The sequence below is a fragment of the Desulfoprunum benzoelyticum genome (assembly GCF_014201505.1).
In the GTDB taxonomy this organism is placed as follows: Bacteria; Desulfobacterota; Desulfobulbia; order Desulfobulbales; family Desulfocapsaceae; genus Desulfoprunum; species Desulfoprunum benzoelyticum.
Genome location: NZ_JACHEO010000006.1, coordinates 1 through 56,729, shown reverse-complemented (window position 1 = coordinate 56,729; position 56,729 = coordinate 1). Strand labels below are relative to the sequence as shown.

The 56,729-nt window shown below is 54.9% G+C and carries 54 protein-coding genes, 4 tRNA genes and 2 pseudogenes (1 of these 60 running past the window's edge); 26 read left to right on the top strand and 34 right to left on the bottom strand.

The window, feature by feature from the left end; all coding sequences use genetic code 11:
- From HNQ81_RS07135 to HNQ81_RS17530, 4 genes are all read left to right on the top strand, one after another.
- Positions 1 to 831, top strand: partial view of a 4Fe-4S dicluster domain-containing protein gene (locus HNQ81_RS07135; RefSeq protein ID WP_183349747.1) — the 3' portion only. It extends 102 nt beyond the left edge of the window; 831 of the gene's 933 nt are visible here — the last part of the coding sequence; the start codon falls outside the window, past its left edge; its stop codon occupies positions 829 to 831.
- Positions 828 to 2,093, top strand: a complete 1,266-nt coding sequence (locus HNQ81_RS07130) for a polysulfide reductase NrfD family protein (protein ID WP_183349745.1) — start codon at positions 828 to 830, stop codon at positions 2,091 to 2,093. Before HNQ81_RS07135 ends, HNQ81_RS07130 begins: the two co-directional genes overlap by 4 nt.
- A gap of 390 nt (positions 2,094 to 2,483) precedes the next feature.
- Entirely contained in the window at positions 2,484 to 2,681 is a 198-nt protein-coding gene (locus HNQ81_RS07125; protein ID WP_183349742.1) for a hypothetical protein, read from the top strand.
- A 12-nt stretch (positions 2,682 to 2,693) separates the two neighbouring features.
- A complete protein-coding gene (locus HNQ81_RS17530; protein ID WP_240191610.1) occupies positions 2,694 to 3,008 on the top strand; it encodes a hypothetical protein in 315 nt (104 codons plus the stop codon).
- A 113-nt stretch (positions 3,009 to 3,121) separates the two neighbouring features.
- On the opposite strand, the gene dnaE is transcribed toward HNQ81_RS17530, so the two are convergent.
- The 11 genes from dnaE to HNQ81_RS07065 all read right to left on the bottom strand — a co-directional run bounded on the left by dnaE (position 3,122) and on the right by HNQ81_RS07065 (position 15,479).
- The gene (gene dnaE, locus HNQ81_RS07115; protein WP_183349740.1) at positions 3,122 to 6,664 is read right to left on the bottom strand and encodes a DNA polymerase III subunit alpha; all 3,543 of its coding nucleotides are present in this window, start codon (positions 6,662 to 6,664) and stop codon (positions 3,122 to 3,124) included.
- Positions 6,661 to 7,587 (bottom strand): pentapeptide repeat-containing protein, encoded by a 927-nt coding sequence (locus tag HNQ81_RS17285; RefSeq protein WP_205240162.1) that lies wholly within the window; start codon positions 7,585 to 7,587, stop codon positions 6,661 to 6,663. Before HNQ81_RS17285 ends, dnaE begins: the two co-directional genes overlap by 4 nt.
- Positions 7,588 to 7,706: 119 nt before the next feature.
- Positions 7,707 to 8,747, bottom strand: a complete 1,041-nt coding sequence (locus HNQ81_RS07105) for an acyltransferase family protein (protein WP_183349738.1) — start codon at positions 8,745 to 8,747, stop codon at positions 7,707 to 7,709.
- 66 nt (positions 8,748 to 8,813) lie between these two features.
- Positions 8,814 to 9,236: an acyl-CoA thioesterase gene (locus tag HNQ81_RS07100; protein ID WP_183349737.1), complete on the bottom strand. Its 423-nt coding sequence runs from the start codon at positions 9,234 to 9,236 to the stop codon at positions 8,814 to 8,816.
- Between the two features lie 89 nt (positions 9,237 to 9,325).
- Positions 9,326 to 10,825, bottom strand: coding sequence for a succinyl-CoA:acetate CoA-transferase ScpC (gene scpC / locus HNQ81_RS07095; RefSeq protein ID WP_183349736.1), 1,500 nt, complete (start codon positions 10,823 to 10,825; stop codon positions 9,326 to 9,328).
- Complete coding sequence (locus HNQ81_RS07090) at positions 10,822 to 11,775, bottom strand: aldo/keto reductase (RefSeq protein ID WP_183349731.1); 954 nt, start codon at positions 11,773 to 11,775, stop codon at positions 10,822 to 10,824. Before HNQ81_RS07090 ends, scpC begins: the two co-directional genes overlap by 4 nt.
- A 165-nt stretch (positions 11,776 to 11,940) precedes the next feature.
- A complete protein-coding gene (locus HNQ81_RS07085; RefSeq protein WP_183349729.1) occupies positions 11,941 to 12,093 on the bottom strand; it encodes a hypothetical protein in 153 nt (50 codons plus the stop codon).
- 27 nt (positions 12,094 to 12,120) lie between these two features.
- Positions 12,121 to 12,207, bottom strand: a tRNA-Leu gene (locus HNQ81_RS07080).
- Between the two features lie 151 nt (positions 12,208 to 12,358).
- A complete protein-coding gene (locus HNQ81_RS07075; protein WP_337833430.1) occupies positions 12,359 to 13,549 on the bottom strand; it encodes a pyridoxine 5'-phosphate synthase in 1,191 nt (396 codons plus the stop codon).
- Between the two features lie 90 nt (positions 13,550 to 13,639).
- On the bottom strand, positions 13,640 to 14,602 hold the full coding sequence (locus tag HNQ81_RS07070) for a PhoH family protein (protein ID WP_183349727.1): 963 nt from the start codon (positions 14,600 to 14,602) through the stop codon (positions 13,640 to 13,642).
- Between the two features lie 7 nt (positions 14,603 to 14,609).
- Entirely contained in the window at positions 14,610 to 15,479 is an 870-nt protein-coding gene (locus tag HNQ81_RS07065) for a thioredoxin domain-containing protein (protein ID WP_183349726.1), read from the bottom strand.
- Between HNQ81_RS07065 and HNQ81_RS07060 the strand changes: the two genes are divergently transcribed.
- The 9 genes from HNQ81_RS07060 to HNQ81_RS07020 all read left to right on the top strand — a co-directional run bounded on the left by HNQ81_RS07060 (position 15,478) and on the right by HNQ81_RS07020 (position 23,188).
- Positions 15,478 to 15,627 carry a hypothetical protein gene (locus HNQ81_RS07060; protein WP_183349724.1) on the top strand — a complete coding sequence of 50 codons (150 nt, stop codon included), beginning with the start codon at positions 15,478 to 15,480 and terminating at the stop codon, positions 15,625 to 15,627. The two genes, HNQ81_RS07065 and HNQ81_RS07060, sit on opposite strands and share 2 nt — an antisense overlap.
- A gap of 308 nt (positions 15,628 to 15,935) precedes the next feature.
- A tRNA-Leu gene (locus HNQ81_RS07055) sits at positions 15,936 to 16,018 on the top strand.
- Positions 16,019 to 16,154: 136 nt separating this feature from the next.
- Positions 16,155 to 17,465, top strand: coding sequence for a trigger factor (gene tig, locus HNQ81_RS07050; RefSeq protein ID WP_183349722.1), 1,311 nt, complete (start codon positions 16,155 to 16,157; stop codon positions 17,463 to 17,465).
- A gap of 128 nt (positions 17,466 to 17,593) precedes the next feature.
- Entirely contained in the window at positions 17,594 to 18,196 is a 603-nt protein-coding gene (clpP, locus tag HNQ81_RS07045) for an ATP-dependent Clp endopeptidase proteolytic subunit ClpP (protein ID WP_183349721.1), read from the top strand.
- A gap of 1 nt (position 18,197) precedes the next feature.
- Complete coding sequence (clpX, locus tag HNQ81_RS07040; protein WP_183349719.1) at positions 18,198 to 19,457, top strand: ATP-dependent Clp protease ATP-binding subunit ClpX; 1,260 nt, start codon at positions 18,198 to 18,200, stop codon at positions 19,455 to 19,457.
- A 64-nt stretch (positions 19,458 to 19,521) separates the two neighbouring features.
- Entirely contained in the window at positions 19,522 to 21,879 is a 2,358-nt protein-coding gene (lon, locus tag HNQ81_RS07035; protein WP_183349918.1) for an endopeptidase La, read from the top strand.
- A 73-nt stretch (positions 21,880 to 21,952) separates the two neighbouring features.
- A tRNA-Val gene (locus HNQ81_RS07030) sits at positions 21,953 to 22,028 on the top strand.
- A gap of 16 nt (positions 22,029 to 22,044) precedes the next feature.
- Positions 22,045 to 22,121: transfer RNA gene (locus HNQ81_RS07025), tRNA-Asp, on the top strand.
- A 440-nt stretch (positions 22,122 to 22,561) separates the two neighbouring features.
- Positions 22,562 to 23,188 carry a hypothetical protein gene (locus HNQ81_RS07020; protein WP_183349717.1) on the top strand — a complete coding sequence of 209 codons (627 nt, stop codon included), beginning with the start codon at positions 22,562 to 22,564 and terminating at the stop codon, positions 23,186 to 23,188.
- A gap of 41 nt (positions 23,189 to 23,229) precedes the next feature.
- Here HNQ81_RS07020 and HNQ81_RS07015 read toward each other — a convergent pair whose 3' ends face one another.
- The gene (locus HNQ81_RS07015; protein ID WP_183349715.1) at positions 23,230 to 23,655 is read right to left on the bottom strand and encodes an iron-sulfur cluster assembly scaffold protein; all 426 of its coding nucleotides are present in this window, start codon (positions 23,653 to 23,655) and stop codon (positions 23,230 to 23,232) included.
- Positions 23,656 to 24,023: 368 nt separating this feature from the next.
- Here HNQ81_RS07015 and HNQ81_RS07010 point away from each other — a divergent pair, with 368 nt between their 5' ends.
- The 3 genes from HNQ81_RS07010 (at position 24,024) to extKL (ending at position 28,032) form a co-directional block, all read left to right on the top strand.
- Positions 24,024 to 25,211 carry an MFS transporter gene (locus HNQ81_RS07010; protein ID WP_183349713.1) on the top strand — a complete coding sequence of 396 codons (1,188 nt, stop codon included), beginning with the start codon at positions 24,024 to 24,026 and terminating at the stop codon, positions 25,209 to 25,211.
- A 163-nt stretch (positions 25,212 to 25,374) separates the two neighbouring features.
- A complete protein-coding gene (locus HNQ81_RS07005) occupies positions 25,375 to 26,460 on the top strand; it encodes a DUF4388 domain-containing protein (RefSeq protein WP_183349711.1) in 1,086 nt (361 codons plus the stop codon).
- 267 nt (positions 26,461 to 26,727) lie between these two features.
- Positions 26,728 to 28,032, top strand: a complete 1,305-nt coding sequence (gene extKL / locus HNQ81_RS07000; RefSeq protein WP_350297500.1) for a multiheme c-type cytochrome (seleno)protein ExtKL — start codon at positions 26,728 to 26,730, stop codon at positions 28,030 to 28,032.
- A 217-nt stretch (positions 28,033 to 28,249) separates the two neighbouring features.
- On the opposite strand, the gene HNQ81_RS06990 is transcribed toward extKL, so the two are convergent.
- The 3 genes from HNQ81_RS06990 to HNQ81_RS06980 form a co-directional block, all read right to left on the bottom strand.
- A complete protein-coding gene (locus tag HNQ81_RS06990; protein WP_183349707.1) occupies positions 28,250 to 28,525 on the bottom strand; it encodes a BrnA antitoxin family protein in 276 nt (91 codons plus the stop codon).
- Between the two features lie 130 nt (positions 28,526 to 28,655).
- A complete protein-coding gene (locus tag HNQ81_RS06985; protein WP_183349705.1) occupies positions 28,656 to 28,988 on the bottom strand; it encodes a type II toxin-antitoxin system HicB family antitoxin in 333 nt (110 codons plus the stop codon).
- 93 nt (positions 28,989 to 29,081) lie between these two features.
- Positions 29,082 to 29,393 carry an addiction module antidote protein gene (locus tag HNQ81_RS06980; protein ID WP_183349703.1) on the bottom strand — a complete coding sequence of 104 codons (312 nt, stop codon included), beginning with the start codon at positions 29,391 to 29,393 and terminating at the stop codon, positions 29,082 to 29,084.
- Positions 29,394 to 29,761: 368 nt separating this feature from the next.
- Here HNQ81_RS06980 and HNQ81_RS06975 point away from each other — a divergent pair, with 368 nt between their 5' ends.
- Together HNQ81_RS06975 and HNQ81_RS06970 are read left to right on the top strand one after the other, a co-directional pair.
- Positions 29,762 to 30,034, top strand: coding sequence for a type II toxin-antitoxin system TacA family antitoxin (locus tag HNQ81_RS06975; RefSeq protein ID WP_183349701.1), 273 nt, complete (start codon positions 29,762 to 29,764; stop codon positions 30,032 to 30,034).
- Positions 30,022 to 30,510: a GNAT family N-acetyltransferase gene (locus HNQ81_RS06970; protein WP_183349699.1), complete on the top strand. Its 489-nt coding sequence runs from the start codon at positions 30,022 to 30,024 to the stop codon at positions 30,508 to 30,510. The genes HNQ81_RS06975 and HNQ81_RS06970 overlap by 13 nt, the downstream gene beginning before the upstream one ends.
- Before the next feature lie 38 nt (positions 30,511 to 30,548).
- Here the strand turns inward: HNQ81_RS06970 and HNQ81_RS18075 are convergent, their stop codons facing one another.
- The 7 genes and pseudogenes from HNQ81_RS18075 to HNQ81_RS17790 all read right to left on the bottom strand — a co-directional run bounded on the left by HNQ81_RS18075 (position 30,549) and on the right by HNQ81_RS17790 (position 32,574).
- Complete coding sequence (locus HNQ81_RS18075) at positions 30,549 to 30,815, bottom strand: type II toxin-antitoxin system RelE family toxin (RefSeq protein ID WP_183349697.1); 267 nt, start codon at positions 30,813 to 30,815, stop codon at positions 30,549 to 30,551.
- Entirely contained in the window at positions 30,802 to 31,035 is a 234-nt protein-coding gene (locus HNQ81_RS06960; protein ID WP_183349695.1) for a plasmid partition protein ParG, read from the bottom strand. Before HNQ81_RS06960 ends, HNQ81_RS18075 begins: the two co-directional genes overlap by 14 nt.
- Positions 31,036 to 31,118: 83 nt before the next feature.
- A complete protein-coding gene (locus HNQ81_RS06955; RefSeq protein WP_183349693.1) occupies positions 31,119 to 31,421 on the bottom strand; it encodes a BrnA antitoxin family protein in 303 nt (100 codons plus the stop codon).
- Positions 31,381 to 31,653: a BrnT family toxin gene (locus tag HNQ81_RS06950; RefSeq protein ID WP_183349691.1), complete on the bottom strand. Its 273-nt coding sequence runs from the start codon at positions 31,651 to 31,653 to the stop codon at positions 31,381 to 31,383. Before HNQ81_RS06950 ends, HNQ81_RS06955 begins: the two co-directional genes overlap by 41 nt.
- 182 nt (positions 31,654 to 31,835) lie before the next feature.
- The gene (locus tag HNQ81_RS06945) at positions 31,836 to 31,970 is read right to left on the bottom strand and encodes a type II toxin-antitoxin system MqsA family antitoxin (protein WP_240191609.1); all 135 of its coding nucleotides are present in this window, start codon (positions 31,968 to 31,970) and stop codon (positions 31,836 to 31,838) included.
- On the bottom strand, positions 31,967 to 32,254 hold the full coding sequence (locus HNQ81_RS06940; protein ID WP_183349689.1) for a helix-turn-helix domain-containing protein: 288 nt from the start codon (positions 32,252 to 32,254) through the stop codon (positions 31,967 to 31,969). Before HNQ81_RS06940 ends, HNQ81_RS06945 begins: the two co-directional genes overlap by 4 nt.
- Positions 32,241 to 32,574: pseudogene (locus HNQ81_RS17790) on the bottom strand (type II toxin-antitoxin system RelE/ParE family toxin). The gene HNQ81_RS06940 and the pseudogene HNQ81_RS17790 overlap by 14 nt, the downstream one beginning before the upstream one ends.
- A 667-nt stretch (positions 32,575 to 33,241) precedes the next feature.
- Here HNQ81_RS17790 and HNQ81_RS06930 point away from each other — a divergent pair.
- Genes HNQ81_RS06930 through HNQ81_RS06915 form a run of 4 tightly spaced genes read left to right on the top strand, consistent with a single transcriptional unit; the run spans position 33,242 to position 37,034 of the window.
- Complete coding sequence (locus tag HNQ81_RS06930; protein WP_183349687.1) at positions 33,242 to 34,111, top strand: glycosyltransferase; 870 nt, start codon at positions 33,242 to 33,244, stop codon at positions 34,109 to 34,111.
- Entirely contained in the window at positions 34,095 to 35,300 is a 1,206-nt protein-coding gene (locus HNQ81_RS06925; RefSeq protein WP_183349685.1) for a glycosyltransferase family 4 protein, read from the top strand. Before HNQ81_RS06930 ends, HNQ81_RS06925 begins: the two co-directional genes overlap by 17 nt.
- Entirely contained in the window at positions 35,263 to 36,012 is a 750-nt protein-coding gene (locus HNQ81_RS06920) for a class I SAM-dependent methyltransferase (RefSeq protein WP_183349682.1), read from the top strand. The genes HNQ81_RS06925 and HNQ81_RS06920 overlap by 38 nt, the downstream gene beginning before the upstream one ends.
- Before the next feature lie 47 nt (positions 36,013 to 36,059).
- Entirely contained in the window at positions 36,060 to 37,034 is a 975-nt protein-coding gene (locus HNQ81_RS06915; RefSeq protein ID WP_183349680.1) for a rhamnosyltransferase, read from the top strand.
- Here the strand turns inward: HNQ81_RS06915 and HNQ81_RS06910 are convergent.
- The 12 genes and pseudogenes from HNQ81_RS06910 to HNQ81_RS18250 all read right to left on the bottom strand — a co-directional run.
- Positions 37,024 to 38,028, bottom strand: coding sequence for a glycosyltransferase family 2 protein (locus tag HNQ81_RS06910; protein ID WP_183349678.1), 1,005 nt, complete (start codon positions 38,026 to 38,028; stop codon positions 37,024 to 37,026). The two genes, HNQ81_RS06915 and HNQ81_RS06910, sit on opposite strands and share 11 nt — an antisense overlap.
- On the bottom strand, positions 38,025 to 38,246 hold the full coding sequence (locus tag HNQ81_RS06905) for a hypothetical protein (protein ID WP_183349676.1): 222 nt from the start codon (positions 38,244 to 38,246) through the stop codon (positions 38,025 to 38,027). Before HNQ81_RS06905 ends, HNQ81_RS06910 begins: the two co-directional genes overlap by 4 nt.
- 354 nt (positions 38,247 to 38,600) lie before the next feature.
- Positions 38,601 to 39,554 (bottom strand): glycosyltransferase family 2 protein, encoded by a 954-nt coding sequence (locus HNQ81_RS06900; RefSeq protein WP_183349674.1) that lies wholly within the window; start codon positions 39,552 to 39,554, stop codon positions 38,601 to 38,603.
- A gap of 41 nt (positions 39,555 to 39,595) precedes the next feature.
- Positions 39,596 to 40,918, bottom strand: coding sequence for a hypothetical protein (locus HNQ81_RS06895; RefSeq protein WP_183349672.1), 1,323 nt, complete (start codon positions 40,916 to 40,918; stop codon positions 39,596 to 39,598).
- Between the two features lie 191 nt (positions 40,919 to 41,109).
- Complete coding sequence (locus HNQ81_RS06890) at positions 41,110 to 42,033, bottom strand: NAD-dependent epimerase/dehydratase family protein (RefSeq protein WP_183349670.1); 924 nt, start codon at positions 42,031 to 42,033, stop codon at positions 41,110 to 41,112.
- Between the two features lie 2 nt (positions 42,034 to 42,035).
- The gene (rfbH, locus tag HNQ81_RS06885) at positions 42,036 to 43,349 is read right to left on the bottom strand and encodes a lipopolysaccharide biosynthesis protein RfbH (protein WP_183349668.1); all 1,314 of its coding nucleotides are present in this window, start codon (positions 43,347 to 43,349) and stop codon (positions 42,036 to 42,038) included.
- Positions 43,350 to 43,375: 26 nt separating this feature from the next.
- Positions 43,376 to 44,461 carry a CDP-glucose 4,6-dehydratase gene (gene rfbG, locus HNQ81_RS06880; RefSeq protein WP_183349666.1) on the bottom strand — a complete coding sequence of 362 codons (1,086 nt, stop codon included), beginning with the start codon at positions 44,459 to 44,461 and terminating at the stop codon, positions 43,376 to 43,378.
- 2 nt (positions 44,462 to 44,463) lie between these two features.
- Entirely contained in the window at positions 44,464 to 45,237 is a 774-nt protein-coding gene (rfbF, locus tag HNQ81_RS06875; RefSeq protein ID WP_183349664.1) for a glucose-1-phosphate cytidylyltransferase, read from the bottom strand.
- Positions 45,238 to 45,501: 264 nt separating this feature from the next.
- Positions 45,502 to 47,232 (bottom strand): ArnT family glycosyltransferase, encoded by a 1,731-nt coding sequence (locus HNQ81_RS06870; RefSeq protein ID WP_183349662.1) that lies wholly within the window; start codon positions 47,230 to 47,232, stop codon positions 45,502 to 45,504.
- A complete protein-coding gene (locus HNQ81_RS06865) occupies positions 47,229 to 48,488 on the bottom strand; it encodes a vitamin K epoxide reductase/DsbA family protein (protein WP_183349660.1) in 1,260 nt (419 codons plus the stop codon). The genes HNQ81_RS06870 and HNQ81_RS06865 overlap by 4 nt, the downstream gene beginning before the upstream one ends.
- Positions 48,489 to 48,589: 101 nt before the next feature.
- On the bottom strand, positions 48,590 to 50,701 hold the full coding sequence (locus HNQ81_RS06860) for a tetratricopeptide repeat protein (RefSeq protein WP_183349658.1): 2,112 nt from the start codon (positions 50,699 to 50,701) through the stop codon (positions 48,590 to 48,592).
- Positions 50,702 to 51,108: 407 nt separating this feature from the next.
- Positions 51,109 to 51,226 (bottom strand): annotated as a pseudogene (locus HNQ81_RS18250) (prepilin-type N-terminal cleavage/methylation domain-containing protein); the annotation flags it as partial.
- Between the two features lie 928 nt (positions 51,227 to 52,154).
- On the opposite strand from HNQ81_RS18250, the gene HNQ81_RS06850 reads away from it, so the two are divergent.
- The 4 genes from HNQ81_RS06850 to HNQ81_RS06835 all read left to right on the top strand — a co-directional run bounded on the left by HNQ81_RS06850 (position 52,155) and on the right by HNQ81_RS06835 (position 56,618).
- Positions 52,155 to 53,738 (top strand): sensor histidine kinase, encoded by a 1,584-nt coding sequence (locus HNQ81_RS06850; protein ID WP_183349656.1) that lies wholly within the window; start codon positions 52,155 to 52,157, stop codon positions 53,736 to 53,738.
- Positions 53,739 to 53,830: 92 nt separating this feature from the next.
- The gene (locus tag HNQ81_RS06845) at positions 53,831 to 54,493 is read left to right on the top strand and encodes a type IV toxin-antitoxin system AbiEi family antitoxin domain-containing protein (protein WP_183349654.1); all 663 of its coding nucleotides are present in this window, start codon (positions 53,831 to 53,833) and stop codon (positions 54,491 to 54,493) included.
- Positions 54,494 to 54,507: 14 nt separating this feature from the next.
- Entirely contained in the window at positions 54,508 to 55,311 is an 804-nt protein-coding gene (locus tag HNQ81_RS06840) for a nucleotidyl transferase AbiEii/AbiGii toxin family protein (protein ID WP_420842291.1), read from the top strand.
- 254 nt (positions 55,312 to 55,565) lie between these two features.
- Complete coding sequence (locus HNQ81_RS06835; protein ID WP_183349652.1) at positions 55,566 to 56,618, top strand: type IV toxin-antitoxin system AbiEi family antitoxin; 1,053 nt, start codon at positions 55,566 to 55,568, stop codon at positions 56,616 to 56,618.
- The last annotated feature ends 111 nt before the right edge of the window (positions 56,619 to 56,729 follow it).

Genomic DNA, 56,729 nt, shown 5'->3' with positions numbered 1-56,729 from the left:
GAGTACCCGGATTCGATGGGGGTCCTGGTCGATCTCGGGCGCTGTGTCGGCTGCCGCAGCTGCGAGGCGGCCTGCAACGCCGAGCAGGGGCTGCCTGAGCCGGAAAAGCCGTTCAACGACATGACGGTCTTTGAAGAATTGGAACATGGCCGGCAGCGGCGGACCGACGAAACCCGCTATACCGTCGTCAACCGCTATGAGGCGCCGGGGCGTGAGCATCCGTTGTTCCGCAAGGTCCAGTGTAACCATTGCCAGGAGCCGGCCTGCCTGACGTCCTGTTTCGTCAACGCCTACACCAAGACTCCGGAAGGGGCGGTGATCTACAATCAGGATGTCTGCGTCGGTTGCCGCACCTGCATGATCGCCTGTCCCTTTTATATCCCGGCATTCAAGTACTCCAGCGCCTTTTCGCCGCGGATCCAGAAATGCGTCTTCTGTTACGACACCCGGCTCAAATACGGCAAACCGCCGGCCTGTGTCGAGGCCTGCCCCCAGGAAGCCCTGGTCTTCGGCCGGCGCCAGGATCTGATCAAGGTCGGCCGGCGCCGGATCGAGGAGCACCCCGATCGCTACGTCGATCATATCTATGGTGAATACGAGGCGGGGGGGACATCCTGGCTTTATCTGTCGCCGGTGCCGTTTGCGCAGATCGGCTTCAATACCGAACTGCCCCATGCCCCGATCCTGGATTCGGTGAAGAATTTCCTCGGCATCGTGCCGATGGTGCTGACGATCTGGCCGGCCCTGTTTGCCGGTTTCCATCTCCTCGCCACCCGCAAGGAGACAGCGGCAGGGGAAGCGGTGGATCACCCGGAGGAGGAGAAGCGATGAAAAACCTGGTCGCGGAAAGCGATTATCTGCCGCTCAGCAGTTCCTATCGAGTCGACGGCAGTCCCTGGACATTGAAGGAAAAGATCCTGCTCGGCCTCACTGCCCGTCAGTATCTGCGGCAGCTGCTGCGCAACCCCGTCAACTGGCTGCTGCTGGTGCTCTTCGCGGTCGGCCTGCCGCTGCTGCTGCAGCGCTACCTGGTCGGTCTCGGTTCGGTCACCCATGCCTCCAACGATTACCCGTGGGGCCTGTTTCTCGGTTTCGGCCTGTTCGGCATGGTGCCGCTCTCGGCCTCCGGTTTCCTCCTCGGCACGACGGTTTCCCTGTTCGGGCGGAAGGATTTCCATCCCATCGAACGCCTGGCCCTGCTCAACGGCCTGCTGGGCTATTTCTTCGCCGTCGTCTATCTGCTGGTCGACCTCGGCATGCCCTGGCGGTTGACCTATCCGATGGTCATCTCCTTCGGCCCGGCGGCGGTGCTCTTTCTGGTGGCCTGGCATGTCGCCACCTACCTTTCGGTGCAGGTCGCCGAGGTCCTGCCCTCATTTTTCGAGTGGATCGGCCGGTCGGCATGGAAGATCCACATCAAACGGATCACTCTGGGGCTGACGATCGCCGGTATCATCCTCTCAACCCTGCACCAGGGGGCATTGGGAGCCCTGTTCACCTATGCCCCGACGAAGGTGCATCCCCTCTGGCTGTCGAGCGAATTCCAATGGATTCATTTCTTCTGTTCGGCGATTTTCGGCGGACTGGCGATGGTGATCGTCAGTTCCACCCTGATCGATCGTTGGATTCCCTGGCGCTGCGGTCATGCCTTCCGGGCCAATCTGCAACGGATGACCCTGGGGCTGGGAAAAGGCGCCTCCTATGCGATGATCACCTATCTGGTGATCAAGCTGGTGGCGATCGCCCATGATAACGAATGGGAACAGCTGCTTGGCGGCTGGGGCCTGTACTACCTCCTCGAGGTCGGGATCGGCGTGGTGGCGCCGATGCTGCTCTTTGCCACCGGCGTCCGCAACGGCGAGGTCGGCAAGGTCAGGATTGCCGCCTTCCTGACGGTGGTCGGCATTGTCTGGAACCGTCTCAATACCGCGCTTGTCTGCTTTAACTACCAGATGTATGCGGAGATCCCGCACTGGAAGGAAGTCTGGCTGACGATCACCCTCTACGCCCTGTATTTCGTGGTCTATCGCTGGATCGTCTATCGTCTGCCGATCGTTTTCGAGTGGAAGGAAACGGCTGCGCCTCAGACATGATATACAGGGTCTCGACAACGATAGCACCATTGCCTCGTGAGGGGCAGGAACACTGACCGGTTTCTGCCCCTCACGGCTTTTCTTGCAACTCGATGCTGATCCGACGAGAGGCCTATCTCAAAGATTATACAACATAAATGCAGTAATGTGGCACGGCGCCAGGCTGGCTGCGACAGATATGGCCGGAGAAGTTCGCCGGCGAGGGGCCGCATTTCCCCCTGAATGTCTAAAAAGTTCAAACATATCATCAATATGTATCGTTACGGCGAGGCCATTCTGGCATGAGACGCATAACCTGAGAAAAAATTTTTCTGGCATACCGAATGCAACTACCTGGGTACAGGCTGATGAGGAGCATCAGAACAACCACCACAAGAGACGGAGGATGCCATGAAAAGTTCGATTATCACCAAAGATAAGATTGCAGTCGATTACGCCGACGAGATCATGCGCTTCACGCTCAAGGTTGGAGCAGTCGCCAGTGGCCTTATCGGAGTCTGGGCCTTCACCTGCCTGTTCGCCGGGGTGGTCGATGTCGGTCCTATGGAGCTGGTTCGCGGATATATCAGCGCGATCACCGGTCGTTGAGAGGAGGATGCCATGGAAACGAGAGGATCGAGAGCTGTCGAAAAACTGTTGATCGGTGCGGGTGGGTTCTTCTTTCTCTGGGCGGCGGTGATGCTGGTCGGGGGTCTGCGCCAGGCCAACTGGCAGGTGACGGAACTGGCCCGGCAATACCTGGCGGCTACGGGAATGATCCAGCCGATCCACACCTTGGTGGATTTCTACACCCATATCAAGGGCATTGAATACATCATCTGTGTCGCTTTCTTTGTCGCCTTCCCGGTATTTTTCCGTTTTGTCGAGAAGAGGAAAACACCGCCGGTACGGTCGATTGTTCGGCTGCCCAAGTGATGATTCCAAGAGGTGTCTCGTTCGATCCAACGACCACGGCCCCGCGATGAGCGGGGCCGTGGTCGTTGGGGGTTGCAACCGTCACCCGTTGCCGCGACAATCCATCTCCGCTTTCAGGCCGCCTTGGCCGAGCCGTTGCCGCCGTTGCCGCCGTTGCCCCATTTTCGCCGCGGCGGCGCGACGATCTCTTTTCTGGTGAACGAACAGGCCCGGTAGCCGAGGGCCTCGTCGATCCGGTCGGTCAGCTCCCGGCACGGCCTGACCGTCATATCCCTCTCCACCTCGATATCCACCTCCCCCTTGGCGGCGAAGTGGATCGTCAGCACGACCGGACAGGGGCCGTGGAACTGGAGGAGGATCTTCTTGATGGCCTCCAGTTTCGGCCGGTTGATCTTGTCGGGCTGGAGGCGGAGCTGCAGGGTATCGGTGTATTTTTCCCGCGCCGCCGGCAGCAGGTCGACGGCGTCGGCGATGATCTTGATCCCCCGTTCCTCTTTCTGGATCGTACCCTGGATGACCACCGGTTCGGTGGTCTCGAGGATCTCGGCACAGCGACCGTAGGTCTCGGGAAAGACGACGACCTCGACGGCCTCGAAGATGTCCTCGATCGTGACAAAGGCCATCGGGTCGCCCTTCTTGCTCTTGTGGCGCTTGAAGCTGCGGATCAGGCCGCCGATCCGCACGATCTGGCCGTCTCCCATCTCGGTCAGGCCGTGGATATCGCTGTCGATGACGGTGCGGATCTCGGCCAGCGAGTCGTCGAGCGGGTGGCCGGTGATGTAGAAGCCGACCGTCTCCTTCTCGTAGGCCAGCCGTTTCTGCTCGCTCCACTCCGGGAGGTCGGGCATCGGCACCTCGTTGATCTCCCGCGACCGGTCGGCCGCCGCCGGCCCGCCGAACAGCGACAGCTGGCCGCTCTGCTGGTCGCGCTGCACCGCCTTGGCCTGTTCCATCGCCTTGTCGAGGACCGCCATCAACTGGGCGCGGCGGTGGCCGAGCGAATCGAAGGAGCCGGACTTGATCAGGCTCTCGATGACCCGCGAGTTGACCCGCCGGCTGTCGACCCGGTTGCAGAAATTGGACAGCGAGGTGTAGCGGCCGTTCTTCTCCCGCTCCTCGATGATCGATTCCAGCGCCGACTCGCCGACGTTCTTGACCGCCGCCAGGCCGAAGCGGATGCGGTCGTCGATGACCGTGAAGCCGATGCCGCTCTCGTTGATGTCCGGCGGCAGGACCTCGATGGTGTGTTCCTTGCAGTCGTTGATATAGCGTACGACCTTGTCGGTGTTGGTCATGTCGCAGGACAGCAGGGCGGCCATGAACTGGGCCGGGTAATGGGCCTTGAGGTAGGCGGTCTGGTAAAGGATCAGGGCGTAGGCGGCGGAGTGCGACTTGTTGAAGCCGTAGCCGGCGAACTTGGCCATCAGGTCGAAGACGTAGGCGGCCTTGTCCTCCGGGATCCTGTTGGCCTTCGCCCCGGCCATGAACTTGGTCTTCTCCGTCTCCATGACCTCGGGGATCTTCTTGCCCATCGCCCGGCGCAGGGTGTCGGCGTCGCCCAGGGTGTAGCTCGCCAGGATGTTGGCGATCTGCATGACCTGCTCCTGGTAGACGATGACCCCGTAGGTCTCTTCCAGCACCGGTTTGAGCTGCGGCAGCGGGTAGTTGGCGGTGCTCCGTCCGTGCTTGGTCTCGACGAAGTCGTTGACCATCCCGGAATCGAGCGGCCCGGGGCGGTAGAGGGCGACCAGGGCGATCAGGTCGGTGAACTGGGTCGGGGCCATCTTCACCAGCAGTTCGCGCATCCCGGCGCTCTCCAACTGGAAGATGCCGAGGGTGTCGCCGGCGCACAGCAGGTCGAAGGTCTTGAGGTCGTCCATCGGCAGGGTGTCGATGTCGAGGTCCGTGCCGATATCGGCCTTGATGTGCTTCAAGGCCTTGTCGATGACGGTCAGGGTCTTCAGGCCGAGAAAGTCGAACTTGATCAGTCCGGTCATCTCGGTATGCTTCATGTCGTACTGGGTCAGGGTCTCGTTGTTGCTGCCCCGGCAGACCGGCAGGTACTGGACCATCGGCCCGGGCGAGACGACGACCCCGGCGGCGTGGGTCGAGGTGTGGCGGGCCAGGCCCTCCAGCGTCATCGAGATGTTCAGCAGTTCCTGGACCTGTGGGCTGGCGGCGGCCAGCTCGCGCAGTTTCGGCTCTTCCTCCATCGCCTTTTTGATCGTCATCTTCAGCTGTTCCGGCACCAGCTTGGCGATCCGGTCGACCTCGGCCAGCGGGATGTCGAGGGCCCTGCCGACGTCGCGGATGACGCCGCGGGCCTTCATCGTCCCGTAGGTGACGATCTGGGCGACGTGATCATCGCCGCCGTACTTGTCGCGGACGTAGTCGATGACCTCGCCGCGCCGGTCCTGGCAGAAGTCGACGTCGAAGTCGGGCATCGACTTGCGCTCGATGTTGAGGAAACGTTCGAACAGCAGGCCGTAGGGCAGCGGGTCGATGTTGGTGATGCGCATGCAGTAGGCGGCGAGGCTGCCCGCCCCCGAGCCGCGGCCGGGTCCGACCGGGATGCCGTGGTCCTTGGCCCAGTTGATGAAGTCGGCGACGATCAGGAAATAGCCGGGAAAGCCCATCGTGGTGATGACGCCGATCTCGTATTCGAGGCGCTCGGTGTAGCGCTTCTCCACCTCCTTGCTGAAGGTCCCGATCCGGCGCATCGTCTCGAACCGGTCCTTCAGGCCGTTGCGGCAGATGCGGGAGAACATCGTCTCGATGGTCTCACCCTCCGGCACCGGGAAGTTGGGAAAGTGGTATTCGCCGAAGGCGATCTCGAGGTTGCAGCGGGAGGCGACCTCGACGGTGTTGGCGATCGACTCGGGGCAGTAGGCGAAACTCTTCTTCATGGTCTCCGGTGATTTGAAGTAGAGCTCGTCGGTGGAGAAGCGGAAGCGCTTCGGGTCGTTGATCGTCCGGTTGGTCTGGATGCAGAGCAGGACCTCGTGGGCGTAGGCCTCGTCGCGGTTGAGATAGTGGCAGTCGTTGGTGGCCACGACCTTGATGTCGAGCTCTTTTCCCAGGGCGATCAGGCCGTCGTTGACGACCTGCTGCTCGGACATGCCGTTTTCCTGGATCTCGAAATAGTAGCGGTCGCCGAAGATTTCCTTGAACTCCAGGGCCTTCTGTCGCGCCCGGTCCATATCCTGCTGCAGGATCAGCCACGGCACCCAGCCGTGGAGACAGGCCGACATCGCGATCAGGCCGCCGCTGTACTGGCGCAGGACCTCCATGTCGATCCGCGGCTTGTAGTAGAAACCTTCGAACTGGGCGATCGAGGCCAGCTTCATCAGGTTCTGGTAGCCCTCGATGTTCATCGCCAGCAGGATCAGGTGAAAGGCGGTGGTGCCGTCGACGGCCTTCTTCTCGCGGCGGTCGACCGGGGCGATGTAGAACTCGCAGCCGATGATCGGCTTGATCCCGGCCTTCTTCGCCTTGCTGTAAAACTCCAGAGCCCCGAACATCGCCCCGTGGTCGGTGATGGCGACGGTGTCCATTTCGTATTCCCGGCACTTGGCCAGCAGGTCGGAGACCCGGATGGCGCCGTCGAGCAGGCTGTGCTGGGTATGGACGTGGAGGTGGACGAACCCGGCGCTCATGGCCGGCGCTCCAGGCCGACGACCCCTTCGAGATGGGCGCCCTGAAGGCCTACGCCCCGTGTCATCGCTCCGGTGAGATTGGCCTTGATCAGGCTGGCGCCGCTGAGGTCGGCGTCGCTCATGTTGCAGTTGGCGAGATTGGCCCCGAGCAGGTTGGCGTTGACCAGGGTCGCCCCGGCCAGATTGGCGCCGGCAAGGTTGGCCCGGCGCAGGTTGGCGCGGCTGAGGTCGGCGCCGGCGAGATTGGCGCCGGCGAGGTTGGCGGTGACCAGGTCGGCCCCGGCGAGGTCGGCCCCGGCGAGGTTGCAGTTGGGGCAGTTTCTGGCCATGAAGGCCAGGGTGTGGCGGAGCTCCTCCGGCGGCGGCGGGGGTGAGGCGACCACCCGGGGCGGCGGGGCCGGCGCCGGCGCCGCCGCTGACGGGGACGGTCGGTCAGCGGCGGCCGGCTGACCGGACGCCATTTTCGCCCGCAGGTAGGCCTTGTCCTTCTTCCGGCCGGCCGTTGCCAGCTTTTCCGGATCACCCTCGGCTACGGCGGCGGTATAAGCCCGGGCCCCGTTGGCGGTGAAGAGGGCATAGTTGCCGGCCCCGGTCCCGACCATCGTGAAGCAGCGTTCGTCACCGTAATACCAGGTGTCGAATTTCAGGCACAGCTGTTGGTCGCTGCTGACGTCCCACGCGCCGGTGTCGCGGCTGTTGCCGCTGCTCCGGGCGGAAATCCGGCCGCTGTCGAGAAAATGCACCCGGGCGTTGAAATCGATGGCTTTCAGATGCACGGTATTGCCGGAGACCGTCTGGAAGATCTGTTCGGCAGAGAGCTGGGTTTTGCCTTCCCGCACCATCCGTTCCTGATTGCCGGTGGCGCAGCCGGACAGCAGGGCGAGCGTCACCACCAGGCCGATGCTGGACAATTGTGCGTACATGGTATCCTCCTGGGAGAAAAAATGAGTGGTTGATAACCGCAGTATCGGCAACGACCGCGCCGCCACCCCCGGCGGCGAGCTCCGGCGCCGGCGGCTGGTCCGGGTCATGCATCGGCTGGTTACGGACGTTGACCGCTGGTTGCCTTGATGTAGCTGAGAATCCGACCAGGCTGGGGGAGATGGGCCAGTGCCATGGCGAATGCATACGCAGCCAAATATACAACTATTACGACCAGGACAAAAACAAATAGATTGGCGGCGACCGAATGGATCAGCCGGCCGCCGGCAATCAGGGTCTGTTTGAGGATGATATGATGGACCAGAAACGCCGGGTAGGCGTAGCGGCTGAGAAAGGAAATCGCCGGTCGCAGCGGTTTCCAGGGCGCAAAGCGAACGGCATAGGCGATGCCGACGAAGACCACCATGCCGTAGATGTTCATCGTGATGGAGCCCAGACTTTGAAAATCGAAGGTCGAGGCCGAGAGCAGGATCATCGCCGCCAGGGCGATCAGGAGATGGCCGACCGGCCGATTGTCGCTGAAGCGGGTGAGGAAAAACATGCCGAAGACGAATTCCGCGAGCCGGAACAGCGGCAGGCGCTGCAACGGGAAGGTCAAGGTGTAATGGTGCTGGAGCAGGAGGACGACGGCGGCGCACAGGGTCAGGGTCAGGATGTCGTTTTTGACGAAGCAGTGTCGGATTGCGGGATAGATCAGGTAGAGGACGATGATGCAGCCGAGGAACCACTCGCCGACGAGGTAATAGGTCGGGACGACGGTGGACAGGAGACCGTCGAGGCCGATGAGCGTCAGGGCGAAGGCGAATGGGCTCCGTTCGGCCGAGAACTGGTATTGGTGGAGCACCAGGGCCAGTCCCATGAAGGTTGCATAGACGAGGTAAAACATTGGAAATATCGCCCGAATGCGTTTGCTGTAAAACGTCGGGACGTCAAAATCGCCTTTCGTGCTCTGGGCCAGGGAGGCGCCGGAGAGAATGAGAAAGAGGCTGACGCCGATCTCACCGAGGAAGGTGTAGTTCCGGACCAGCAGGAAATCGGCGGAGACCAGCCGTTCCGTCCACACGTTGTAGTGAAACAGGATGATCAGCAGAGTGGCGAATACACGAATGAAATCGAGGTAGTAGAGTCTTTCTTTCGGCATTGCGGTTCCAGCTGGGAGGCTCTCCGGTTAGAGGTTGACGCCGATGACCGGAGCCGCCATGGCCCATTATATCTCCGGCTCGCCGTAGACCTGACGGTAGGCCTGAAGGAAGACGGCGGGAACGCGGGTGACCTTGCGGGTCTGGTAGTCGAAGGCGAGGAGCAGGGTCGAGCCGGACAGCACGACCTTGCCGTCGGCCTTGCGTTTGACCTCGTACTGCATCGGCAGCCGGCGTTCACTGCATTCGGACAGCCATACCCGGGTCTCCAGCACGTCATGGACCAGGACCTCCTTGAGAAAGTGGACGGTGGCCTCGACGATGATCAGACCTTTGCCGTTGCCGATATCGGCCTCGGAGAAACCGAGGCTCTGCAGGAAACGGTACCTGGCGTCGTGAAAGATCAGCAGTGACCGCTCGTTGCCGAGATGGCCGCCGTAATTGATGTCGCCGATGGTGACGACGTACTCCGATGAATAGGCCTTTTCCATGATACGCTTTCTCCTGTAAGTGGTCGCTTCGGCGTCTGTGTCGCCGCTGTGGCCAATGGCGCCTCCACTGTTCGTCCGCCGCCCCGGTTTCAGCAATCCTTCCGCATGCTGCCGGTGCGCAGGAACCGCTGGTGCATCGCGAACACCTCGCTCAGGTCGTGCGGCTCATGGCCGCCGTTTGCATGGATCGCCCGCTGGTAATATTCCCACAGCATTTCGCGGTAATCGGGATGGGCGCAGGTGGTGATGACCTGTTCGGCGACCTGCCGCGGCGTCAGCGGCCGGGTGTCGACGAGACCGTGTTCGGTGACGATGATGTCGACCGAGTGTTCGTTGTGATCGACATGGGAGACCATCGGCACGATCGCCGAGATCCTGTCGCCCTTGGCGGTGCTCGGGGTGACGATGAAGGTCAGGGCGCCGTTGCGGAGAAAATCGCCGGAGCCGCCGATGCCGTTCATCAGCTGCGAGCCCATGACGTGGGTCGAGTTGACGTGGCCGTAGATGTCGACCTCGATGGCGGTATTGATGGCGATGACCCCGAGGCGGCGGATGACCTCGGGCGAGTTCGAGATCTCCACCGGCCGGAGGACGATCTTGTCCTTGTAGCGATAGAGTTCGTTGAAGAAGCGCTGCCGTCCCTTGTATGAAAGGGTCATCGCCGAGCCGGAGGCGACGCGCACCGTCCCCATGTCGATCAGATCGAGGACCGAATCCTGCAGCACCTCGGAGTAGATGTCGAGGTTGTGGTAGAAATCGTCCTCGAGAAAGCCGCTCAGGACGGCGTTGGCGACATCGCCGACCCCCGATTGCCAGGGCAGCGAGGCCGGCAGCCGTTTTTTGCTGATCTCGTGGCGGACGAAATCGAGAATGTGCTCGGCGATGCGGCGGGCCGCCTGGTCCGGTGGGGTGAAGACGGCGCAGCAGTCCTCCTCCTCGCTGAACAGAATGGCGACGACCCGGCTCGGGTCCATATCGATGTGGGGCTTGCCGATCCGGTCGGCGGCCCGGTAGATCGGGATCGGCATGCGGTAGGGCGGATCCTCGGGGATGAAGATGTCGTGCAGACCATAGAGTTCTTCGGGCTCGTGGGTGATCTCGATGATAATCTTATCGGCCTTCTTGACATAGGTCGGGGTGTTGCCGACCGACATCGTCGGGATCAGGTTGCCGTCCTCGGTGATCGCCACCGCCTCGACGATCGCGACATCGACGGGGCCCCAGTTGCCGGCCCGGACCTGGCCGGAGAGCATCGACAGATGATCGTCCTTGAAGCGGATCTGGTTGTCGTTGATCAAGCGGCGCATGGTCCGGTCGCTCATGTACGGTCGGCGCCAGGCCACCACTCCGGCCTCGGCGAGGATGCCGTCCACCGACTCGCCGGTCGAGGCCCCGGCAAAGAGGTTGACCTTGAACTCTTCCCCCGCCTGCGCCCGTCGCACCAGTTCCCTGGGCACCAGTTTCGGGTAGCCGGAGGTGAAACCGGAGATGAAGAGGTTGGTCCCGTCCTGGATATGGGCGGCGGCGGTCCCGGCGTCGGTGACCTTGTCGCGCAGGGGCGGGTAGTGAATACGTGCGCGCCGGCTCATTCGTCCCAGATCCCGGCGGTGGTGTACGGGGAACCCTCGGACTGCCAGAAGCTGCCGTCGACGTAGCGGTAACCGCGGTCGAGTTCGGCGATGGCCGCCATGTCCGCGGCTTGAAGTTCGACCGTGACGGCCTGAAGATTCTGGCGGATCCGCTTGGGTTCCACCGATTTGGGGATGACGATGACGCCGCGGGCCATGGCCCAGGCAAGGAGGACCTGGCTGACGGCGCACCGATGGCGGTCGGCGATCCCCTGGAGCACCGGATCCTGGAGCAGAACCGGTTCGCCGGCCGATTTCAGAGCCTTGGGCCGATCGCCGGAGCCCAATGGGGAGTAGGCGGTCAGCATGATGCCCTGGCCACGGCAGTAGTCGAGCATCGCCTGCTGCTGCAGATAGGGGTGGATCTCGACCTGGTTCATCAGCGGCGGGACCGTCGCCTGGCGATGGAGGTCGTCGAGCTTTTTGATCGAAAAGTTGCTGACGCCGATGTGTCTGACGACCCCTTTGCCGAGGCATTCCTCCATCGCCTGCCAGGTGGCGATGATCGGCATCTCCTCGAGCGACAGCCAGTCCTCGCGGCTGCGGGGATAGCTGACCTCCGCCTTGAAGGCGACCGGCCAGTGGATCAGAAACAGGTCGAGGTAATCGAGCCGGAGATCATGCAGGGTCTTGAGGAGGGCGGGGAGGACCTGGTCGGGTTGGTGGGCGTTGTTCCACAGTTTGGAGGTCACCCACAGGTCTTCCCTGGTGACGGCGCCGGCCTTGATGGCCTCGCCTATCGCGGCGCCGACCTCGGACTCGTTGCCGTAGGCCGGGGCACAGTCGATATGGCGATACCCTGCCGCGATCGCCTCTTTGACGGCGGCATAGACCTGCCCCGGTTTCGATTTCCAGGTGCCGAGGCCGATGATCGGGACGAGCGGGTGGTTGCGGTCGGGTTGAAGCTCCATAACGTACTCCACGGTGAAGGTGATCGGAATGCAGTCCCCAAGGACGGGCGGTGGGCGGCGGGACTGTCAGTTCATGATAGGAGGGAAAGGCGCAAAGATCAAGCCCGGGTTCGGTCCCGGCACACCGTTCCGCGGCTTGCCGGGGCGGCCGCGATCGTGTTTCTATTACAGTCTTTTCAAATAGAAACGGTAGTAACCGACGAGGTTGCTGGTGATGAACAGGGCCTCCATGACGACGGCGGCCAGGGGCAATCCTGGCGGTCGGCTGCACCTCGTGTGCTGTTTTATCCGCGGGTCGGAAAAAAGAAAAGGAGGCAAGGAACAATCCTTGACCTCCTGACTTGCTGGTGCCTGGGGCGGGAATCGAACCCGCACTGCCTTGCGGCAACGGGATTTTAAGTCCCGGGTGTCTACCAGTTCCACCACCCAGGCGGAATGTGTGTTCATACCATATCGATTGTTGCGGTGTCAATCGCCAAAATTGCCGCCAATGAAGCCGCAGCCGGCCAGTATCCTACTGTAATTTAAGGTGTTATCGCATCCAGACGAGACGCTCGGCAGCTCTGCCGCCGAGACCGATCGATCAATAGCGGGCCTCGCGGATGATGGTGAGCATCTCCCGCACCGCGTGGTTCAGGCCGGTGTAGACGGAGCGGGAGATGATGGCATGGCCGATCGACAGCTCGTCGATCCCCTCCAGCGCCGCGATCGGGGCGGTGTTGCGGTAGTCGAGGCCGTGCCCGGCGTTGACCCGCAGGCCGATGCGGCAGGCCTCCTCGACGGCGGCGGCCACCAGCTGGAACTCCTGGTCGCGGGCCAGTTCGGTGGCGGCGTCGCAGTAGCGGCCGGTGTGGATCTCGACGTAGGTCGCGCCGATGTCGTTGGCGGCCTGTATCTGGGCGGGATCGGGGTCGATGAAGATCGACACCGGGATGTCGCGGGAAGCCATGCTCTTGATCGTCTGGGCCAGCTTGCGCTTCTGGGCGATGACGTTGAGCCCGCCCTCGGTGGTCAGTTCCTGGCGCTTTTCCGGCACCAGGGTGACCAGATCCGGCCTGAGGTCGAGAGCGAAGTTTATGATCTCCCGGTTGGCGCCCATCTCGAGGTTGAGCCGGGTCTTGACGGTCTGGCGCAGCAGCAGGACGTCGCGGTCCTGGATATGGCGTCGGTCTTCCCGCAGGTGGACGACGATGCCGGAGGCGCCGGCGAGTTCGCAGATTGCGGCGGCGGCGACCGGATCGGGTTCGATGGTGCCGCGGGCCTGGCGGATCGTGGCGACATGGTCGACATTGATGGCAAGGGAAGGCATGGGGGTTCTCCTGTGGGTGGTAAGGCGGGCAAGCAATTCTTCTTCCCGCGCCTGCATCCGCTGTTCTTCCGCCGGCGACCGTTCATGATCGTAGCCGAGCAGGTGCAGCAGGCCATGGGTGACGAGCCAGAGCAGGCGGTGATCGAAGCTCTGGCCGAATTCTCTCGCCTCGCGACCGGCGGTGTCAAGGGAAATGACGATGTCGCCGAGTTCGGCGACCGGCAGTTCGGCCAGGGCGGGATCGATGCCGTCGGCAAAGGGGAAGGACAGGACGTTGGTCGGCTGGTCCTTGTGGCGGTAGCGCCGGTTCAGCTCCTGGATTTCGGCGTCGGCGACCAGGTGCAGGCTGACGGTGTAGCCGCCGGCGTCGCACTCCCGGAGGAGCTGTTCCGTCAGGCGCCGCAGCCGCCGCCGGTTGACAAGGACCGCGGCGCGGGGATGGTTGATCGACAGGGCTACCGGCACGGCGAAACGATGGCTGGGGGGAGTGGGATCGGCACCGGGACGGTCAGGAATCGGTCGGCGGCAGGATCCGGCGGCATTGCCGCCGCAGCCTCAGTTTGCAAGTGTCTCATAGGCCTGGATGATCTTTTGCACCAGCGGATGACGGACGACGTCGATCTTCGAAAAACTGCAGAAGGCGATCCCCTCGACCTGTTTGAGGATATGGCGGGCCTCGAGCAGGCCGGAGTTTTTCTTGATCGGCAGGTCGACCTGGGTGCTGTCGCCGGTGATGACGGCGCGGGAATCGAATCCGATGCGGGTAAGAAACATCTTCATCTGCTCGCGCGTGGTATTCTGGGCCTCGTCGAGGATGATGAAGGCGTTGCTCAGGGTCCGGCCGCGCATGAAGGCCAGCGGGGCGACCTCGATGATCCCCTGCTCGATCATGTCGAAGCTTTTCTCCGGTCCGAGCATGTCGTGGAGGGCGTCATACAGTGGCCGCAGGTAGGGATTGACCTTCTGGGCGAGGTCGCCGGGCAGGAATCCGAGCTTCTCGCCGGCCTCGACCGCCGGGCGGGTCAGAACGATCGACCGGACCTGGCCGCTGACCAGCGCCGAAACGGCCATCGCCACCGCCAGGTAGGTCTTGCCGGTGCCGGCCGGGCCGATGCCGAAGACGATGTCGTTGCTGCGGATGGCGTCGATATAGATCTTCTGGTTCGGAGTCTTCGGCGAGATGATCCGGTTCTGGGTGGTGACGTAGACCTTGTCGAGAAAGATCTTGTCGAGCCGTGCCTTCGAGGAGGCGCCGAGGATCTTGAGGCCGAAGGCGAAGTCGGAACTGAAGACCGGGTGGCCCCGGCCGATCAGGTCGTAGAGCTGGGTCAGCAGTTCGACGGCGATTTCGACATCGTGGCGAAAGCCGGTGACCTGCACATCGTTGCCGCGCACGTTGATCTTGACGTTGACGCTCTCTTCGACGATGTGCAGGTTCCGGTTCAGGTCGCCGTACAGCGCACTGGCGCTGGTGTTGTCGGGGAAGTTCAGGTCCTGGCTGATCTGCTGTGGAGGCATGGTTTCGTTACTTGCCCGCCTTGGCCAGCTCTTCGTCGATCATCGCCTGGAATCCTTCCGGCGAGCGCTGTTTCAGCTTCCGGCCATTGATATAGAGGGTGGGGGTGCCGGTGACGCCGGCCTTCTGGGCGTCGGACATGTCCTTGCCGAGTTTCTGGCGCAGCATCGGCGAATTCCGATCGCTCTCGAACCGGGCCATGTCGAGGCCGAGGTCCTGGGCGATCTTGGGGAGCAGGTCGGGACTGAGTTGGGGCGCAGTGAAAAGTTTGTCGTGGAATTCCCAGAACTTGCCCTGTTCGCCCGCGGCCAGGGCGGCAATCGCTGCCGGTTCGGCCATCTGGTGAAACTGCAGCGGCATGTTTTTGAAGACGATTTTCACCTTGCCCTTGTTCTTTTCGTAGATCTGGTCGAGCACCGGATTGAGCTTGATGCAGTACGGGCATTGGAAATCGGTAAACAGGACAATGCTGACCGGGGCCGCGGCATCGCCTTTGACCGGGGAGCCGGCGGTGTCGATGGCGATGACGAAATCGAGGGCGATGGTGGTGAAGGCGGCGGCATCCTGGTCGATCAGATAGAGGAATTCTCCCTGGGGCGAGATATCGAACGCCGTCACGCCCTTGGCGACCGCTATCTTTCCCTGGACCGCCCCGGACTGGTCATGGACCACGATCTGCTGCTGGTCGTTGAGAATGAAGGTGTATTTTCCGTCGAGCGAGCGCACCAGATGCAGGGGTTTGCCGGAAGTGGCCCAGCTTTGCTGCTGGGTCCATTCCAGCTTGTCGTCCTTGCCGGTATACGTCGCCGCCGAAGCCTGGGGGCCGACGGCGAGGAGCAGGGAAAGAACAGTTGTCGGGAAAATCGTGGAGTATCGCATGGGAAAATCCTCTCGATGGGCTGCAGAATTCAGAAAAAAAATGAAAAGGCTGGGTAAAAAACGAAAAAAGGCAGGGTTATTGCCAACAGCATCTGCCATTGTTATTCTTTTTGTGAAGATTGCAACGCTTTTTAACGATGAATACTGACTTTTTCCTGAATTGATCCCGGGATTATCGAAAAAGAACTGGAAAGAGCGTGGTCGAGATGGTAGTTATTGCAAGTTTACCTATTCGGAAATCCATACCCTGGCTGTGTGTCCCGCCCTTGACTGGGTGGGTGATGTGAATTACTCGTGAAATCTGGGAAAAATTCGCTTCATGTCCTGTTCGGTCTCCGTCATGCGGCGACAGCCGGAGCGCACGGGTGGATCGGCAGACGCGACAGCACGGCAGATGATCGAAATTCTCCGTTGGAAATTGGGGAATTGTAATAAAAACAGAGATAAAATACCCGCGCGAGGGTGGCGGAACTGGTAGACGCACCAGACTTAGGATCTGGCGCTTTGGCGTGGGGGTTCGATTCCCCCCTCTCGCACCATGTGATTGATATTCCGGATAACGCCGGATTTGCCGCGGTTGGCGCCGAGAGCTGCGGCGCCGGCGGCTACGTGACGGTAAAAACGATATTTTTCAGGTTTCACTACAATATAACTAAACTGAAAGGATGAAATTTCATGGAAGTACGTGTTGAAGAGATAAGCGCCTTGACGAAGAAAATCACTGTCACCCTGCCTGCAGAGATCGTCCAGCCGAAGCTCGACGAGGCCTATGAGAAGCTGCGGAAGGACATTAAAATCAAAGGGTTCAGGAAGGGCAAGGTCCCACGCACGATCATCGTGAAGACCTACAAACCTCAGGTCGAGGCCGAAGTGGGGGAAAAGCTTGTCCAGGACACGTATTTCGACGCCATCGAAAAGGAAGGTGTCGACCCGGTCGTGCATCCGGAGATCTCCAGCGTCACCTACACTGACGATGGCGCCTTCACCTATGTGGCCAATGTCGATACCAAGCCCCAGTTCGAGCTTGGCGATTACAAGGGTATCGAGGTCGAGAAGCCGCCGGTGACGGTCTCCGAGGAGGAAGTCGAGACTGAGCTCAAGGCCATGCAGAAGAATATGGCGGTGCTGCAGAGCGTCAATGACCGGGTGATTGCCGAAGGCGATGTCGTCGTCATCGATTTTCAGGGTTTCCACAAGGGCAATCCCATCAAGCAGGTCAAGAACGAAGACTATTCGGTCGATGTCGGCTCGGGCCGCATGGGCAGGGAGTTCGAGGAAAAGCTGGTCGGCATGGGCAAGGACGAGGAAGGTACGCACAGCGTCACTTTCCCGGAAAAACATGCCAACCCGATACTGGCCGGCAAGGAAGTGGAGTTCAGGATCAAGGTCAAGGATATCAAGGAACGGGTCCTGGCGCCGCTCGATGACGATTTTGCCAAGGATGTCAACAAGTCCTTTGGTACCTTGGAAGACCTGAAGAACTCGATCCGCGAGCGGTGCCTCCGGGAGAAGGAGCAGGCCGCAGAAGGGGCCTTCACCGACAGGATCATGCAGAAGATTCTCGAGGGCCATGAATTCGAGGTCCCCAACCGTCTGGTGGCCTTCGAGATCGACCAGATGATCAAGCAGACCGAGCAGACCCTGATGAAGAACGGCATCAGCCTCGAGGTCGCCGGTCTCAACCGCGAGGATCTTGCCAAGCAGCATCTCGATATGGCGACGAAGCGGGTCCGGGGCGATTTCATCCTCAAGAAGATCGCCGAAGTCGAGGGAATCAAAGTCAATGACGAGGATCTCGAGCGGGGATTCAAACGGATCGGCGACCAGTACAGCATGACGGTGGAGAAGGTCAAGGAGTTCTTCCAGAGTCGGGACGATCTTCTTCCCTTTATGAATGAACTCTTGAACGAGAAGATCCTGCACTTCCTCAGGGATCAGGCCGTCATCGTCGCCGCTCCGGCGGAGCCGCCTGCCCAGGAAGCCTGATCATCCCGGCAAGAGGGATTGCCAAAAGAGACAAGCGGACGCTCAAGGGCGCCGCACTGTGAATTTCAATCTGGACGACTGCAATGGGCCCCTGCCTCTTGCAGTCGTACCGTTTCAGGAGTGTTGCCATGAATCTAGTACCGATGGTGGTTGAACAGAGTCCCAGGGGAGAGCGTGCCTATGACATCTACTCCCGGCTGTTGAAGGAACGGATCATCTTTCTCGGATCCGGGGTCAACGATGACGTCGCCAATGTCGTCATCGCCCAGCTCCTGTTCCTCGAGGCCGAGGACCCGGACAAGGATATCACCTTTTACATCAACTCCCCCGGCGGTTCGGTCACGGCCGGGATGGCGATCTACGACACCATGCAGTACGTGAAGTGCGACATCGCCACGCTGTGCATGGGCCAGGCGGCGTCGATGGGGGCCCTGCTGCTGGCTGCCGGCAGCCACGGCAAACGCTATTCCCTGCCCAACTCCCGGATCATGATCCATCAGCCGATGGGCGGGTTCCAGGGACAGGCGACCGATGTCGACATCCATGCCCGTGAGATCCTGCGGATGCGCGAGGACCTGAACCGGATACTCGCCGCTCACACCGGCCAGACGATGAAGCGGATCAAGGCCGACACCGAGCGCGACAACTTTATGAGCGCCGCGGATGCCATGGCCTATGGGATTATTGACAAGGTACTGGTAAAACGTGAAGATGTAGCTGAGGAAAAATAATATGGCTGACAACAAGAACAATGAGCCGGAATGCAGCTGCTCGTTCTGCGGCAAGCACCAGAGCGAAGTGCAGAAGCTTATTGCCGGCCCGAATGTGTACATATGCGACGAGTGCATCGAGCTGTGCAACGAGATCGTGCGCGAGGAGGGTGGGGAGCACGGCCAGGCAGAGGAAGTGCTGCCGGCATCGCTGAAGCCGATGGAAATCAAGGCCCATCTCGATTCCTACGTCATCGGCCAGGAATACGCGAAAAAGGTGCTCTCCGTCGCCGTCCACAACCACTACAAACGGATCGACGCCCCGCTGGACAACGAGCAGGTCGAACTGCAGAAATCCAACATCATCCTCATCGGCCCTACCGGCTCGGGGAAGACGCTGGTGGCCCAGACCCTGGCCCGCATCCTCAATGTCCCGTTCTGCATGGCCGATGCGACGACCCTGACCGAGGCCGGCTATGTCGGCGAAGACGTCGAGAATATCCTCGTCAACCTGCTCCAGGCCGCCGATTTCGATATCGAGAGGGCCCAGCGCGGCATCATCTACATCGATGAAATCGACAAGATCGCCCGCAAATCCGACAGTCCGTCGCTGACCCGCGATGTCTCCGGCGAAGGGGTGCAGCAGGCCCTGCTGAAGATCGTCGAGGGGACCGTCGCCTCCATCCCCCCCAAGGGTGGGCGCAAGCATCCGCAGCAGGACCTGGTGAAAATCGATACCACCAATATTCTCTTTATCTGCGGCGGGGCCTTCGTCGGGCTGGAGAATGTCATCAAGCGGCGGCAGGGCACGAAATCGATCGGTTTCGGCGCCAAGGTCGTTGCCGAGCCGAAGAAGGAGCTCGGCCAGCTGCTGGCCACGGTCCGGCCCGAGGATCTGCTGAAGTACGGCCTGATCCCCGAACTCGTCGGACGGTTGCCGGTCATCGCGACGATGGAGGAACTCGTCGAGGAGGACCTGATCCGCATCCTCCGCGAACCGAAGAACGCGCTGACCAAGCAGTACCAGAAGCTGTTCGAACTGGAGGGCATCAAGCTGCGCTTCACCGAAGGGGCCCTGTCGGCCATTGCCAGGAAGGCGCTGGAACGCAAATCGGGGGCCCGCGGGTTGCGGTCGGTCATGGAGACGGCGATGCTCGACGTCATGTACGATCTGCCCTCGAAGAACAATGTCCAGGAGTGCGTTATCAGCGAACAGGTCATAACCAACGGTGATTATCCGGTTATTCTCTACAGCCCGGACGAAAAGTTGAAGACCGCCTGAGAGGTCTTTTGCCACACGAGCATTCAGGAAAAAAGGAGATTTTGTGACAAAGCTTTATCCACTCATGCCCCTTCGCGATATTGTCATTTTCCCGCATATGGTGGCGCCGCTGGTCGTGGGACGGAAACGTTCCATCCAGGCCCTCGAGGATGCGATGGAAAAACGGACCGAGATCCTGCTGGTCGCTCAGAAGGATTCGACGGTCGACGAACCGAGCGAGAAGGAAATCTACTCCTACGGCACCCTGGCCTCGGTGATGCAGCTGCTGCGCCTGCCGGACGGGACGATCAAGGCGCTGGTCGAAGGCAAGACCAAGGCGCGGATCGTCTCCTTCGTCCCCCATGACCGCTTCCTCCAGGCCGAGGTCGAGGAGATCCCCGATGTCGTCGAAAAGAACAGCGAGCTGCTGGCTTACGAGCGGGAGCTGCGACGGTTTTTCGACGAATTTGCCAATACCAACAAGAAAATCGCCAAGGAAGTGGTGAAGTCGGTCAACAGCATCGAGGATTCGTCGAAGCTGGTCGACGTCATCTGCGCTCATTTGCCGCTGCGGGCCGAGGAGAAGCAGGAGATCCTCGAGAGCGAAACCCTGATCGCCCGGATCGAGAAGGTCCTCGAGATCATCTACCGCGAGATCGAGCTCGGTGAACTGGAGAAGGCGATCAACGCCAAGGTCAAGATGCGGATGGGCAAGACCCAGCGCAACTACTATCTCGGCGAGAAGGTGCGCGAGATCCAGACCGAGATGGGGCAGAACGAGAACGGCCTCGACGAACTGGCCGAGCTGGAGGAGCTGATCAACAAGAAAAAAATGCCGCTCCAGGCCCGGGAGAAGGCCCTCAAGGAACTGAAAAAGCTGAAGAACATGCCGCCGATGTCGGCCGAGACGACGGTCGTGCGCAACTATATCGACTGCATCGTCAACCTCCCCTGGCAGAAGAAGAGCAAGTCGCATATCGACATCAACAAGGCCGAGCAGATCCTCGACGAGGATCATTACGGCCTCGACAAGCCGAAGGAGCGGATCCTCGAGTACCTGGCGGTTCAGGCCCAGGTCAAGAAGATCAAGGGGCCGATCCTCTGCCTGGTCGGTCCGCCCGGGGTCGGCAAGACCTCGATCTGCCGGTCGATCGCCCGGGCGATGGGGCGGCAGTTCGCCCGATTGTCGCTGGGCGGGGTGCGCGACGAGGCCGAGATCCGGGGGCATCGCCGCACCTATATCGGGGCGATGCCGGGCAAGATCATCCAGTCGATGCAGAAGGTCAACGTCGCCAATCCCGTCTTCTGTCTCGACGAGGTCGACAAGATGTCGATGGATTTCCGCGGCGACCCGTCCTCGGCCCTGCTCGAAGTCCTCGATCCCGAGCAGAACGTCGCCTTCAACGACCACTATCTCGACATCGACTACGATCTGTCCGAGGTCTTTTTCATCACCACCGCCAACAACCTGCACGGCATCCCGCTGCCGCTCCAGGACCGGATGGAGATCATCCAGCTCAACGGCTATACCGAAGAGGAAAAGCTGAAGATCGCCGAAGGCTTCCTGATCCCGAAACAGCTGGAGGAAAACGGTTTCAAGGTCGGAGACATCCAGCTGACCGACGGGGCGATCCTGGAGATCGTCCGTCGCTATACCCGTGAGGCCGGGGTCCGGAACCTCGAGCGAAGCATTGCAGGTCTCTGTCGCAAGGTGGCGCGCGATCGCCTGAAGAAGAACCTGAAGACGAAGAAATACCGGATCAACGCCCAGGCCGTGCTCGGCTATCTCGGCACCCCGAAATACCGATACGGGCTGGCCGAGGAACAGGACGAGATCGGCTTGACGACCGGGCTCGCCTGGACCGAGGTCGGCGGCGAGCTGCTGCAGATCGAGACGACCCTGATGCCCGGGGCCGGCAAGCTCATCATCACCGGCAAACTCGGCGATGTCATGCAGGAGTCGGCCCAGGCGGCGCTCAGCTACGTGCGCTCGCGGGCCGGGTTGCTGGGATTGGAGCCGGATTTCTATCAGAAACTCGATATCCATATCCACGTCCCGGAGGGGGCGATCCCGAAGGATGGGCCGTCGGCCGGCATCACCATCGCCACGACCCTGGTGTCGGCGCTGGTCAAGGCCCCGGTCCGGCACAAGCTGGCGATGACCGGTGAGATTACGCTCAGGGGCAGGGTGCTGCCGATCGGCGGGCTGACCGAAAAACTGCTGGCCGCCAAACGCGGGAATATCACCCATGTGCTGATCCCGAAGGACAACGAGCGCGATCTCAACGATGTGCCGATCAAGATCCGGAAAAAATTGACGATCGATCTGGTTGAACACATGGACGAGGTCCTGCGTCATGCGATCGTCATGAAGGAGGGCGAAGATCTCTTCAAACGCCCTCAGAACATTGAAATTTCCAGGAAAGCCGCGGCGGTTTTATAATATCTCCCGCCTCGTTTTTTGCTTGACGGAGGTAGGCGAAGCTGGTAAAAACTCCTTCACGCTTTGGTTGCGCGGGCGGGTAGCTCAGCTGGGAGAGCATCGGCCTTACAAGCCGAGGGTCACAGGTTCGATCCCTGTTCCGCCCACCACAACCAGACCTGATTTGGGGTCGTAGTTCAGTTGGTTAGAATGCCGGCCTGTCACGCCGGATGTCGCCGGTTCGAGCCCGGTCGGCCCCGCCAGCAAAATCAAGGGTTTCAGTCAATTCGGCTGGAACCCTTTTTTTGTGCCCGTTGCAACTCGGGAATCCGGACGATCATCTTCTGATGCCGCCGCCGCTCTTTGCTGTTGATTTTTCTCCAGGTAATTGTACCATGAATTCTCCTCCTGTCTGCAGGGGGTTGAGCCCTTCCTGATTGGCCCCCCAGCTTCTTGTCAGGAAGGGCTCTTTTTGTCCCGCTCGATCCCGCCACCGGCAACATCCCCTCAAGCCGTCACGGCCGGCACGGCCGTCACACCCGGCCCCGTTGACCGGAACGGTTTCGGCATTACAGTATCCATGAAGCATGGCGGTCAAGCGGTCGCAGCGACTCGCAAAGCTTCATCGCTCCTCGAGCTTCACCGCCGGAAAACGTCACCGCAGCCGGTCGTCGCATGGCCGGTGCTGGAACAGGGCCTGGAAATGAAAATCTACACCGTCACCTTGTCCGTGCTGTTGCTGCTTGCCGGTCTCTTCCTGCCGCTGCAGCTGTATGGCCACCACACCAGAGGCCATGTGACGCTGCAGTGCGACAGTGAGCAGGTTCTCCAGGATTTCAATGACCGGCTACAGCTCGGCCCCCGCCTGTGCACCATGGTCGAGCAGAAGGACTACGTGACGGTCGAGGATGAATTGACGGCCAAATTCAACGCCATTATCGAACAGGCCAAGTTCGTGCTCAACATGTACCCCAAAAACCTGCACGTCAAGGTCGTCATCCTCCCCACCGCCCAGGACTGTTCGGCCGTATTCGCCAAGAAATATGGGCAACGGGAGAAAAAGATCGCCTACTATTCCCTGTCGGAGAATACGATCTACATCTCGGCGTCGGATACGCGGATCGGGGTGGTCGCCCACGAGCTGGGGCATGCGATCGTCGACTTCTATTTTGCGGAACGGCCGCCCTATCACATCCATGAACTGCTGGCGCAATCGGTCGAGCAGCACCTGGAATCGAGTGAAGAGCTCATCAAGGCGTATCGCCGGATCGATGAGAATGGCGCCATGCTGAAGAACGTCTGCGCCACCTACCCGCGGCGGGAGGAATAGCCCCGCCCGTCATTGCCGCGGCCGTCCGGCCGCGGCCTCCGTCATCTTTTCCGATAAACCTTCTTCCACGGCTCGCGCCGGGTGGCGCTGTAATCTTTCAACGCCTGGTGCAGGGCCTCCACCGCCAGTTCGGCGCAATGGGTATGTTCGGCCGGCAGGGTCTGCAGATACTCCATGATGTCGGCCGGCGTGAGCTGCCAGCCCTCGGCCACGCTTTTGCCCTCCACCAGAGATGCGAGGGTGTTGGCACAGGCGTTGGTGTTGAGACATCCCTGGATCAAAAAGGAGACCGCCCGGATCCGGTCGTCGCGGACGGACAGGTACAGTTCGATGCTGTCGCCGCAGCTGCTGACCCGCTTGCCGTAGCCGTCGGGGTGGGGGACGATTTTCAGGCGGTTCGTCCGGGAGGCCATATCGATGAATTGCGCCGAATGCGCCTGGTCGATAGCGGGAAGTTCAGGTTCCATAATCTTTTTCAACTGTTGTGGAAGAAGGGTGGGGCAATCGCGATGGCATTGAGCGGCCATCCGTTGCTCATCCTTCCGTCTCCGAATGGCGATTGTTTCGAACATGGCACATGATGCATCCGCAGTCTCAACCCCCATTTTAAGGTCAATGCGGTCCGATGTCCATGGGGCGGCGGTCCGAATCTCGTTCAGACCGGCGCCGGGGCCTGGCGCCGGCGCCGCCGCTTCTGATCGTCGATGTGCGAAATTGCTTTGAATTACAGCGATCTGTCGTGTATAGGTGGGAGATCGACGATGATGTGCATGCCTGGCGACCGGCGGCGCCTTCTGCCGCTTGCCCTCACCAAAACACCTGCGAACCACAAGCGATGAAACCATCACTGGCCAGACAGATTGTCGCGGCGCTGTTCTGCCGGCTCCTGCTCAATACCGGGCGACGCTTCGTCTACCCCTTTGCCCCGGCCCTGAGCCGGGAACTGGCGGTACCGCTGGCGGCGATCACCTCGATCATCGCCGCCGGCCAGCTGACATCGCTGCTCGGCCTCTTCAGCGGCCCGCTGGCCGATCGCTTCGGCTACCGGGTGATGATGCGGTCGGGGCTGGCGATGCTGGCAATCGGGATGCTGCTCTGCGGCCTGGTCTCGGAATACTGGCTGGTGTTTGTCGGCCTGGTGCTCGCCAGTTTCGGCAAGACGATCTTCGATCCGTCGATCCAGGCCTTTATCGGCCACAATGTCCCGTTTGAACGCCGCGGCAGGGTCATCGGGATCATCGAAACCGCCTGGGCCGGCTCGACCCTGATCGGCATTCCGGCCATCGGCCTGATCATCGCCGAGGTCGGCCTCAGCGGCGCCTTTTACCTGCTGGCACTGCTCGGCGCGGTCGGCTGGCTGACCATCAGCCGGGTCATCCCGGCCGACGGGCCGGCCGCCGGGGCGGAGACGAGCCGGGTCAGTGTCTTCGCCGCCCTGCCGCAACTGTTCAAGGTCCGGCCGGCCGCGGGGATGCTGGCCTTCGGGTTCTGGATCAGTATCGCCAACGACAGCCTGTTCGTCGTCTACGGCGCCTGGTTCGAGCAGGATTTTCAGGTCAGCATCGCCACCCTCGGTTTCAGCACCGTCGCGATCGGGGCGGCGGAGCTGTGCGGCGAATCGCTGACGGCGCTGTTCGCCGATCGTCTCGGGCTGAAGCGGGCGATGATCCTCGGGCTGGGGCTGGCGATGGCCGCCTACCTCCTCCTGCCCCTCACCGGCAGTTCGCTGTCGCTGGCGATGGCCGGGATGTTTCTGGTTTTTCTGGCCTTCGAGTTTACGATCGTCACGAGCTTTTCGCTCAGCACCGAACTGATGGCGGAGTCGCGGGCGACGATGATGGCCGGCTTCTACGCCACCTCCGGGGTGGGGCGGATGATCGGGGTCCTGGTCGGCGGCTGGCTGTGGCAGATCGGCGGGATTACCGCCGTTGCCTGGAGTTCGGCGGCCTTGACCGGTGTCGGCCTGCTGTCGGTCTGGTGGGGATTGCGTGATTGGAACGGGCAGACGGGGCGCGACCGGTGATCGGCGATGATCGATAAACATTGCTCAATCCAGATCGCAGCCGTAAAATGATTTACATCGGCCCGCCGCCGTTTTTCACCGGCATTCGCCCAAACCGTTTTCCCGGTCGTCGCAATCCGCTGCAATCCGTTCCCGGTTCCAGATCTGAAGCGCGAGGTAAACCGTGAGAAAGCCAGTCGACAAGTTGAACAACGCCATATTCCTCGTCACCGAGGAACGTTCCTGTCCTATTTACAATGTCGGCGAGGAACTCAAGGTCGAAAACTTCTGCCTGTCGGTCCCGGCCTTCAAACCGCAATGCCTTCACCTGTCGCAGGCGATCATGAAAGTCATCACCACCCGGGCGACGTTCAGCGGCCTGCCCAAACGCACCGGCCCCAGGAAGCGCTTCGATTGCGGCGGCTGTCAGGGCCTGATCTACTTTGAATTCAAGAAGGAAAAGGATTTCGCTACGCTGCAGATGAAGCTGCTGATCGAATCCGAGGCCCGGCGGCGCAAGCAGCACCTCGACAGGTTTTTTGCCATATTGCGCAATCTCGACGTCTTCGAAGCCCTCGATGACGACGCCTTGATCGATCTGATCATGCTCCTGGAGATGAAGATTGTCCCGATCGATCGGATCATACTGAAGAAAGACGAGCCCGGCAGCCATCTGTTCATCATCCTCGACGGCCGGGTCGCGGTGATGGACGCGGATGGGTCGAGGATCACCGAATTGGGGCAGGGGGAGATCTTCGGGGAGATGAGCCTGCTCTCCGACGAACCGGTGACCAACGACGTCTACACCATCGCCGATACCCAGGTGGCGATGCTGAGTCTCAAAAATCTGCGCCATGTTCTGAAAAAGTATCCGGTATTGCAGATATTCCTCTTTAAATTGCTGGTCGAGCGGGCCCAGGCGATGACCCTCCGCTCGGGCAATATCACCTCGGGAATGAGCGGCGAACTGGCGGAGATCTCGATTGTCGATCTCCTGCAGCTGATCAACTCCGCCCAGAAGACCGGGACGATCGATCTGGCTCTCGACGAGGGCAAGGCGGTCATCTACTTCAGGGAGGGGGAGATCGTTCATGCCCGGCTCAGGAGCCTCCGCGACAAGGACGCCATCTATGTCATACTCGGCGTCAAGAGCGGGCGGTTCACCTACACCAGGGGGATCGGCCCCGAACTCCAGGAGCTGCCGCCCATCGGCGGGTTCATCGGCCTGATCATGGAAGGGTTGCAGCGGCTGGACGAGGACAGGGAGTGAGCCTCCAAGGGCGCAGGCGATCTCTCCCCGGCCGAGACGACAAGGGCGGGCAGACCTTCATTTTGCACCAGGCTCATTATTGACAAAAATTTTGAGTATCGTACAATGGAAAGGTAAACTCATTGAGATATTTATAATTGGTTGAAAGAATTAGTTTTCTTTCCTCCATCCAACGGAAGTGCGAAGAGGGTGAAGGAGGTGGTGGGGAGGACGTGCCGGCAGTGTCGCTGCATTCATGATCACGTAAACCTTTAGTCAGGAGGAGGTATGAGATTTTTCAAGAGCATGACCGTACTGCTCGGGCTCGCCGTGCCGTTGATGTTGACCGGCGCCCAGGCGGCTGAGGAGAAGAAAGCCAAAACCATTGCCGAACTGGTGGCAATGTACGATTCGAGCGGATGTATCGACTGCCATACGGAAGTTCATGAGCAGTGGCAGAAATCACTCCACGCCCGCTCGATTTTCGGTCCGGAAAATACCGGCAGAACCGCCGCGACCTTCAGGACGACGATCGAGAACGGCTTGATGGAATGGGAGCATTCCGGAGTGCAGGAACCCGAGGATGTCGGCATCAAGCACCTGATGATCTGCGCCAAGTGCCATCTGCCGCAGCTGGAAGATGCCGAGGACAGCGTCGCCCAGGAAATCGTCAAGAACATCTACGCCTTTGCCGAGGATGGCGATGAAGAGGCGGCCGAGACCCTGCAGACGTTGAATATCGGTTGTACCGTCTGTCACGGACGGAATGCCATTATCCATAAGTGGACGGATGGCGTCCCGCAGAAAAATGCAGTCTATGGCACCCAGGATGGCGAGCATGAGGACGAAAACTATCCGGTGATGAAAGAGAGCAAGATCATGAAGGAATCGATCCTCTGCGGTCAGTGCCATGGCCTGGGACCGAATTTCGAGCTGGAAAACCCGACCCAGTGCGCCACGCTCTACGGCGCCCATCTCTATACCTACAAGGCCGAAGGCGGGGTCGAAACCTGCCAGGAATGCCATATGGAGAAGAGCGGGCTCGGTCATGACATGCAGAGCTACCGTTCACCCGAGATGGTCAAGATGGCGCTGCAGGTCGAGGTCGAGGCCGAGGCGTATCAGTGGCGTGACGGTTCGACCATGACGCCGCTGGCCGATGTCATCGTCGAGCTGACGAACAAGGCCGGTCACCCCATTCCGGACGGCTGACCGACCCCAAACCGGGTGGTCCTGTATGTGACCGCGAAAACAGCTGATGGCAAGGTATTCTACGAAAACGAAAAAATCTACATGCCGGTTCCGCAGCAGATGGGCCGGGGCGACAAGATGGGCCGTGGACCGTACGAGAAGAGCGGCATCCTGCGCGATTCCAGCCTGCCGCCGTTGAAGACGACCAGGGAAAAATTCACGATCCCCGTCTACACCGAGGCAACGAAGGACGACAAGCTGGTTCGGACCATCATCGCCAACGACTTCACCGTCGATGTCGAGGTATGGTATCAGCCGTACGGCAAGAAGGATGATGAGGGCAACGCCCAGAAATGGTTTGCCGTCACCAAGAACATGAGCATCGCGAAGGGCGGGAAATAATCCACCGCCTGCGGCATGAGCATCGAAGGCCGGATCCTGCAGTCGGGTCCGGCCTTTTCTGCGTTCAAGGTTCAGATTTCGATCTTTCCGGCCCCGTCATTTCGGCCTTTCTCCGCTGTCATCTCGACTTTCCTCCCCATGTCATCTCGCGCGCCTTGGAGAGATCTCCGCATGAAGATATCTCATTGAAAACACGAGATATCTCGCTGCCGGCTCTTCATGGCCGATGTTCCTTCAACCAGTCGCGGAGAGCGGCGTTCATGCGGCTCTGCCAGCCTTTGCCGCTGGCCTTGAAGGCTTCCAGCACGTCGTTGTCGAAACGGACGGTTGTCGATGTTTTCGCTGCCGTTCCGGCCGGGCGGCCGCGTTTCGGCAAGACCTCGGCCAATTCCCGTGGCAAAATATCGGTTGCCGGTTTGAAATGTTTGAGATCGTCCATGGTCAATTCCCGAACTTCGCCGTCCTTGTCAGTCAGTGGTAAGCGCTTTGCCATAGCGTTTTGCCTCCCTCTCGTTTGCTTTGCGAAAACTGATAACCCGAACGCCACCAGGTACAGGGGTGAAACTCAGCCGGATCGAACGGGCGTGTTTTCAGCGCCATGGTCCATTCCTTCTGGTGGCGATTTACGCATGAGCCGCTTTGTTCAGGACCTCTGCCGCCCACTGGTTCAGACTCTTGCCGGCAGATTCGGCGGCAGCCGCCACGGCAGCGTGGACTTCAGCGTTTACCCGGATCAGGAGCTTGCCGGAATATGGTTTGTTCGGCTGCTGGCCCAGTGACGCGCAGGCATCGAGGTAGTCGTCGACGGCCTCACGAAAAGAGTTTTCCAGTTCGGAAACCGTCTCTCCGTGGAAACTGACAACATCCCTGATACCGATGACGCGGCCCACAAAAATGCGGTCTTCGGCATCAAATTCAACGCGAGCGGCATAGCCTTTGTGGGTCATTGCGTTCATGGCATTATCCTCAACTGTGTCAAAAAATCTCTCGCGCCTTTGACCCTATACCGCAGGGCAGCTTTGTCCGGGTGCGGGCGATGTTCAACATTCTCAACTTGCGGTCGGCAATTGCGTGACCTTGGTCTCCCAGTGCAGGCTAAGCCCCAGGGCTTTCGCTATCTTGGCGATTGTGGCAAACCCCGGGTTTCCTTTTCCGGAAAGCGACTTGTACAGACTTTCCCTGTTGACCCCGGTAAGCCGGGCAATTTCGGACATACCTCTCTTTTTGGCCAGGTAACCAAGGGCGATCAGGAAAACGTGCGGATCTTCATCATTGAAAGCCGCAGACAAATATTCATTTATCTCTTCATCGTTCTCAAGATAATCAAAGGGATTGTATGGGCTGGTCTTTACTTTATCCATATTGTCGTACGGCTTTGCGGTCTTTCAGATTTTTCAGCCACTTGTCGAACGGCTCTGTTCTTTCGATCTCGTATTTCATGGTCACCATGTAGTCCACAGGCTACATCATGTCAAGAAATTCCCCTTACGATTCCGGCCTCCCCCCTTGTCGAGCGCCGGCGAGAAATCTAATTGTTCCCGGTAGGGCGAAAAACGAGGCGCCGCCCTCCCTGTCATTTCATTTCGAAGCGAAGCGAGAAATCTCGTCGTTCCCAATAGGGCGAAGGACAAGATTTCTCCCCCGTTGTCATCAGCAGGCATTGCACATTGACAGCAACCGTGCAAAGTGTATATTGATGTTATATACACAAAAGCACAAGGAGGACCTCATGGCGAACACTGAAACGCGCAAAGCACCGATCAACATCAGGGCATTGGCCGCACAACGCAACCTGATCGACAGCGCGGCGGCAGCGGTGAACAAAAGCCGATCCGATTTCATGCTCGAAGCCGCTTGCCGGGAGGCGGAAAACGTTCTGCTGGATCAACGCCTTTTTTTCGTTCAGGAGGAAGAGTTCGCGGCCTTTGAGGCTGCCCTGAAGACGCCTGCAGCCGAGGCGATGAAGAAAATCCTGGCCGCCAGGGCGCCATGGGAAGATTGACCGCCCCGGAACCAATCACGCCAGGGCATGGTCTCGATCAATTCGATTGCGGGATACAAACGCTGAACCAGTGGCTGCAGCGGCAGGCGCTGATCAACGAAACAACAGGGGCCTCCCGGACGTTTGTTACCTGCGATCATCAGCGGGTTGTCGGTTTTTACGCTCTGGCCACAGGCAGCGTGCGACGCGGAGAGGCCCCGGGCAGGGTGAAACGGGGGATGCCGGACCCACTGCCGGTCATGGTCCTGGGCCGACTAGCCGTTGCCCGGCATTGGCAGAAACACGGTGTCGGCGCCGGACTGTTGAAAGACGCGGTGCTGCGAACCCTCACCGTTTCGCGCAAGGCCGGCATTCGGGCCCTTCTGGTCCATGCCCTTTCCGAATCGGCAAAGGATTTTTATCTCCGGTATGGTTTCCGGGAATCTCCTTTCAATCCGATGACCCTCATGCTGAATCTCACGGATTGGGATGTATAACAGAGGGAGAACGGTGTTCGACGCGATGACAACCCCGGCTATCGCAATTTCCTGTATATTTCCCTGCGATGCGCGATCCTGATGATCCAGATTGTCAATTCCCGGTCTTGAATCGAGTAAACGATTCTGAATAGTCCCTGCCGAATGCGATACAGTTCCTGGCCGGTGAGTTTTTCGCTCCCACGTGGCCGGGGATCTATCTTCAGAGCCTCTATTCTTTGGAGAATCTTCGTCAAAGAGCTCTTTGGTATGCCATCGAGATCCTTCTCGACGGATTTTTTGAAGAAGATGCTATATCCTTCCATCTTTCCTCAATTTTTTTACCATTTGATCATAACTGATCAGCGGCTCGTTTTTCCGCTCCTCACAGGCGAGAATATCTCCCGCATCCTCGGCCAGGGCCTCCTTTACCGCCTGATTGACCAGATCGGTAATCGATCGAGAAGTTTCCAGTGCTTTCAATTTCAGCGCCCTGTGTATCTCCGGGTCAAAATAGATCGTCGCTCTCTTCGCTTGTGCAGACATACAATCACCCCCTGTTTTCAACAGTGTAACGTCATGACGTCATGACGTCAAATATTCGAATGGCACAAGAGGCGCCTGGTTCTTCATGGCCGATGTTCCTTCAACCAGTCGCGGAGGGCGGCGTTCATGCGGCTCTGCCAGCCTTTGCCGCTGGCCTTGAAGGCGTCCAGCACGTCGTTGTCGAAACGGACGGTGGTTGATGATTTCGTCGCCGTTCCGGCCGGCCGACCGCGCGTGACCTTATTGAGCGCTTTCAGTGCCTCTTCACGGGAAACGACTTTTTCACCGATCGTCCATACGCCGCGAGCAAAGTCCTCGTCGGTCAGCTCGGGGGCGTCGTCGGGATCAATCCAGGTGCTTCGAGTACTTTTCTTTTTCGCGATCATTGGCGTACCTCATTGAAATGATGCGGCGAGTTTTACCGCGTGGGGTCCAGACCACAACCACAGCCCGGAGATCCAGTAAACCAACGGAGATATATCTCTTTTCGCCGTAATCCCGGCGAATATCCTCGATGGTGACGGCGACCGAAGCAAAGACTTCTGCTGCCCTGGCGAAATCGAGACCCCGCTGCTGCAGCGTTTTGTCGCGTTTGTTCTGGTCGAATTCAATAGCCATTTATTTATTGTAGTAACAACAAACATAGGTGTCAATATTCCCTCGCAGCCCCGTCGCCTGATCGGCAACCCCGACGTCATCGACAAAGGGATCATCCCCGAGATCATTAAGAAGGCCACTGCAAAATGAATCGCCGGGAAGTGGGATTGAGGAGGGCAACGCCATGGACATTATGCGAGCATTCAGGATGCCGCCAGAACCTCCGGGAGGAGGTCGGGATGGCGATCGAGCAACTTCAACAGCAGGACGGTCGATTTGGCCGGTTGCCTGACGCCGCGCTCATACTCGGAAAAGGCATTGACCCCGCTGCCAATCATTTCGATATGTGGACCTGCAGCTTCATACCACAGGCCTCGGCGTATTTCCGTAGCGTGGCAATCGATGGAGAGTGTTTGGCGCTCGACATCCCGGAGAGCATGCGCGACAACGCCGGTGGCTTGGTTCCCATGCGTCGGGCAATCTCGGCCTGTGACAAGCCGGAGGCCTCGCGAGCGCGGCGAAGTTCATCAAGCAGCAAAAATTCCGGCTCAAGTTGATCATACTCTTTTTTTACTTCCGGATCGGAAAGGAGTTTTTTCTTAAAATCTTCATGACTTAACATGGCACACCTCTTTCAATCGACGCTTGGCGACGGCAAGTTCCGCACTCGGCGTTCGGTTGGTCTTTTTGACAAAACTATGCAATATGACAATGCGACGTCCCGCTACCGTACAGTAAAAAAACTCTTGCGATTCCCTCTGCGCCTATAAGGCGCAGTTCAAACAAGCCGCCTTTCATGGCTCGGCTGTGTGGCATTCCCAAGTCAGGACCGAAAACCATCATTCGCTCGGCAAGTCTGAGGTAGCGGGCAACCAAGGTTTTCGGCAGCCTGGCTATTTCTTCCTGTACCTTTTCGCTATAGTATTCGATTTCGTATCCCATGCGCATACATTAACAAAAGAGTTAACGATTGTCAAATTCCTGTTACCCTTGGCCGGCGCCCATGCTCAGAGATGATGTTCGGTTTTGAGAATTGGGAGATACTTCCCGATAGGGCCAAGCCCACACTCTCACCCCCGCTGTCATTCCGTTTTTCTTCCTGTCATTTCGAAGCGAAGCGAGAAATCTCATCATTCCCGATAGGGCCAATGTCCAAAACCCAACCCCCGCGGTCATTTCGAAGCGAAGCGAGAAATCTTGCTGTTCCCGTTAAGGCCAAGCCCATACCCCCACCCCCGCTGTCATTCCGAGCAAAGCGAGAAATCTCACCCTTCCCGATAGGGCCAAACCCAAACTCCAACCCCCGCTGTCATTCCAAGCAAAGCGAGAAATTTCACCATTCCCGATAGGGCCAAACCCAAACTCCCACCCCCGCTGTCATTTCGAAGCGAAGCGAGAAATCTTGCTTTTCCCCCCTCAAATCACATTTCAACAACCGAAATCAAACACCACCCCAACATAAATTTTGCAAAACCCTCCCCAATATGTTTATCCTTCGCAAATCGTTACAAAAGTTGCACAAGACCACAATCCCGGCTACATTTCCGAGTGCCCACCAACCGAACACAAAACGCAGTAAAAAAAATCCAATCAGGAAAGGGGAAAGAGAGTGGACGAGAAGAAAAAGAAGGTCCCCGTCACCATCCTGCTACCCGCCTACAACGAAGAACTCAGCATCGGCGACACCATCCGCCGAATCCGGGAACTATACCCAAATTACGAAATCCTGGTAGTAGACGACGGATCAACCGACACCACCCTCCAAAAGGCAATGGAGGCCGGCGCCAATGTCTGGCCCCACCCCTACAATATCGGCAACGGGGCGGCGATCAAATCAGGCTTGCGTGCGGCCCAGGGCGAATGGGTGGTGATGATGGATGCCGATGGCCAGCACGCCCCGGAAGATATCGCCCGCCTCCTCGAACACAAAGACACCTACGATATGGTGGTGGGGGCGCGGAGCAGCAACTCCGAGACGGCGATGCACCGCGACATCGCCAACACCGTCTACAACTGGTTCGCCTCCTATGTGACCAAATTCAAGGTGGAGGATCTGACCTCGGGTTTCAGGCTGGTTCGGCTGTCCACGGCCCGACAGTTCATCTACCTGCTGCCCAACACCTTTTCCTACCCGTCCACCCTGACGATGGCCTACCTGCGCAGCGGCCGCAGCGTCAAATACGTCCCGATCGAAACGAAATACCGCATCGGCAAGAGCAAAATAAAACTGTTCCAGGATGGCACCCGGTTTTTCCTTATCATCACCAAGATCGCGACCCTGTTCTCGCCGCTGCGGGTGTTTCTGCCGATTAGTGCCGCTTTCTTTGCAGTGGCTCTTGGCTACTATTTTTATACATTTGTGACGGCGGCAAGATTTACCAACATGTCGGCCATGCTGTTTAACAGCTCGATCATTATTTTTATGATTGGACTGGTAGCGGAACAGATCAGCCAAATGCGGTATGACAGGGTTGAATAAAAATTTATTTCGGAAAATGAATAAAGCGAATGTGTTGATCGTAACCCGCAATTTACCACCACTTGTTGGAGGTATGGAGCGTTTGATATGGCATGCAATCGATGAGTTAAGATCTGACTATCAAGTTCAAGTAGTGGGTCCTTCTGGCTGTAAAGATAAATTACCTCCTGATGTAAATGTCATTGAAGTACAGCTGAGTCCTATGTTCTTTTTTCTGCTTGGTACTACCTTAGGGGCATTAAGATCGGTTGTGCGTCATCGTCCAAATATAATATTTGCCGGCAGCGGTCTTACAGCCCCAATCGTTTGGATATTCGCCCGCCTTTCGAGGGCGCGATGTATTGTTTACTTACATGGCCTTGATGTGAAGGTTCAGCATTCTGTTTATCGGTCAATATGGCTACCATTTTTTCAATATTTTGATCATGTGCTTGTCAATAGCCGCTATACGAAACAACTCGCATTAGAAGCAAGGGTACCGTCAGAGTGCATTTCGATCTTGCACCCAGGAGTTGAAATGCCGGATATGGCAGATGTCCATAATAAAAATCTTGCCTTTCGATCACGTTATAACTTCGGTCAGTCCCCTATTATGCTTTGTGTTGGTCGTATTACACCCCGTAAGGGGTTATTGTATTTCGTAGAAAATATTTTACCGAATATTATATCAGAGGCGCCAAAATCAATATTGGTAGTTATTGGGGATGATCCGGTCGATGCGTTGCAGACTGTGACGGATGAACGTGCCCGGATCAGATCTGTCTTAATAGAAAAAGGGTTAAAAAACAGGGTTAATTTTTTGGGTAATTGTTCAGATGAGGAGCTTGATAATGCCTATTTTGCCGCTGACGTTCTCGTGTTTCCAGTTCAACAAAGCAATCATGATATAGAGGGATTTGGAATGGTTGCAGTAGAGGCAGCAGCTCACGGGTTACCTACGGTAGCTTTTTCGGTTGGTGGAGTGCCGGATGCGGTTTCTGATGGTTGTTGTGGTAGACTGATACGTGCAAATGATAATATCTCTTTTGCTCAAGCTGTAATTGAACTTATCAAGGAAGGAGCGTCGCCTAAACCTACTGGTGAGTGCAGAAAATTTGCCGAATTATTTCAGTGGAATGAGTTTGGTAGTCAGCTGAGGAGAGTTTTTCATAATGTCGAAAGTGGAGGTAGTGGGATTGCCGGCACTTGATCGAAAGCCACACGCTGTCCTCGATTTGCCCTCGCGACAGCATAAAGCGCTCAAGATTGAGCGCTTGCTTGACCTTTCAGCAAGATCTAAAGTAATACGATTGCTGGAGATTGGAACTGGTTCCGGAGGGATAGCTCATTACTTTGCCACACACAGAAGTATCAGATGCGATGTTGCGGCTGTCGATGTCGTAGATCAGCGTTTATTGCGGGACAAATACATGTTTGTTCTTATTAAAGACACGGTGCTCCCGTTTGCAAATGGAAGTTTTGATGTTGTGATTTCTAACCACGTAATCGAACATGTTGGCAATCGTGATGCGCAATCCCATCATATCAGTGAGATTCATCGTGTATTGAAAATGGATGGTATTGGCTACCTAGCGGTTCCAAACCGCTGGATGCTCATAGAACCCCATTATAAACTCATATTCTTGAGCTGGTTGCCGCTGTACCTGCGAAGCTATTACTTACGGTTAGCCCGTCGAGGTATTTTTTATGACTGTGAACCACTTGAGAAAAAAGAATTGGAGAAAATACTAGATAAGAATGGGTTTGCATATCGAAATATCTGCACTAGAGCTTTTAGAGAAACATTAGCAATAGAGAAAAAGCACGGGTTGTTAAGTCCCATGATTAAACAAATTCCTGATTGTTGGTTAGATTGGTTATCTCCAATTATCCCTACACTAATTTACCGTCTACAAAAATAGATTCGAATCTATTAAACAAATATGAATCATTCAGTGGTAATAGCATAGTGTTAGAAAATATAAAATCAAAGTGCATCGCAAGAGTCCAGAAAAGAGAGAAAAAGGTTGCGGCTATTATCGTCACGTATAATCCCAACCTTTTTATTTTTGAGAAAGAACTTAATGCTATTGAAGTTCAATGTTTTGTTATTGTGGTTGACAACGGATCTGATGATGAATTTATGACATTCATTCTCCAAAAAAAACAAAATTTAGAACATCTGAATGTTATATTTCTAAAAAGAAATCTTGGCATAGCAAAAGCTTTAAATGTTGGTATCGAAACAGCCATCAAACTAGGATTCGATTTTGCATTACTGCTGGACCATGATAGCATACCGGATAATAATCTTGTTGAAGTATTAACATGCCATTTAGAAATCTTGATTGAGGGAAAGGAAAAAATCGCGGCTATAGGACCACGTCTTTTTGATCCGAGGTCGGAAAAAGAATTAGGTTTTGCAGTCTTACATAATTTCATTTGGAAAAAAGTGAAGTGCGGCAACTGTAGTTGTTCTATTTTGCCCTGCCAATTCATAAACTCATCTGGCAGTTTTATTAACCTTTCTGCTTGGCAAATTATAGGAAAATTTGATGAGGCTTTCTTCATTGATCATGTTGAAACTGATTGGTACATGAGAGCACGCCATTTGGCATATCAATGTTTTGGTGATTGTTCTACAACGTTAAATCACAATTTAGGAGATGATGTTGTAAATTTCTGGTTTTTTGGTTGGCGAACAATGCCAAGGAGATCGCCAAAAAGACATTATACGATTGTGCGTAATAGTTTATGGCTTTATAATAAACCTTATACTCCATTTGCTTGGAAAGTTAACAATTGCATCAAACTAATATTTACACTGGTATGGTTTTCCTTGTTTGATCAGGATAGGAAAAGTCAATTTAAATATATATTGAAGGGGATTAATGATGGCATATTTACCTCTGCAAAATCGATAAAAGGCAAAACTATATCTTAAAATATTTCCGAATGATTTCTTGTGGGTCTTGTTTTTTGTCTGAAAAAGCATCTAAGTAACCATCTAATAATGCTCTTAGTTTTAGCGTTTTTCCAGATTCGAATAAAAATATTTTTAAAGCTTCGATTATTGCAACTAGAATCTGATGCGAACACCAAAATGTATTATTCTTCCAGTATTTTTTTAATGTCCATATTCGATTCCTTGCAATAAAATATCGACGAAAAGCTACATGGTTGTTTGTATAGAAATTTCGCCAAATAAACTTATGACATGTTCTATTGCCGACAGAATGGGTCATTAGATATTTTTTTGTTATATATACATGATATCCTTTGGATAATGCTCTCAGACAGTATTCATTGTCTACATAATCGATAAAATAGTCTTCTCTAAAAGGCCCACAATCAACAAAAGCTTTATTATTAAGAAAAGATCCTGATGAAATGAAAACAAGGGCATCAATATAAGTATTGTTTTCCTGTGAGACACTCCAATGCGTTGGAACGGAACCATGAAGGTCTTTGTAGTTGCATCCAATCAATCCTATGAATTTCTTTGATTCTATAGTGTCATATACAACACCAATTTCATCTAAAATATTATCTTTAATATGAGTATCTTGATCAAGAGTTAGCGTCCATGTATAACCTTTATTGATAGACCAGTTAATCCCCTTGTTCATTGCGGTTGCAATGCCCAAGTTGCAAGTATTTATTAATATTTCAATGTTGTAATTTTTTGTTAATAGTAAAAGATTTACTTCTTGGTTAGGGCCACCAGAATTGTCTACGACCAATACCCTGGTAAACAATGTCGAAAGATGCTCTACACGTTCAGCAAATCCGTCATCCGGCCAATATGTTACAATTATTACGGCAACATTGTCGTAAACTGGTTTTTCAATAGGTGAATCGTTTTGATTTTTGCAGTAAGAAACTTTGAAAGGTTTTCCATTTGAATACTTTTTTCCTGCAGTAATTGTATAATTCATTTTATAGCACATAATGTGATAAGCTCTCGCTTATCACTAATGTTTAGTTTCAATTTTATCAGCCTTCCAAAATCGCCATTTTTCTCTAAAGGATAACCTTTATTTTGTCTGTAGGTTCTGTCCATTCTTAATCTGTTCACTTGCTGCAAAGATCTCTTTGTAAAGAGGACGAAAAGGGAAATCGTAAATTTCCCTAAATCCGGTTTGTAAAAGAGCATTCTGATCTCCAATTTCAATAAATCACTCTGATAGGTGCTTGTTTTTTTTTTATGATAGCGACCCTTTGTCATAGTGTATAAAGCCAAAGATTGCGTGTCGGAGAATCATCAACAAGTGAGTATGCTTTGCATGGAAATCCTTTCGTAAGAGATATTATTTCGAAAATTGTATATTTGTAAAATAGAGCATGGAATCCATGTTTGGGAAATCGTTAAAAATCCCATGGCATTTCGTGTTCTGGCCAAACAGGATGTGTTGACAAATGCAAATAAACTCAAATCTTCATTATTTTATTGATTTCTGCAATAGCTTTCCAGAGAAAGGGAAAATGTTCGAATATCTTAAGGTTTAATTTACACATGAGTCTTTTTTTTTAATGCTCTAATAAATTTTAAAATCGTTGATGGTAGAAAACTTATTATTAATATAGTTATATTTGATAAATCAGTTGCTAAAGGGAAAATTTTAGAATAATTTTTATAAGTTTTGAAATTTAAAATATTTTCACTTCTAAGTTTCAGTAATCCCATGAGAGTGAAAGTTTGAGTTTTAATTCCATGTTCCTTAATACATTTTATTTTAATGTCCAATTTATATGAAGGTGGTAGTGAAAGGATAAGATTTGGCCACTTCTCCGCCCAAATTTCTATAGTTCTGGCTTGCCAACTTTTTTTTACAAGATCTTTAATCTTGATAGACTTAACTGATAAATTTTCAACCCAGTGAATAAGAAAACTTCTATTTGCTATAGATTCAAAGATAACACCAGTTTGAACTAAATCAGTATTTTTATAACGTTCAAAATCTGCATTAGTTATGAGTTTGGAACTATACACCAGACTTGAAAGGCATGTCATGTGCCAACCTAAATCAGATAATAATTGGTTTTGATCAGTATAATCTTGTTGAGGAATATCAATCACTCTATCGGCGACATTAAATATGATGGCTTCATATTTTTTTTTATTAGCTGTTATAAGTTTAAGGACATAGTCAATCCCATCGGGCGGGATTTGATAGGTATCCCCCAAAAGCCAAACATAATCGGTTTGTGGATATTTAAGTGCACATTCAAAATTACCATCAAAACCAAGATTTGTTTCATTTCGGTGATATTGTATAAGAGGGTACTCTATTATTCGTCTTTTAACGACCTCACCTGTAGTATCTGTTGACGCATTATCAGAAACAAAAATAGGTATATTGTGTACTTTGGCCAGAGGAATATGAACTTCAAGACAATAGTCGAGAAAATCGACACGATTGTAGGTTGGAATGACAATAGATAAGAAAGGGTTGGAATTCATCGTTTGAACTCTCTGTTGTTACTGTAGAAATAATAAACACATCATTTTTGGTAACGCTCTTTGAATTTTACAAAACAAATATAAGTTGAAGGAATTCCATATAATAATGTTATAAAACAGTACGATAAAGCTATTCCACAACTCGAATATTTCATACCAAAAAAAATAGTCGAAGTTCCAACTAAAACAGCACAAATTATAGAGAGTAATAACATCGGTTCTTGCTTATAGGCTCGCATATAAACAGCCCAACCACTGATAGCAATATTTCCGCAGACAGCTACAAGAAAAATCATAACCTGCAGTACCGGAAGAAAACGAGTACCGATGGTTGTATAAGATTGAATTCCTGCAACTACCAAAACTGCAACTGTAGCAAGGACAACACTAACTATCATTGCCTGCTTCAGAATTTGGTTAAAAAATATATCAAGATCGCGCCATTTCTTGAGCGCAATCAACTTACCGAATTCAGGACTTCTGGCGTTAAGCCACATAAGGCATACACCTTGCACTGCATTGACAGCACTCAGCGTCATCCCCATCTGTCCCGCCTCCACAGGCCCGTGAAATTTAAAGAGTACCGGAGTAAATAATTGAAATATGAAGTATCCCGAAACCCAAGACAAAGCAATCTTCCACTGCATTGGCCAGACTTCTCCCCACCAATAGATTGTGTGAGAAGACCTCCGCGGACCGAAAGCATAGGAAAAAGCCGCTTTCACTAACCGGGGTTTACTTCTGAACAGGTACATTACACCCACAATGATATTTCCTGTCATAACTGCTGGAATTGCATACAATCCACCGCCGAACGCTATTACCATCCAACCAAAAATCGAACCCGCCATTCCGCCCATCATTTCCCGGCGGTTGATTGAGGCCACATCGCCACTACCGGATATGACGGCGTAAAAGGGAATCAACAGCAGGTTACACCCGACGCTGATTACTGCCAATGCCCATGGTATACGCCAGAAAAAATCAACAGCATTGGCGGAGGATTGAGTGAAAAACAAGAAACCTGCTGGAATTAAGACAAGAATCAGCATCACTGCACTGACAGTGTACCATTTGAACCCCTTGCCGAGCAAATCAACAAATCGGTCACAGTGCACCTCACTGCCTGTTACCTCACCCTTTTCTCCCCACGAAAGAAAAGCAAATTCATGAGCGGCAAATTGAGCTAGGACAGTGAGCAGGCCAAGCTCGAAAAAGACCTGAATCGCCAGTAAGCTACTGAAAGTATAGTAATAGCCCTGCTCAACATCTGAAAAACGGGTTGCTATAAGGATAATGGTGAGAGGCCCGGCCAGGGCACTCCACATACGGGTAAGAATACCAAAACCGATAGCTCTATTCACACCGAACAATCTCAGGAGGTTAATTACAAAATTTGACACAATATCGCCTTTGCTTCTCGCAAAACCCATCAAGAGATGTCGACTATAGCCTTATAGGCAAAACCGGTTGCATATCTACTTTCTTTAGTAATAGTGCTTTCTACCCAAGCACACATCCAGATTTTCTGGCATACCATATATATAACTGGTTGTCACAAATCACTTTGTAGTTTTAGGCTTATTATTTTCGTAATACCTGCCTGTATTGATATATTGAAAGCCCAGCCCAAATCAGTAAGTAGCTTGTTATCCACGTTGATAGTCATCATTTCACCGGCGCTATATGGAAGGGCTCCGAAGTGAAGTAATGTGTTGCTTTTGCCATACAGAGTTTCATGCGCACGCTTGATTTCTTCGACAAAATTCCTGACGGAAGTGAGCATCCCTGTGCCAACATCAAACTCTGTAAAGCGCTCCATCTGCATAGTTTTTTTCAGAGTCAGCAGGTAGGCTGAAATAACATCGTCAATATAAACAAAATCGCGCTCCTGTTCACCCATGGTAAGCTTGACTTCCTCTACCTGCCGTTCTAGCTGATCGATAACCCACGGGACAAATTTGGTCTTGTCATCTTTCGGGCCATAAATGTGTTCCAGTTTGAGATTGACCACCTGAATCTTTTCACTTTGCAAATGTAGCCATTCGACAAACTGTTTTTTTGACAGCGTGTATGCATTCAAGTACTTTTGTAACAACATGTCCGTATTGAAAAACATGTCCGTATTGAAAAACGTGTCCGTATTGAAAAACGTGTCCGTATTGAAAAACGTGGCTGCGTCAAGCAGTTTTAGGCCAAACATCAAATTACTTTCAACAATCTTATGAATCGGCTCACCATTACGTCCATATTGGCAAGCCGTATGGATCACAGTATCGATCCGTTGATCCCTAAATGCAACTTCCAGCGGTACACAATCAACGTCATAAGTCTTTACCTGATCCAGCAAGTGCTGGATTCTCCAGGTATTAGAGCTTGAGCGTTTCAAGATAACAACGGAATAGCCCTCCTTCAGAAGGGCCTCCAGTAAATGGCTGCCGAGAAACCCGGTAGCGCCGGTCAACAGTATGGTTTTCATGGTTAGGAATGCACTCCGAAGAACTCTTCAAGTTTTTCGCCAACAAAGTTGAAGTGCTCTTCGCCAAGACCCGGATACACCCCCAGCCAGAAGGTCTGGTCCATGGTGCGGTCGGTATTGGTCAGTTCGCCAACCACCCGGTACTCAATATCCTGGAAGTACGGTTGACGGGTCAGGTTACCGGCGAAAAGCAGGCGGGTGCCGATCTTGTTCTGATCGAGGAACTTGAGCAGATCGACACGTTTGACGCCGGTACTTTCCTTGAGTGTGACCGGGAAGCCAAACCATGACGGATCGCTGTTTGGCGTGGCTTCGGCAATTTCGAGATAGTCAGACAGGCGACTGAGGTGCTGCTTCAGTAATTTGAAATTGCGCTTGCGGGTGTCGATGAAGTCTTGGGCGCGCTCAAGCTGGGCCAGGCCGCAGGCGGCCTGCATGTCGGTGATCTTTAAGTTGTAGCCCAGGTGGGCGTATACATACTTGTGGTCATAGCCTTGCGGCAGGCTGCCGAATTGTTGGTCAAAGCGGTTGCCGCAGGTATTGTCGCAGCCAGGTGCACAGTAGCAATCCCGGCCCCAGTCGCGTAAAGATTCGGCGATCTTCTTGAGTTGGCCGTTATTCGTGAATACCGCACCACCTTCCCCCATTGTGATATGGTGGGCCGGGTAGAAACTCAAGGTGGCGATATCGCCGAAGGTGCCAACCAGCCTGCCATCATACCTGGACCCCAGGGCATCACAGCAGTCCTCGACCAGCCACAGCTTGTACTTTTCGCACAGCGCCTCGACCATGCCGAGGTTGAAGGGGTTGCCTAGGGTATGGGCGAGCATGATGGCTTTGGTTTTCGGGGTGATGGCGGCTTCGATCAGGTCGGTATCGATGTTATGGGTCGTCCTGTCCACATCGACGAAGACCGGCACCGCTCCAAACTGAACGATGGGGTTAACGGTAGTAGGGAAGGCTGCGGCTACGCCAATCACTTCATCCCCTTTTTTGATGGCCCGCTCACCAAGCCTCGGTGAAGTGAGGGTACTGAAGGCTACAAGGTTGGCCGAGGAGCCCGAATTGACGGTGATCAGATATTTAACGCCGAGAAATGCTGCCAGTTTCTTTTCAAATTCGGCATTGAACCTTCCGGTGGTGAGCCAGCCGTCAAGGGCTGCTTCAACCATCAACTGGAATTCCCGAGCGCCAATGATCTTGCCAGCTGGGGGGATGACGCATTCTCCGGCAACAAAGGGTTTAACCGACAGTGTGGCTTGAGCATACAGCTCGACGAGCTTATGTATTTCCTGGCGGAGGATCTCGGGATTCATCGGGTTATCTTCTTGAAATAATATATTTATTTGTCACATTCTGGCATGTCCGCCATGTAGGTCTTGATTTCGTTGAGACAGCATACCTGCACATTTTCGCCGCGTAACCAGGAGCGGTGCCAGTTGACGATTCGGTCCAAGGCGGTTCCCAGGTTCCAGGTGGGTGACCAGTGCAGGCGAGCCTGGGCCTTTGAAATGTCGAGTTTAAGGTAAAGCGCCTCATGGGGTTGAGGCTCAAGGTCCAGTTTCCAACTGGTCCCTGCACCCCAGGTTTTAACCATGTGATCCATAATCCACTCCACCGGGCGAACATCTTCGTCCCTTGGGCCGAAGTTCCACCCTTGGGCAAAAGCCTGGCCATGGTTCCACAGGTGTTCCGCCAATACCAGATAGCCACCGAGAGGTTCCAGCACGTGCTGCCAGGGCCGGATTGCTCGAGGATTACGAATAACCACCGGCTGCTTTTGTTCAAAGGCACGGAGAATATCCGGAATCAAACGGTCTTCGGCCCAGTCGCCACCACCAATCACGTTACCGGCCCGTACCGAGGACAAAGCAGCCTTGTCTGGATTGTTGAAGAAGGATTTACGGTAGGCGGCTGTGAGCAGTTCTACACATCCCTTGCTATTGCTGTAAGGGTCATGTCCACCCATGGGCTCGTCCTCGCGGTAGCCCCATTCCCACTCCCGATTTTCGTAACATTTGTCGGTGGTCACGTTGACGATAACACGAAGGTTGGGGCATTGGCGTGCGGCCTCCAAGACATGCAGACTGCCCATCACGTTGGTGGAATAAGTTTCCACAGGTTGGCGGTAGGACAGGCGCACCAGGGATTGGGCAGCCATATGAACCAGCAGGTCCGGGTTGAAGCTAATCATGCTACGGGTGATGGTCTGCAGGTCACGAATATCGCCGAGTTCTGACAGCATCCCCTGTTCAATACGGGCTTCATCGAATAAAGCCGGAGTAGTGGGCGGCGTCAAAGCAAAACCTTTGACCTCTGCCCCCAACATCTGCAGCCAGAGTGTCAACCAGCTGCCTTTAAAGCCTGTATGGCCGGTAAGAAAGACTTTTTTACCTTTCCAGAAATCAGGTGTGACAGAAGCTTTCATTGTTAATCCCAAATTTTCCAGGGTGCTTTGCCCGTTTGCCAAAGCTCTTCCAGTAAATGCTTGTCTCGCAGAGTATCCATCGGCTGCCAGAAACCATGATGTTCATAGGCCATTAGCTGCCCATCGGCCGCCAGGTTCTTCAGCGGTTCCTGCTCCCAGACAGTGCTGTCGTCGGTGAGATAATCGAACACTTTAGGAGTTAGCACGAAAAAACCACCGTTAATCATGGCGCCGTCACCTTTGGGCTTTTCCTTGAAGTTGAGGACCTGGCCCTGATGGATATCCAATGCACCAAATCGACCGGGTGGATAAGCAGCAGTCAAGGTGGCGGCTTTGCCATGCTGCCTGTGGAAGACCAATGTCGCACTAATATCGATATCACCTACGCCATCACCGTAAGTAAAGCAAAAAAAATCTTCATGTTGGACGTAAGGGGCGATGCGGCGCAGTCGACCTCCGGTCATGGAATTTTCACCGGTATCGACGAGAGTAACGCTCCAAGGTTCGGCACGCTTGTCATGGACTTCCATAGCATTGTCTCGCATATGAAAAGTAACATCAGACATGTGCAGAAAATAATTGGCGAAGTATTCCTTGATCACATAGCCTTGGTAGCCGCAACAGATAAGGAAATCATTGATGCCATGAGATGAGTATATCTTCATGATGTGCCAGAGGATCGGTTTGCCACCAATTAGCACCATCGGTTTCGGACGAATGCTGGTCTCCTCGCTCAATCGTGTCCCTAGGCCACCTGCCAGAATTATGGCTTTCATTCTGCCTCCTGGTTCAATAGATTTTACACAAATGGTGTTAATCTAATACGATACTAATTGCATTGCCCCTTTCGATTACGGAATTTTTCCAGCTAGGGTAGCGTTCACTCTAGTAGACACCACTTTACCCCGAGTACAATGTATATTCAGGAATAATGTGCTAATATCACGGGTGTCTCATAGTTTATTCCTTGATTTTCCCTTGCATATTTACGAGACAACAATGAAGAGAAAAGGAAAAAATGTCTGGATTGTAAAAAAAACTCAGTTTTTCAGGCTCAATTGAAAGAAGGTGTGACCATTCTTTTGAAACAATGGATTTGATGAATTTTGGAAAAATGGTGCAATGAGTAATTTGTCATTATTTCTGAGTTGTTTGAACCATTGTGCCGTTAGATCGTCTCGCATTAGAACATGGGATATCCCTTTCTCCCGGATATATTCAAGAATATCTTGATGTTCATTCTTGAAAAATTCTGAAAAAAGGCCGGATGGGCCAAATGGTTGCTCGAAAACTGGCTGAAAATCCATGTAATATCCCCTGTTTCCTAAAAATATGCAGAGCACTTTGGCGTCAGATGGAAGCACTGAATTGGTGTATTGAATGGCCGCGTATTCAGGGCGGTAGGCAGTGATGTACTGGTCTCTGCTGATTTTTCCCCGTACATAGGGTAAGGGGGCGACTGTGGAGAACTGGTTTACTATGTATTGCGTGTTGTACCCCACCATCAAGCACGAGATGCCGGTGACGATCATTGCAGTAGTTGTTGTTTTTACGTTATTCCCTCCTGTCCGCCTGATTAGAGTATCGTTCAGTCCCCGCAACCCATACATCGACAAAATAACCAGGGGTGGGACAATCGGGACGATGTAACGGATGCGTAGCACCTGTTGGAAGAATGTGAGAAAAAAATAGAGCAGGGCGAAAGAAAGGAGGATTTTTTTCTCGCGGCTTTCCTGCGATGATGACGGCTTGAGTAAAAAGGCCATGATCGACAGGACAAGGAGAAACGGCGTCAGTTTGCCGTCAAAGAACTGCGGGTTGTCATCCTGGCCTTCAATGAAAAAGCGCACCGGCAGCAGTAGAGCCTGCCACCATGTCTCGTGGTATAGAATTTTTCTCGAGGCAAAGGCGCCGCTGCCATTACTGGTTATCTGCTGTAGGGCGCTTGGTGCCTCATCTGTAGTCGATTGACTCGCAGCCACAGTTGGTTGTTGGATTTTCTGGAAAAGCGAATTGTGCAGCGGATAGATGGGATTGCCGGTCCAGACATAATTTCTGATCAGCCATGGAGAAAAGGCAACGAAGGTGGCTACCGTAAAGATCATTCCGTAAAGCAAAGCCTTGCCATTACTCTGTTGATCTTTTCCGGCACTCCGTTGGTAGATAATCGGAACAAAGATGGTGAGGGCAAAAATGGAAATCAATCCATTGTATTTTGTCCCGGCGGCAAGTCCGCAGCACAGACCGGCAAGGAGGAGATAGCGTAATTGAAAATCTTTTTCCGCCCACTGCAGCAGAAGGAGCAGCGAGGCGGTGGTAAAGAACACGAGGCCGAGATCGACGTAGACGGTGATCGACAGTTTGACGATGATCGGGATCGACAGAAAGAAGATCGCTCCGAGCAGGCCGAAAACATTGCCGAGGCGTTTGTTGAGATAGCGGTGGATCAGCCATGCCGTCAGCAAGGCGAAAAGGTAATGAATATATTTGGGGATAATGTCGTTGCCGAAATAAAGCGGGATCGTATACAGCAGGTCGAGATTCATCGGGTAATACGAGAACGGGATCTCCGGAATCTCGTAGATGCCGCCGTGCTGCAGCCAGAGCTTGGGGACGAACAGGTGGTGGGTCAGGGCGTCGCGATCGACGGGTGGAACGGAGGCGAGGATCACCGTTGCCGCCACCAGCAGCGCCAGGATAGCGAGCAGCCCCCAGAGAACGTATTTTTCAGTGGAAGTCGATGAACTGTGTGCCGAATCTGCCGTTCTCATTTCATGATCTTCTGTAAAATTTCACCGGGCATCGAGCCTTCATACACCTTTCCGTCGATGACATAGGACGGGGTGCCGGTAATCCCGAGCTTCATGCCTTGACGGATGTCGTAGAGGAGAACTTCCCGAATCTGAGGATGTTGACTGGCAGCTGCCAGCTCACCCGCTGTAAAATCTGTTTTTTCCCCCAGCGTCCGGGTGTCGAAAGACTCTTTCCCTTGCGCTATGGTATACAGCTCATCGTTCATTTCCCAGAATTTTCCCTTTGAAGCGGCATAAATCGCGATCATCGCCATTTTCCCCGCTCCCGCATGAAAAGGTTCGGGGACAACAATGGGGTTGAACTCATGGTCCATCGGGTAGTGATGGTGGATCAGTTTGATTTTGCCCGGGTGTTCGGCGATAAGCCTTCGCAGAAACAGGTGCATCTTGCGGCATTGGAAACACAGATAGTCCATATACTCATGAATGGTTATCTCCCCATCCTCCGCGCCGATCCAGGGATTGCCTTCCGCGGTCAGGCCTTGGGCGGCCGTTTTCGATGGCGGCGGAAGGGTGTATTCCCAGTAGCGGGGCAGGTTGGCCTTGAGAAAGAAGAGGGTGGCAACGAGACAAAGGATGCTGCCTGTTAACGTCCAGGAATTGAGAAGATAGTTCGTCCCTTGTTTTACCCCACGCCAGAAAGAATCAGCACAGAAGCGGCGTCGGATGATCCAGGCATAGTAGCAGAGGGAAAAACTGATGCCATAACTGGCAAGGCAGAGCAGACAGTAGGCCTTGACCTTGGTCGCCGAAACATAGCCCAGATATATCGAGGCGATGGAGTAAAGCAGGCCGAGTAGGAACAGGAGATGCCACAGCGACTCCGACCCTTTTGTTCGGCGCGAGGCAGCCAGAAAAATTATCAAATAGAGCAGGTAAGAAAAAAGACCCCAGATCGCCAGCGGGAGTCCGAGAAGAATCGACCAGGGGCTCTGGGAGACGGTATCGCAATTGATAGCCTTGGTCAGAGCGCAAAAACTGCTGAACGATATATCGGTGTAGTTGCGGTAGTGCGAATAGATCAGGTAACCGGTATCGGCCAGGCCAAGGAGTAGCAGGATGAACACCGGGATGGCGTAGTAGCGATATGGCAGGGTTTTACCGGTCCCCTGGTGAATTACTGGATTCATTCCGGTGCTTGCTGGCGTGATAGAGATCTGACTTTGGTTATGGTCGATTGATTGCCATTCCACTTGCCATCGAGGGATGAACAAGAACGTTTTTTTACGTCATACAAAAGGGTTGGTCATGCGCAAGGGACCTTAGATGACATCGTTGCCGGCGTGTATGAACGGAGAGGACAGAATCCTACCCATTACAACTTCCGGTCATCGGGAGTCTGCCCAGGGTCGGAAGTGGAACGAATGAAATCGATCAGCTCTTGCGTATCGACAGGAAACAGGATTTCCTGGCTGGCCGCCGAGGTGACGGTGCTCAGCAGGTCTTCAGATCTGAAATGCTTGTACAATTCTTTCAGCTGGGCCTTGGCTGCCTCTCTATTGTTCTGGCGCAGGTGGTTGCCGATCACACAGAGCAGGGGTAGGCGCGGTTCGGAGATGGAAAACAGTGTCTTGAATTGCTGCTCCGCTCCCTGGTAGTCACCATTTCTGCTGAGGATGCTGCCGAGAGTGGCGACAGTTCGTATATGCGCGAAACTCTTTTTATCTGCGGTATCGAGAGTGGCGTGCAACATGGCGATGGCCTGGGGGTACTGGCCCTCAAGCGCCAGAACAACTCCCATGTTGGTCATCAGATGCCCGTCGTTTGGGTTCTTCTGCATCAGTCCTTCGAGTTCTTTCTTGGCTGCATCGAATTGGCGGTCGGCCAGCAACGTCTTGTAAAGGTAGTAATGCGAAGACTCGTTTTCATTGGCCTGCAATGCCTGCTGGTAATAGCCAATAGCTTCTTTATAGTTGCCCTTACCCGCGGCAATGTTCCCCATATTGTTGTAGGCTCGCATCCGGTCTTTTGTCGGAGTGGGAGAGTTTTTGGAGAGGGATTGTCGACTCAGTTCGAATGCCTCGTCATTTCGGCCCAACTTCTGATAGGTAACGGCGAGATTGATATAGGGACGACTCTGTCCCGGCGCCTTGGCCACCCCATCTTCCCACAGGCTTTGCTCGGTGCGCCAGACGTTATTGCGGGTGTATGTCGCAACAGATAAGGCGCATAAGGTCAGCAGGACGGCGCCGGCTAATGTGTGGCGTAGGACTGGTGCAGTCTGCAGTCGCTCGCCGTTGTAGGCATCGACCAGGAGCACGGCGATGGGCAGGAAGAGAAAGAGGGAGGGCAGATAGTTGCGATGTTCGAAGATCAACTCAAGCGGGAAGACGGACGATTCGATGACATGGTTGAGGAGGAAAAAAAGGATCGCAAACGAGGTGATCGGCCAGGTTTTATGCTTCCATAGCGCCCAAAGCGTTAAAACGACAAGAAAGGTGATCGAGAAAATTGTGGTTAATGGTTGGAACAGCGAGGTGGAGAGAATAACGTCGTGATCGAGAGAGAGACGGAATGGCGCCGGGAAAAACAGCAGCGACAGGTAGAAGACCATGATCCGGCTTTCCGTCAGGACCCGTTGCCAGAGGGTGAAACTGCGATGTTCGTAATTGAAAATGCTCCCGAGAGGGTTGCCGTTGGTAAGGAGATAGGCGGCGACTCCACAGATGAAGAGGAGGCCGGCGCCGAGAAGAATGTGCTGCTTTTTAATTTTGCTGAAGGATTGAAAAAAAAATCCTTCCACAAGCACAAGAACTGCTGGCAAGGTTATAACGTTCTCCTTGGAGCCCAAGGAAAGAACGAAACAGACCAATCCGGCCAGGAACCAGTAGAATTGTTTCATTCTCGGGCGATCACGACGGCCCATCAGGTAGCAAAGGAAAGCGGCGAGGAAGAATAAAGTGGCAAGTACGGCCATGCGCTGGACAATGTAGGTCACGGCCTGGGTCTGCACTGGATTCATCGCCCATAACAGGGCGGTGAGCAACGCCGCTTGGTGTTTGGTGCTGATCGACCGTTTCTGCAGGACTGGGGTTTCCAATAATTGGAGAACCACCAGATAGAGCAATACGGCCGTTCCCCAATGAAAGAGGATATTGACGAGATGATAGCCAAAGACGTTATCCGCACCGAGATACCAGTTGAGGGCAAAGGAAAGATAGGCAACTGGCCGGAAAAGCCGTCCTTCTTCACGCGGGTGGGCGAAAAAAACCTGGTTAATAGAGTCTAAATTAAATGAAGTGAGATGTAGCTTTTCATTTTCAATGATATTCGGAAAATCGTCAAGATGCCAGTCAGTAGACAGGGTGTTACTATAACTGATTACGATGAAGAGAAATAGAATCCCGAAGGAATGGAGATGCCACCATATTGATTGAGTCGTGAATCCAGTAAACTTGGTGGGGTATGCATCTTCTGATATGTTCATATAAATTGTTTGTTGGTAGCTATAAAAAAACAGGCGACCCTTGAGTAAGGGACGCCTGTTGAAATTGAAAATGACTGATGAGGATTACAGGGTAATGCTATAAATACCTGGGTTGGTTTTGCTCCACTTTGCACTGCCTTGTTGATAAGTGGACGGACAACGTCCACCTGCATCGGTTACTCTTATTCTATAGGTATTCAGATTGGTACCTGTCCCCGCAGTCACTTCAACAGTATTTTTTCCACTCATATTTATAGGTTGGCCTCCTGGGAAAGGAACAGAGATAGCACCAGCGGTAACATTAGAGTGGGTTGTATTACCTGGGATAGCGAAATAATCAGCCAAACCGGAGGCAACAGCCTGAGCATCACTCTCTGCAGCTGAGCAGAAGGATTTGTCACGGTACGAAATATAGTTCGGGATGGCGATCGCTGCCAGGATACCGATGATGGCGATGACGATCATGAGCTCGATCAGGGTGAAACCTTTCTGGTTCCGGTTGAGGGTCAGTTTCTTCAGTGTCATGTTCTTTTCTCCTTTAAGAGGTTTTTAGGGGTACTGCCGGTTTGAGAAACGCTTTCTGACAAACTGGAATCGTTTAAAGCAATTTTGATGCCAAGAGTCAAGAGGGAATGTGGTTTTTTGATTTTATAATTGATTTTTGAGGGTTATCTGGGGTGATGGTTGGTATTGGTTCCGGCATGGATGATGGAAGGGTTTATTCATTTTCTATTGAGGTGACGAATTTTGCGCAATGGTGACAAAAAGTGTCACCTGTGGGTGGTCGGATGAGATCCGGCCACTCAAGTTCCTGCTTGAAAGTAGTTCCTTCCGTCTAACATCCTGATTTGCCTTTCCAAAGATATCCATCTATGCCACAATGAGCCTGGATTTTCGTGCAAGGGAGTGGTTTCTGGCGGGGAAAAGCAAGATTTCTCGCTTCGCTTCGAAATGACGGCGGGGGTGGGTGGCTTGGCGTTTGCCCTGTCGGGAATGATGAGATTTCTCGCTTCGCTTCGAAATGACGAAAGGGGGGCTCGGAATGACGGTGGGGGTGGGCGTCTTGGCTTTGCCCCGGCGGGAATGATGAGATTTCTCGCTTCGCTCGGAATGACAAAAGGGGGCTCGGAATGACAGTGGGGGTGGCTGTTTTGGTCTTGGCCCCGGTGGGAAAAGCAAGATTTCTCGCTTCGCTCGGAATGACAAAAGGGGGCTCGGAATGACGGTGGGGGTGGGTGGCTTGGCGTTTGCCCCGGTGGGAAAAGCGAGATTTCTCGCTTCGCTTCGAAATGACAGGGAGAAAAAACGAAATGACAGTGGGGGTGGGTGTCTTGGCCTTTGCCCTACCGGGAACAACGGGATTTTTCGCTTCTCTTTGAAATGGCTGAAGGGGGGCTCGAAATAATGGTATGCACTTGATTTATCACATGATGTATAACTCACGGTGATCTGGATGCGTTCCTCGGGGCTCAAACTCAATATCTCGGCGACGATGTTTCTGTTGCTGGCATGTGCGACGATACTCGGCAATATCGTCATCGTCCTGTTCTGGCAGCGGCAGATCGTCACGGTGGAGGTCAGCCATGCCCAGGCCGTTGTCGGCCGGTGGGAGATCCTGGTCGCTCGGGGCAAAGCACCGGTGGCGATCCAGGCGACAGACCTGCAGCAGCTGTGCCGCGCCGTCGGTCCCTCCTGTCGCGAGGCCGCCTACGTTGGCGATCGCACGGTCGTCTACGCCGGGATGACGGCTGCACCGCTGCAGCTGCAAGAGGTCATCGGCGAGGCGGTGCAGACCAACCGCCACATCGTCCGTTTTGCCGGTGCCACAGTCGGCGGCATCTTTTTCGGCGACAAACAGCTGCTGCTCGCCCGCCCGGTCGCAGCGGAGGGGGCAGCGGCGGCGGGGCTGGGGCTGATCATCGATATCACCACCGCCTCCCACCTCGTCCTCCAGCACGGCAAGATCATCTTCGCCTGGATCCTGATCAATGTGCTGTTGCTGACGATCATCGGCCTGTCCCGGCTTGACCGTCTCGTCGTCCGCCCGCTCGAGCGTTTGGTCAAGACCTCGGAATCCTATGATTATGGCGATGGCGTCGCCTTCATCGGCGGCGAGGTCGGGAGCGAACTCGGGCAGCTGTCGCTGGCCCTCAACCGGATGCTGGCGCGGATCGAGGAGGATCGGCAGAAGTTGCGCGCCTCCGTCCACTCCCTGGAGCAGGCCAATCTGCAACTGGTCGCGACCCAGAAGGAGATGGTCCGGGCCGAGAAGCTGGCGGCGGTGGGGCGGCTGGCGGCGGGGCTGGCGCACGAGATCGGTAACCCCATCGGCATCGTCCAGGGCTATCTCGAACTGCTGGACAATGCCGACCTGGCGGCGGAAGACCGGCGCCAGTTCTCCCGGCGGGCGATCGCCGAACTGCAGCGCATCAACCATCTCATCCATCAGTTGCTCGATTTTTCCCGCTCCTCGTCCCAGGCCCCCGAGCCGGTGGCGGTGCAGGCCCTGCTCGCCGAGGTCATCGACATGTTCCGGGCCCAGAAACGGGCGCCGGAGCTCCGTTTCCAGCGGCACTGCGGCGAGGGGGCCGACATCGTCGTCGCCAACGCCGGCGAGCTGCGCCAGGTGTTTCTCAACTGCCTGCTCAACGCCGCCGACAGCATCTGGGAGATGGGCGAGGGGCATCCGGGACGGATCGATGTCGACTGTCGCTGCGGCGGTGACGACCGACTCATGGTGGAGGTGTTGATCGCCGATAACGGCCAAGGGATCGCCGCCGACAGTCTCGAGACGATCTTCGACCCGTTCTATACCACCAAGGCCCCTGGCAAGGGGACGGGGCTTGGCCTGGCGGTATCGCATTCGATTGTCGAGGCGGCCGGCGGCCGGATATGGGCTGAAAGTTCTGGGGTGGGGGCGGAGATCCATGTCGAGCTTCCTGGCGTGCGATTGGCGATGGGGGGGGGAGAGGTGTTTGCTCGAAGCAAAAATGGGCATTCTCGGCAGCATGAGATTTCTCGCTTCGCTTCGAAATGACAAGCTCCCCCCTGTTCTTTTGCTAGCACTATCATTGCTGCAGCTGTTTTATGTGGATATTGCATAGATAATCGGATATTTTTCGATTATCTATGCAAAAAAAGACAAATGGCATGATACGGGAGTATAAACTGGAACAGTTTGGTGCCGTACCTTTCAGTCATGGGACGTTGATGCTTCTGCTGAAGGGGTATCGGCGTCCGAATGACAAGATCGCCGAATGGTTGAGGCGTGGCGACCTGGTACCGCTCAAGCGGGGGCTCTATGTGGCCGGGCCGCCCTGGCGCAAGGGCGAGCTGTCCTTGCCGCTGGTGGCCAACCGACTGTACGGACCGTCCTGCGTGTCGCTGGATTACGCCCTGTTCTGGCATGGCCTGATCCCCGAGCGGGTGTACGAGGTGACATCGGTGTGCATGCGTCGCAGTCGGGTGTTTGACAACGCGTTGGGGCGGTTTTCCTATCTGACGGCGCCGCAAAGCCTGTTTCCTGTGGGGATGCGGCAGGAACAGGCGTCGGAACGTGAGACGTTTCTGATCGCCGGCCCTGAAAAGGCCCTGTGCGACAAGGTCTTGCTCACCCGCAACCTGCGCGCTCGAAGCCGTGACGCCATGCAGGTATTTTTGTTCGAAGACCTGCGCCTGGATGAAGAGGCGTTGGTCGGGCTGGATGTGGCGGTGGTGGCGCAATACGCCGAATCCGGTCACAAGGCGCGCCAGTTGCACGCCCTGATGCAGGTGCTGGAGGAAGCCCGGTGAAGGTGATTGAACAGATGCTGTCGCGGTATGCCAGGGAGGAGGGCCACCATGCCCTGCGGGAAGTGATGCAGGAGATCGCTCTGGCGGGCTTGCAACGGGCGGGATTTTTTGACAAGGCTGCGTTGTATGGCGGCACCTGTTTACGAATTTTCTACGGATTGCCCCGCTTTTCCGAGGATCTGGATTTTTCGCTGTTGACCACGGATGTCGATTTCTCTCTGGAGCCTTACTTCAAAGCGCTGGAAGAGGAGTTTTCCGCCTTTGGCATCGAGGTGGAGATTTCTCAGCGACGTAAGTCGGTACAATCGGCAGTGGTGTCTGCTTTTCTCAAAAAAGGCACCAGCATATACGACGTCAAAGTGACTGGGCAGCGCACCCTGAAAATCAAGTTTGAGGTGGATACTGACCCTCCCGGCGGCTTTGCGACGGAAGAAAAGCTGCTGGTTCAGCCCTATTCATTTTATGTCAAGTGCTATGCACTGCCGGACTTGTTTGCGGGCAAAATGCACGCCTTGCTCTTTCGTCGCTGGAAAAACAGGGTGAAGGGGCGCGACTGGTTCGATTTTGAATGGTATGTGCAAAACTCTACGCCGCTGAATCTCAGGCATCTGGAGGAGCGAGCCCGGCAAAGTGGTGACTGGCAGGCCGGTGAGTTGACGCGGGATGATTTTTTCCAACTGCTGAAAGAGCGTATTCAATCGCTGGATGTGAGCGTGGCTAAAAGAGATGTGCAGCCATTTGTCCGGTCGCCTGAGGCTTTGGATATCTGGTCGTTGTCATATTTTCAGGATCTGGCCGGCAAGGTGGTTTTTGTCTGAACCGGAGGGAGAGATCTCTGCAGAGCCGGATCTCAGCGGAAAGACAAAATTTCTCGCTTCGCTTCGAAATGACAGGGAGAAAAAACGAAATGACAACGGGGAGAGAGTCTCGACCTTCGCCCTACCGGGAACATCGAGATTTCTCGCTTCGCTCGACAGGGGTGGAGGGATCGACAGAAATTTTAGTCGTTTACAGATCAATCTGTCCCCCTTTGCCTTGACCTCTGTTCAATATATTTGTATGTTCAAAAAAAATGAACAAGAAAAACATTGAACATAATCCGGCGGCGGAAAATGAAGTCATCCTCCACCAGGCACTGGACGCGCTGAAGAAGCTGGTTCCGCTGGAATACGAGGTGGAGCCGGATCCCAACCTTCGCGAGCAGGGATACGATTGCGCCGTTCGGGCCCAGGTTTTCGGACTGCAGATCGTGTGGCGTGTCCAGGTCAGGAACCGGTTTACCAGAGCGGTGGAGTTCCTGGCTCTGATCGACAACGACAAGGCGCAATCCCCCTTCCTGACAGCAACACGATACGTCTCTCCCGAAGCTGCGGCGAGACTGCACGCCCGTGGCGTCCAGTTTATCGACACGGCCGGAAACGCCTTCATCAATCAACCGCCGCTGTTCATCTTCGTCACAGGCAACAGACCGAAAACGGCGGAAACCGCCGTTCCCGCCGTACGCCTCTTCAAAGGGGTGGGATTGAAGATCGCGTATCTCCTGCTCTGCCGGCCGGACCTCGTCGGCCGACCGTATCGCGAACTCGCCGAGATGGCACATGTTGCCCTGGGAACCGTCAACAGCACCATGATGGATATGATCCGCAAAGGTTTTATCGTCGATATGGGAAAAAGGGGGAAGATGTTGCAGGAGAGAAAATCTCTTCTCGAGCGATGGGTCATGGCCTATCCCGACGTTCTCAAACCGAAGATTCTGCTGGGCCGCTTCCGGGGAGACGGCAACTGGTGGGACAACACCCGGCTCGATCCGATCGTCGCCCAATGGGGCGGCGAGGTCGCCGCAGCGAAACTGACCGGATACCTGAAACCGGGTACAGTCACGCTGTATGCGGACAAAAACCGTTTGGCCGAACTCGTGCTCGACTGCAGGTTGAAAAAGGATCCCCGGGGCAACGTTGAAATACTGGAACGGTTCTGGCCTCCGGTTGATGGCTTCGGCGCAGGTGATACCGTCCATCCGATTCTCATCTACGCCGACCTGGTCGCGATCAGTGATCAACGAACCATGGAAACCGCACGGATGATCCATGCAGACTTTATTGATCGACATTTCGGGCAGGATTGATCCCGAAAAAATCGATAAATGGGGTCATCCATGATAAGTATTGTCAATGGGAAAACGGAGGTTTCCCGTCTCGCCCAGGAATGAGTCTGCTTCCGCCTTGCTGCTGCCCCG

Bases quoted from the DNA above. Each gene is read 5' to 3' on its own strand.
- clpP (WP_183349721.1), top strand. From the start codon at position 17,594: ATGAATCTAGTACCGATGGTGGTTGAACAGAGTCCCAGGGGAGAGCGT.
- HNQ81_RS06980 (WP_183349703.1), bottom strand. From the start codon at position 29,393: ATGGATAAAGTAAAGACCAGCCCATACAATCCCTTTGATTATCTTGAG.
- HNQ81_RS06850 (WP_183349656.1), top strand. From the start codon at position 52,155: ATGCGTTCCTCGGGGCTCAAACTCAATATCTCGGCGACGATGTTTCTG.
- HNQ81_RS17285 (WP_205240162.1), bottom strand. From the start codon at position 7,587: ATGTACGCACAATTGTCCAGCATCGGCCTGGTGGTGACGCTCGCCCTG.
- HNQ81_RS06860 (WP_183349658.1), bottom strand. From the start codon at position 50,701: ATGAACATATCAGAAGATGCATACCCCACCAAGTTTACTGGATTCACG.
- HNQ81_RS06990 (WP_183349707.1), bottom strand. From the start codon at position 28,525: ATGGCAAAGCGCTTACCACTGACTGACAAGGACGGCGAAGTTCGGGAA.
- rfbG (WP_183349666.1), bottom strand. From the start codon at position 44,461: ATGAAAGCTTCTGTCACACCTGATTTCTGGAAAGGTAAAAAAGTCTTT.
- lon (WP_183349918.1), top strand. From the start codon at position 19,522: ATGCCCCTTCGCGATATTGTCATTTTCCCGCATATGGTGGCGCCGCTG.
- HNQ81_RS06845 (WP_183349654.1), top strand. From the start codon at position 53,831: ATGCAAAAAAAGACAAATGGCATGATACGGGAGTATAAACTGGAACAG.
- HNQ81_RS07105 (WP_183349738.1), bottom strand. From the start codon at position 8,747: ATGCCGAAAGAAAGACTCTACTACCTCGATTTCATTCGTGTATTCGCC.
- rfbF (WP_183349664.1), bottom strand. From the start codon at position 45,237: ATGAAAGCCATAATTCTGGCAGGTGGCCTAGGGACACGATTGAGCGAG.
- HNQ81_RS06975 (WP_183349701.1), top strand. From the start codon at position 29,762: ATGGCGAACACTGAAACGCGCAAAGCACCGATCAACATCAGGGCATTG.
- scpC (WP_183349736.1), bottom strand. From the start codon at position 10,825: ATGAGCCGGCGCGCACGTATTCACTACCCGCCCCTGCGCGACAAGGTC.
- HNQ81_RS07130 (WP_183349745.1), top strand. From the start codon at position 828: ATGAAAAACCTGGTCGCGGAAAGCGATTATCTGCCGCTCAGCAGTTCC.
- HNQ81_RS07125 (WP_183349742.1), top strand. From the start codon at position 2,484: ATGAAAAGTTCGATTATCACCAAAGATAAGATTGCAGTCGATTACGCC.
- HNQ81_RS06940 (WP_183349689.1), bottom strand. From the start codon at position 32,254: ATGTTAAGTCATGAAGATTTTAAGAAAAAACTCCTTTCCGATCCGGAA.
- HNQ81_RS07010 (WP_183349713.1), top strand. From the start codon at position 24,024: ATGAAACCATCACTGGCCAGACAGATTGTCGCGGCGCTGTTCTGCCGG.
- HNQ81_RS18075 (WP_183349697.1), bottom strand. From the start codon at position 30,815: ATGGAAGGATATAGCATCTTCTTCAAAAAATCCGTCGAGAAGGATCTC.
- HNQ81_RS07090 (WP_183349731.1), bottom strand. From the start codon at position 11,775: ATGGAGCTTCAACCCGACCGCAACCACCCGCTCGTCCCGATCATCGGC.
- rfbH (WP_183349668.1), bottom strand. From the start codon at position 43,349: ATGAATCCCGAGATCCTCCGCCAGGAAATACATAAGCTCGTCGAGCTG.
- HNQ81_RS07065 (WP_183349726.1), bottom strand. From the start codon at position 15,479: ATGCGATACTCCACGATTTTCCCGACAACTGTTCTTTCCCTGCTCCTC.
- HNQ81_RS06900 (WP_183349674.1), bottom strand. From the start codon at position 39,554: ATGAATTCCAACCCTTTCTTATCTATTGTCATTCCAACCTACAATCGT.
- dnaE (WP_183349740.1), bottom strand. From the start codon at position 6,664: ATGAGCGCCGGGTTCGTCCACCTCCACGTCCATACCCAGCACAGCCTG.
- HNQ81_RS06960 (WP_183349695.1), bottom strand. From the start codon at position 31,035: ATGTCTGCACAAGCGAAGAGAGCGACGATCTATTTTGACCCGGAGATA.
- HNQ81_RS06945 (WP_240191609.1), bottom strand. From the start codon at position 31,970: ATGATTGGCAGCGGGGTCAATGCCTTTTCCGAGTATGAGCGCGGCGTC.
- HNQ81_RS06955 (WP_183349693.1), bottom strand. From the start codon at position 31,421: ATGATCGCGAAAAAGAAAAGTACTCGAAGCACCTGGATTGATCCCGAC.
- HNQ81_RS06905 (WP_183349676.1), bottom strand. From the start codon at position 38,246: ATGCTCTTTTACAAACCGGATTTAGGGAAATTTACGATTTCCCTTTTC.
- HNQ81_RS06950 (WP_183349691.1), bottom strand. From the start codon at position 31,653: ATGGCTATTGAATTCGACCAGAACAAACGCGACAAAACGCTGCAGCAG.
- HNQ81_RS06910 (WP_183349678.1), bottom strand. From the start codon at position 38,028: ATGAATTATACAATTACTGCAGGAAAAAAGTATTCAAATGGAAAACCT.
- HNQ81_RS06835 (WP_183349652.1), top strand. From the start codon at position 55,566: ATGAACAAGAAAAACATTGAACATAATCCGGCGGCGGAAAATGAAGTC.
- HNQ81_RS07060 (WP_183349724.1), top strand. From the start codon at position 15,478: ATGGGAAAATCCTCTCGATGGGCTGCAGAATTCAGAAAAAAAATGAAA.
- clpX (WP_183349719.1), top strand. From the start codon at position 18,198: ATGGCTGACAACAAGAACAATGAGCCGGAATGCAGCTGCTCGTTCTGC.
- HNQ81_RS06890 (WP_183349670.1), bottom strand. From the start codon at position 42,033: ATGAAAACCATACTGTTGACCGGCGCTACCGGGTTTCTCGGCAGCCAT.
- HNQ81_RS07020 (WP_183349717.1), top strand. From the start codon at position 22,562: ATGAAAATCTACACCGTCACCTTGTCCGTGCTGTTGCTGCTTGCCGGT.
- HNQ81_RS17530 (WP_240191610.1), top strand. From the start codon at position 2,694: ATGGAAACGAGAGGATCGAGAGCTGTCGAAAAACTGTTGATCGGTGCG.
- tig (WP_183349722.1), top strand. From the start codon at position 16,155: ATGGAAGTACGTGTTGAAGAGATAAGCGCCTTGACGAAGAAAATCACT.
- HNQ81_RS06920 (WP_183349682.1), top strand. From the start codon at position 35,263: ATGTCGAAAGTGGAGGTAGTGGGATTGCCGGCACTTGATCGAAAGCCA.
- HNQ81_RS07070 (WP_183349727.1), bottom strand. From the start codon at position 14,602: ATGCCTCCACAGCAGATCAGCCAGGACCTGAACTTCCCCGACAACACC.
- HNQ81_RS07100 (WP_183349737.1), bottom strand. From the start codon at position 9,236: ATGGAAAAGGCCTATTCATCGGAGTACGTCGTCACCATCGGCGACATC.
- HNQ81_RS07015 (WP_183349715.1), bottom strand. From the start codon at position 23,655: ATGGAACCTGAACTTCCCGCTATCGACCAGGCGCATTCGGCGCAATTC.
- HNQ81_RS06985 (WP_183349705.1), bottom strand. From the start codon at position 28,988: ATGAACGCAATGACCCACAAAGGCTATGCCGCTCGCGTTGAATTTGAT.
- HNQ81_RS06870 (WP_183349662.1), bottom strand. From the start codon at position 47,232: ATGAGAACGGCAGATTCGGCACACAGTTCATCGACTTCCACTGAAAAA.
- HNQ81_RS06970 (WP_183349699.1), top strand. From the start codon at position 30,022: ATGGGAAGATTGACCGCCCCGGAACCAATCACGCCAGGGCATGGTCTC.
- HNQ81_RS06925 (WP_183349685.1), top strand. From the start codon at position 34,095: ATGACAGGGTTGAATAAAAATTTATTTCGGAAAATGAATAAAGCGAAT.
- HNQ81_RS06840 (WP_420842291.1), top strand. From the start codon at position 54,508: ATGCTGTCGCGGTATGCCAGGGAGGAGGGCCACCATGCCCTGCGGGAA.